Genomic DNA, 57,671 nt, shown 5'->3' with positions numbered 1-57,671 from the left:
TGGCGCAGCGCCGTCGTCCTCCCTAACCCAGGGAGACTTCGCCGTCCCCGGATCGACACCCTCATCGCCGGGCATGGAAGTCGTCTGCAGGCGGTGAGTCTGACCGGCCGTCGACAGGTACAGCGGTTCCTCGAAGAGCTCCGCCCGCGGATGTAGGCGATGCTGCTCATCGTGCGATCAGCCGTGGCGAGCAGCCCGAACGGCTCGGTGGCGCGACATTGCGGCCAGGGCGGCATCGGTAATGTCGAGAGCCTGGCGGTGATCCCTATTCTCGCTAGGCGAGTTTCAATAGGGGGCGCAGCCGCATGGCCGACGAGATCAGGTACAAGTACACGACCGTGCGGGCAGTCCGCGGCACCGACAGCCTGGTCATCTCGAGGATGCAGAAGGATGGCTGGGAGTTCGTCGACCAGGAGCCGGGCATGATCCGGTCCACTCTCAGTTTCCGTCGACTGAAGAAGCCGGTGCCATGGCGTCTTCTCGGCGTCGGCGCGGCCGTCCTGGCGGTTGTGGCTGTTGCCGGTGTCGCCGCCGCCGCCCTCGGCGACGAAGGCGGTAAGACTGACAGCGAGACGAAAGCCGCGCCGGCCACCACGACGGCCACTCCGAACAGGAAGCCCTCCGATGCGCCGTCGCCAGCGATAAGCGAGTCGCCTGCCATCGAGGTGATCACATCGCGGAACAACCGGGCGTTCACGGCACTACTCAAGGCGGACACGTGCGACGAGGCCAACGTGGACTTCGCGGCTGAGTACGCAGGCCGGACCGTCGCGTTCGACGGCTCGATCGCGGACATGGCACCCCATGGCGACTACGACACTCGATACGACCTCCTTCTGGCACCGGGCAACAAGGGACCCGAGTCCACGGTCGGACCAGCTTTCAAGTACGAGGACGTCAGCGTCTTCGACCTGAACCTGACGGGCGACAAGATCCCCGCCGCCGTCGGCGAAGGCGACAGGTTCCGCTTCGTCGCCGAGGTGCGCGAGTTCAACACGGTTCAGTGCCTCTTCTACCTCGATCCGGTCTCGACGGAAGTCCGATAGCCGAGCGGCCAGACATCACGCCCGTCGACGTTCCAGATCGGCACCGTGGTTCGACGCATCACGTAGCTTGTGGTTCTGCCGTCGGTACATCGGCCACTGATGCGTCCACGCCGCGAGGTCATGGATCCAATCCGCGGTTGCTCCGGCCGACTTGGCGGCCCACTTCTCCGCGTTGCTTGTCGCGAAGTAGTCCAGGGCCTCGGGGTCGGTCAGCCGCCATGCGGGAAACCGAGTCAGCCATTGGTCGGCCTGTTCCGCCGAGTGTCCTGCGCTGATCAGCCACTGCATGAGCATGGCCAGCTCGACCCATGATGCGGCCTTGGTCGCCATCGCCCAGTCGACGATCCGCAGGCCGTGTGAGGTAACGATCAAGTTGGTGGGGCTGAGGTCTGTGTGTACGAGCGTGCCGCCGGCCATCGCCGGATGCTCGAACCCGAGCCTCGCCTGCGGGTTGAACAACGGCACGTCCGGTGCCGGCGTCCGGCCGAGCGTGGTCAGCGCTTCGCCGAGAAGATCAAGGTCCGGGCTGCCGGGGGACAGGTCGGCATGCCGGCCGTCGCAGTGTTCGAAGCCGACCACCAGCCAGCCGGCTGCCTCGAAGTGCCAGTCGACTGCGGGTGAGAGAGACCCGTTGACGGCCTCACTCACCCGCAGTTCGTAGCGCAGAGACCGGACCCCGAAATCGGTGTGGGCCGCCTTGACGAACACCGTCCCCCGCGTTCCGGCGACGGTCGCGGCTATCTCCGCATGATCGCCGGTCACAGCGGGGATGGCGTGTGATTCGCCGACGCGGTCGGCTACCTCGTCGGTGACGGCTTCGGGTAACGCGGTCCAGTCACTGCGCATCGGTCAGATCGTCCTTCAGATTCCCGGGTTGGGAGGGCAGCAGGAGTTCGCCTCGCCGTCCCAGAACTCGGGGTCGATGTAGTAGCCGGTCGCCTTCAGGGCCTGGCGGGTGTACTCCAGCGAGGAGCCGTCCGCCATGCCTTCGGTCAGGATCGGCACGTGGTGGACGAAGTGTCCCGCGATCTGCTGGCAGGCGGCGGTGTAAGGCTCGGTGTGTTGCAGGGATGCGTGCCAGGCTGCGTCGACCGGCTCGGTCGGGACGACCCGGTACGACCGGCCGTCCGGCAGCGTACGGCCGAAGTCGGGGTCGTGCTGGGAGTTGGCGTGCGCCTTGAGCATGAGCAGCATCTGCCCGACGGCGCGGCGGGCGTAGGTCTTGGTGACCTCCTGGCGGGCGGCGAAGAAGTCGACGAGCTTGTCGAAGGTCTCCGGGTCGACGAGCGCCTGGGGATCCTTGGCGGCCTTTGGCGGCAGGGCGATTGCGAGTGTCACGATTCCTCCTGGTTGTATGGCACCGGCACCTGATGCGCCGGGGAAGTCCCGTATCAACGAGCCGACTGGTGATTGCCGTTGAGGTTCTCTCCGGGTGCGTGGGAGATGTAGTCGACGTTCGGCTCGGTGCGTGCGGCCTGGAGTAGGTCGGCGGCCAGGGCGTCGGCGCCGGCCAGCCACTGCGTCAACAGGTCCCGTGCCTCGGCGACCTGCTGAGCGAACGCGGCCGGATCTACGACGTCGGCAGGTGGGATCACGCGTCGTAGCGGAGTCGAGGTGAGCGCGGCCTGGGCCAGTTTTCCGGCGATCCAGTAGCCGGTGCGCTCGCGGACCACGAAGGTCACATGGATGCTCTCCTGCGTCTGGCCACGTGCGTGGGGGTTGTGCATCCAGCCGCGCGGCAGCACGAGGATCTGACCGGGGCCGAGGACGAACTCGTAGTCCGGTCGCGTCGTCTTCATGCGGTGGAGGACGTCGCTTCCGGGCGGGGTGTTGGACGCGAATTGCTCGCGATGGGGCTCTTCGACGCCGGGCTCCCAGATCTGCCAGGCCTTGCGGCCGGCCAGCTGGTAGATCAGGCCCAAGTTCTGGTCCCAGTGGTGATACAGCCCTTGCCCGCCCGCCGGTGTGACAAAGCCGGTGGCGTAAGTGCCGTATCCGGTCTCGACCTGGATCGCCGCGCAGATCGCGTGTACTGCCGGACACCAGCGGTGCAGGTTGCGCAGCTGAATGGTGTAGCCCCGACCACGCCATTTCGCGACCTTGCCCGGGTCGAGGTAGCCGTCCGTCGTGTATGCCCGGGAGTGGAGCGCCGCCCCATCCTTGATCACGATGACCTGCCCTTCGGGCGCGGTGCCGGTGTGGAGGTAATCGTTGATGAGTTCCGCGTTGACGACGCGGGGAAGGCGGCTGTCGTCAGGCGGTCTATGAAGCGCCGGCTTGGACGGCCAGCCGGTCATCATGTCTCGGACGGTGGCGTCGTCGAAGAGGATCGAGAGAGACATTTCAACTCCGGTGTACGGAAGGTGGGCATTGGGCGACCGCGCTCCTGTGAGAGGCCGCATGCACGGCTTGTGTCGGCTCGGCCCAGGGTCATCGCTGCTTCGCCGTGAACAGTCCCCGGCCGACACGACCGGAGGGGGAGATCCGACGGGCCGAGATCAGCTCAGGACGACTCGCCCCCGGCTGGCGGACCGGCAGCCGCAGGCTTTGCGAGAAGATCGCCACCGCGCTCTCGCGCCGCCAACACGGTCCCGGCGAAGAACACGCCAGACAACGCCCCGTCGCACTCGACGTCACATGCTCGTCAAGCATTGCCTGAGCTCGGCTGAGCAGTTGCTCGGCCGACATCGCGTAGTACGTGTTCCCCGCCATGCTGCCCTCCCGTAACGCCGAAGCCGGCCGGTCACCCACCGCCACGGAGGAACTGCTCACGTAGCGGCGGGGGAGTCATCGCCGGTGTTACTCGTCAGGCAGCCGAACCGCACGGGCCGCCGTCTTTCGCTGCGATCGAGCGTGACGGTCCGGTGACGCGGAAATGAAGACGACAGCCGTCAGCCGCAGTCAGCCGACGTTGGCCAGCAGCGGAGTACGCCCATGCGGGTCTGCGGATACTGTGCGCTCATGAGCGCGGAGCCGAAGCGAGCCAGCGAATGGACCATTCACGGAGAACGCGTCATCGATGACACGCGCCGAGCGGTTCTAAGCATCGCCGACGTGGAACTACCCGACGGCGTGCGCTTCGAGCAGTACGTCCTTCGGATACCGGGTGCGGCCATGGTCATCGTCCTCGACGACGAGCAGCGCGTTCTGATGATGTGGCGGCACCGCTTCATCCTCGGCCGCTGGGTGTGGGAGCTGCCCGGCGGCTACCTCGATCCCGCGGAGGAACCGATGGCCTGCGCCGCCCGTGAAGTCGAGGAGGAGACCGGCTGGCGGCCGCGCAGCATGGAGAAGCTGGTGTCCTACCAGCCCATGGTCGGCACGATCGACCAGGACAACGTCGTTTACTTGGCCCGCGGAGCGGCCTTCACCGGCGCGGCCCCGGACATCAACGAAGCCGAGCGCATCGGCTGGATCCCCCTCGATGAAGTCCAGCAGCACATCCACAGTGGGACGATTGTCGGTGCGGGGTCCGTGGCCGGTTTGTTCGCCGTACTCCTGCTGAAAGCGACCGGCAAGCTTTAAGCAGCCTGCAGCATCGGGGCCGCACGCTCGGTGAACTCACGCACCGCGGGAAGGCCGGCATGTCTCGAGAGTCGGTCCGCGAGGTCGGACAGGTAGTCGCGAGCCCGTGAGGAGTGCAGCCCTTCGACCGCGTCGACGGCTTCGACGCCTACGCGGGCCGCTTCCTCCACCTCACCGGTCTGTGTGTGAGCTACCGCTAGCAGGACAAGGTTGAACTGACGGCCTCGGGCGTACTGCCGCCCGTCCATGTCGAGAGACCGGGTAGCGAACCGCCGCGCGAGGTCACCCCGGCCCAGAGCCGTGAAGCAGTGCCCGAACTTCGCCGCCAGATACGACTCGTCGAAGTAGCCGATCCACTGCGGCTCGCTGCTCCGGTCCGCCTTGTCGAAAAGGCTCTCCGCCCTGTTCAGCGCAGTAGCGCAGGCAGCCTCGTTCCCGCCGACCGCGTATCCCTGCGCTTCCAGCACCGCCGACTCCGCCTGGATTGCGGCGATGCCTGCCTCCGTCGCTGCCCTCCCCGCGGCACGGGCCAGGTCAACTGCCTCGTCCGAGGCACGCAGATAGGCGGCTTGATGACTCATGGCCGCCAGGATCTCCGCGCCCAACGCCCGGTCACCAGCGCCTGCCGCGAGCCGAAGCGCCTGGATGAGATATCGCTGCGCCAGCCCGTGCATGCCGGCGTCATAAGACGCCCAACCGGCCAATTGCGTCGTCTCAGCCACTGCGGACAGCAGCTGGCGCCCTGTAGCGGCGTCGTAGCGCCCATTGACCAGGTCGGTGACGTCACCGTCGAGGAAGCGCACCAGGCTGTCGCGGATGTGACCACCGCCGAACTGGTTGTCCAGCGTCCGGTACGTCGACGTCATCCGCCGTACCGTCTCCACATCCGGGATCCCGATGAGTCGTTCCCCCACGCCTGAAGGCTGCTCGTCGAACGAGGCCATCAGCCACCGCATCGCCGGAGGAAGGAATGCCGTCGCGCTGAATCCGACACGCCGGAGAAGGTCTCGTCGCTGCATATCGCCTCGCCAAAGATCCACGGCGACATCGATTCCGTGCCGCCAATCCGGCGCGAACTCTAGCCCCGTCGGCGCGCCGGGACCCGCGGATTCGACGCCGACAGACTGTAAGCCGTTGTCGGCTGACGTTTCCCGCACCATGGCGGACAGCTGCCCGCCTGCTTGAAGAGCGCCATCGAGCAGCGCCGCTACCGACATGCTCGGCCGCTTGGCTCCTGCCTCCAGGTCCCATACATAGCCGTGTGAGCAGTGGATCATCTGGCCGAGTCGTCGCAGCGATATAGCGTGCTGTTCGCGCAGCTCCTTGAGCTTTCGCGAGAAATCGGGATCAACGACGACCGTCCGTCGCGGCATGAATCGCTCCCCCAGGCTTCGGCCGACAAGATCGGCTTTTGCATTCCTTTGGTTCGCGTAGCGTGCGCGAACCATACCGGATCCGCTTGGATTCAACCGGCTTCGATCGGTGGACAGAGGCCGGACCCTTTGCCGGCCCGGCCCTGTCTTGTCGGCTGTCGTTAAGCCGCTTCGCGGGGGATGAGGTTGGCGGCGGCGTCGGCGTTAGGTGGCCGTAGTTTGAGGATGCCGGAGGTGAGACCGATGGTGGAGTGGCCGAGGGCCTCCTGGATCTCTTTCATGTCGGTGCCCCCGTGGCGGAGGTACGTGGCGGCGCAATGCCGGAGGTCGTGCAGGCGTACTAGCCTCCCTAGCCCGGAGAGACTTCGCCGTCCCCGGCGACGAAGAGCACGTCGATTCCAGCCCGGTGCAGGCTGGTCTTGGTGCGCTGGAAGAGGCTGCGGTAGGTGGGCACGTCGGGAAGGGCGATCGCGGCGTCGAGGTCTGGCTGTTCGTCGCGGATGAGCATGCACTTGAGTACGGCCTGGGCGTACCAGTGCCTTGCCTGCGTGGCGGGCTGGGTGGGCTTGAGTTCGCCGGCTCGGCGGGGGTCCGCGTAGGTCAGGCTGGGGTATCCCTTGACCTCGACGGCGAGGGTGCGCTCATGGCGGGTTGCCAGCACGTCCGTCCCTCGTTCACGGGTGGCAGTGTGGGCTACTCGGAGGATTCGCCAGCCCTCTTTGACCAGGTACGCGACGAGGCGGCCCTGCACGGCCTCCTCGGTCATGTCGGAGCCGAGGTTCTGCTGATTGGCCTCTCCCCGCGTCCTTGGCGTGCCTTCGGTGGCCGGTTCGACCTTGCGGGTGGCCAAGTACGCCCCGCCGACCGTCCCTCGGGCGAAGGTGACCCGCCCTATCGTCTGGTCGACGGCCGCGACGTGCCATCCCGCCGATCGCCACGCCTGGGCCTGCACCTTGGAGTCGTTCGCCCACCAAGCGCGGTGTTCGTGGGCGGAGGGTGGCAATGGCCCGACCACCTTCTCGACTTCGCCGAACGTGAGGACGACCTCGTCAAGCTGCCGGGATGCCAGAAGGTCTCGGAGAGGGTCGTACTTACCCATGTGCTTCCTTCACGACTTCATCGGCGGAGCACGTGCTGGTGGCGATCACGTTGGCTGCGAGGCGGACGGTGGCGTGGTTCGACCGCGTGACTCGCCTGACGGAACGGTACGAGGAGCCCCGGCCGCCTCCTCGTACGCGGATGTGAGTGCCGCGAGTAGCCCGTCGGACACCTCGTGAATCCGTCGGCCCGCAGCCATTTCGACGCCCAGTTCCCTGTTGACCGCCGGGATGCTGGCCGGCGCTCGCCGTTGGAAGACGCTCGGCCAGAGCTGGATGCAGGCGGTCTTCGGATCCAGATAGATGGTGACCAGTCCCGCGTTGTCGCTGCGGATCCTCGGTAGCAGCGTGGTGATCTGGTTCTTGCCGCGGTAGGTCTCAAGCTTGATCATTGGCGAAATGGTGAGGCTCTCCGCCCAGGTGAGCAGACGCTCCAGCAAGGGCCGGAACTCGCTCGGAGCCTCCGCTATGGCTGCGCGGAACTCCTGCGACCCGGGTTGAACGGCGTTCGCCTGACGTGCTGTCGCCTCGGCGGACGACAGCTCCGCTTGCCGCCGGCCAGGGTCGATCCGTTGCGGTATGAGGACCTTCGACGAGCCGACCTCGTACGACGAGATCGTCAGCAGATCGATGATGACCTTGTCGGTCACCAGTTCGAGATAGCCGACGAGCTGGACCAACTCGTCCGGCACCTGATCGAGGACGATGACCAGCCGGAAGGCGCCCGCGGAGAGGCTGGCGGCTAACCCGTCAGCGAACGCCGCCTCGTCGAGCGCGGTTTCCTGATCGTCGTTGTGGACGGCTTCCCAGATCGTGCTGTTGCCCTGCCGTGACAAGTGCACGGCCAGGGTGGCCGACTGGAGGTATTGCGGGTCGAGGCCTTGCAGGTAGGCGGCGTAGGAGAGGATCTGGGAAACGACGGCACGGCGGGCTTCGGGATTGTCGGCGAGTTTGATCTGGATGACGACCAGGCGGCCCGACGACTCCACCGCCACGATGTCGGCCCGCCCCGCCCCGAGCTGCACCTCAGTGCCGAGGACCGTCAGCCGGGGCGAACCCGCCAACGGCAACATCTGCGGGCTCTGTGCGACAAGATCCTGCAGCACTTTCTCAGCGGCGTATGGGCTCGCCGCCAACGGCTGCCAGGCACCGGCATGGTCGAGTCCCCAGACGACCGTCATCGACGGACGGTAACACTTCTTCGGTCCTTTCTCGGCGGGCCGCGGCGCTCCGCCTTTCTTCCATGCGCCTGCTGGATCAATGCTATTCCGTCGTAGCTCTCGGCGGTCGACTTGACCGTTGCGAAGAGTGGAGCGACCGTTCGTGCACCCGGCCGCCTTGCGGCCGGCACCGTGGCAAACGGTCCTATGTGGGACACCGCTGTGGCAGCGTCGCCGGACCTCCCGTTTGGGTGGCCCGGCGCGTGGCGCTCAGGCTGCCGTTGTCCCGTACCGGCGCCCGTCTACCGCTTCAGCGAAACCGGCGCTTGCTGCATCCATGTCGAGCCGGTGGCCCGCGAGCCGAGTGAGCAGCGGCTCTATCCGAAAGCGCAGCAGTCGCTGGTAGCGGACGGCGTAGACCGCGACGTGGGTGACCGCGTGGCCGTCGACATGGGCGAGCAGGGCGTATCCGATCAGCTGGTTGATCAGCTGGAGGATGTAGACCTCTCGATCAAGTCGGCCGCTCTTGACCTCCAGTACGGTTCCGCCGACCAGGAAGTCGGCATGTCGTTGTCCGCCGAGCAGCGGTACCTGGGCGATCGCGTTGCCGTATGACCTGAGCGCTGTCTGGAAGCCGCCGCTGAAGCTTGCCCAGAGGTCGTCGAATGCGCGCCGTTCGAACTTCGTCTCGCCGCAGTGGCGCGGAAGGGCGTCCGGATGCCGGCGGAGGAGGCGTGCGATGACTTCCGGATCGACTCGGCCGCCCCATCGCGCGTTCAGGAGCTGATTGACCTGAGCCAGGCGGTAGGAGACGAGATAGACGTTGGTCGGTGTCGGTGCGGCGCAGGTCTTGTCGTACCCCGCGAGCCGCAGAAGCCGGGCGGCGCGGTCGTCGCCGAGGAGGCGGAACAAGTTGAGGTATGGAGGCTGGCAGCAGAGGGATAGGCCGATCGCACGTTCCATGAGGTCCCCGAGGAACGACTTGTCGGCGACGTCGACGGGAATGGGAGTGTGGCTGCGCAGGTCCGCGCCGATTTCGGCGCAGAAGCCCTTCCGGAGCGGAAGAGTCCGGTTGAGCCAGGCTTCAGCGGGGGTCTCCGGTGCCTCGTGCGGGTGTGGTGACATGGTGTTGTTCCTCTCGCGTCGGGCGGCGGCGGTGAAGCCGCACGCGGTGGCGAGACGAGCGATCCGTCGATGCAGACGAATGCGTCGAAATGGAGAGGAGAGTGCCGCGAGCGGGGTCTTCAGCCCTCGGCACGACGGCCGCGACGGGCTCCGCGAGAGGAAGCGGCGAGCCGAAGCTCGGTGAGTCAGCTGTAGGGATGCGAACGGACCGCTGTCCCTCGGTCACCGTAAGCGCTCCCGGCTTCCCCCGCAATGCCCGGACCGCCCCTGCGCGCTCGGTGGACACCTTTGCCGCGGTCTGGCCAGGATGTGATCAGAGATCAGGAATGCGGACCGGGCTCCTGGAAATAGGGGATGGCCGCGTCCGCTCGGTCGTGGCAAAGGCACCGCCAGCAGAACCGAGCTCAGGACTCATCCCGCCCTGCGGGGAATGAGGTTCGCGGCAGCATCCGCGTTCGGTCGGCGTAGTTCGAGGATCACCGAGGTGTACGTGTCCGAGGTGAGCCCGATCGTGGAGTGCCCCAGCACCTCCTGGATCTCTTTCATGTCGGCGCCGCCGTGCCGGAGGTACGTGGCGGCACAATGGCGCAGGTCGTGCAGCCGCACTGGCGGCAGGCCGCTCGCGGTGACGAGGTAGTCGAAGCGGTCGCTGACGATCTGGGGATGCCACGGCTGCCCATCTGGCCGGACAAAAAAGAACCCGGTGTTCGGCCACGCGTCCCCGCTGGCCTTCTGCCATTCCTGCCGCATCTTCTGGTACTCGGCGAGCAGCGCGACGGTCGTCGGTCCGAGCGGGATGACCCGGTCCCCGGCGTCGCTCTTCACCTTCCGTACGACCGGGGTGTAGCCGACGGTGGTGATCTGCTGGACCACGGTCAGGTAGGCCTCGCCGAGGTCGACGTCGTGGTCGCGTAACCCGCACGCTTCCCCGCGCCGCAGCGCCCGATGCAGGATGAGCGCGAAGAGCGGGTACAGCACGGGGTCGTGCCGCTGGGCGTAGTCGAGGAACTGCCCGGCCTGTTCGGGCCGCCACACCATCACCGGGCTCGGCCGTTCCCCACTCGCCTGCCACCACTCGATCGCCTTCGGCGTCCACACCCGCGCCTTCGGCCGGCTACCGGCCTCGAGCTCCACACCGAGCGCCGGGTTGGCCGGGATGAGCTTCCCTCGGCGTACGGCGTCGTTGAGCGCCACCCGCAGCGTCGCGTACAGCCGCCGCATGCTGGCCGCCTTCAACGGCCGAACACCGCGGAACTTCATCCGCACGATCGGATCGTCGCTCGCCCGTCCGGCGCGGATCTCTTCGTTGCGGGTGTCGAGCGCGGTGAACATGGCTTGGATGTGGCTGGTCCGCAGGTTCTGCAGCGGAATGTCGCCGAGGTGCGGGATGAGGTAAGCGCGGAGATGGTCGCCGTATCCGCGCACGGTCTTCGGTGACAGCCCGCGCCGCCCGGCGAGCCAGGTGGTGAGGTACTCGCCGGTCGTCGTCGGAGTCATGGCGGCCACACCGGCGCGCACCCGGGCGGCGACGGTGTCCCGGTCCGGCAGGAGAGTGCCGCTCTTGCAGGCGTACAGCAGGTCGCCGATCTGCATCGCGAGGTGTTCGTCGCCGCTCGCGAGGGCGAGCAGCGACCGGGCGTGATCAAGCTCGGCGCGGGCGGCGTCTCGGCTGTCGAGCCCACTCCGGCGCAATTGCCGACGGCTGCGTCCGGGCGCGGTGGGCAACTCGAGCTGGTAGCCCCAGGTGCCGTGGATGGGGCTCCACGAGCCGCCCGGCCGGCGCAGCTTCGGGCAACTGGCGTTGAGTCGTTTACCCGTGGTCGGGTCCTTGCAGGTGCAGCGTTTGGTGATCGATCCTTCGCTGATCACGGTTCTCCCCGGTCGGTGTGGTCGCGGGCGGCCGTGCTTCTGACTGCGCCCAGCTGATCGACGCTCCACTCCGCCGCCGGGGTCAAGTCGCCGGCCGCGGGGATGCCAAGGGCGGTGAGGATCCCGGCGACGGGTACGCGGTAGCGGCTGCCCATGCGCAGCAACGGGACCGGGAAGTCGTCGTTCTTGGCGAGTTCGTACGCGAGCGACCGGCCGAGCCCGAAGATGCGCCCGGCGGTCGGCAGGTCGGTGACGGCGCCGAGAGCGCGGATACGCGCCTCGGTCCAGACGCCGCCGTTGTCCTTGGTGATGTTGTCGGTGTTCACGGCGAGGGCGCTCCTGTCACGAGAGACGGTCGGATCCGCGCACCTGCCCCGTAGGGGTGGTGCGCAGGCACCCTCAAACCGGCGTTTGTCAGCTCTGGCGAACACCTGCCGATCTCACAGATTTCTGACAGCGCAGCTCAACGCCTTGTTCGTCACGAAGATCGCTTCGGCCGGCGAGTCTGACAGCCGCCCCGGCGCCAGGCCACGGACGACGTCTCGGGCCTCTTGTCAGATCCGCCAGCCTGACAGGGCCTTGACGAAGAACACCGGCGCCGGCGGTCCGCGCGAACTGTCCAGACCGACGACGCTGAAGCCTGTGTTCGTCGTGTCCAAGTGACACGCCGATCGGCGCCCGACATACCGGCCCGCGGCGCGACGTGACCGGTGCCCGGCGCCAAACCTCCGAGGTTTCCACCTCACACCCGTCCTGTTAGATCCCGCCGGACGAGCCGCCGTCGCGGGCTGCAGTGTCCGCCGCACCGGCATATGCCTTCTGAGCTGCACCGTCAGAAATCTGTGAGACGTTGCCAGACCTCTGTGAGAACGGCAGGTGTTCGCCAGAGCTGACAAGCGCCGTTTCGAGGGTGGGAGAAGCGACCGATCCAGCGACCAGACCGGGGGTCGGGGAGCTGCCGGCGACGTCGGCGCTCGCATCGGCGGAGTCGAGTCAACGTCGCGCACCGATCGGCCGACCTCGGTGTCGACTCCGAATGCGGTAGTCCCCCGGCCGCTCCGCCGCGTAGCAATCCTCCCCGCCATCCAGCCGATTCTGCTCACCCGACCTTGATGATCTATAGGAGATGCGTGTGGCTCCCGTATCCGGCTCTCTCGTAACGGTCTCGGAGTCAACGTTGACGTCGTTCTTACCGTCAGCGTTGACGTCAGTCTTCAACCGGACCCCCGAACCGACCCCAACCCTCACCTCACAGTGCAGGCCAGACGGCCTGTCGCCATCCGCCGCTACTACTCCGACAGACCCTCTACGTCTACGGGTCTCTCCCCCAGGGGTACGCCATGGATGACCCCGTCCTCCGCGTCCAGTCGCAGCTCACCGACCGCGACCGCACCCTGCTCAGCTGGCTCTACGACCACGGCGTCCTGACGACCTTCCACATCGCCGACGCGCTGTTCCCGTCCCTGGACTTCTGCCAGAGACGGCTACGCACCCTCTACCGGCTGCGCCTGATCGGCCGCTTCCGCCCCCAACGCGCCGACGGCGGCTCGTACCCGTACCACTACCTCATCGACCAGCTCGGCGCCGAAGTCGTCGCCGCATCCCGCGACGAGCGGCCCCCACGCCGCGACCACGCCCGCCTCGAACGCCGCCGCTGGACCGCTACCCGCACGCTCGACCACCGCCTCGGCGTCAACAAGTTCTTCACCGACCTCGCCGGCTACGCCCGCACTCATCCGAGCGCGCGGCTGATGCAGTGGCTGCCCGAGTCGACGTGCCAACGCCCCGGCACCTTCGCCCGCCCGGACGACCCCGCCCTGCTGCTCGCCTACCAGCCACGCATACGCCCCGACGGCTACGGCATCTGGCGCGACGGCACTGACGTCGTACCGTTCTTCCTCGAATACGACACCGGCACCGAACAGCTCAGCGTGCTGATCACCAAGCTCGCCGGCTACCGCGAACTGTTCGTCGAACTCCGCCGCGCGTGGCCGGTGCTGTACTGGCTGCACTCCGCCGCCCGCGAGCGCAACCTCCGAGCCCGACTGGCTGACCTGCCGCTGCCCGTACCTCTCGCGACAGGTGCCCGCGACCACGCCGCCGCCGGAGAGTTCTCCCCAGCGGGGCCGGTGTGGATGGTCGCCGGCCACGGCGAACATCGCACAACGTTGGGCGACCTCGCCTAACTGACCTCAAACGCCGACGCTTCTCAAATTTGAAGAACCCCAGAAGCAAGCACCACGACGCCAGCGAACCGGACGGCACCGACTGACTGAACGGGTCAGAGATCGCGCATGACACCGGTTCACGCGCAGAATGCCGCTTATGGTGCAGTTCGTTGTTCCGACGAGGATCGTCCAAGATCTGACAATGACTGGCGGTAGTTGATCGACTACTTTCGATTATCTTCGATCTATGGGTGCAGGCTCGGTCAGCAGGCTCGCTCGGGCGCGAATCATGCCGCCGGAGCCGCCTACCCTCTTCCCCAGCCCGCCCGAGTCGGTCCGGGCGATCCTCGTCCCGGGCCGGAAGCACCTGGCGCGATCACGCATCTGGCGGATCGGTGGTGTGCGATCGGAAAGCGACCACGTGGTGGCTCGCCTGGGCTGGGAGACGAAGGAAGACACCGACCTGTACGACCCGGGCGTCGAGGACTTCAAACACGAGGCAGTGCTCCGCGGGCGGACCGTCACCTTCGTCGTCCGGCTGACCGATCTAGCCGTGGTCTACGAGCGGCGTCGGGCCGGCATGCCGGAGCAAGACTTCACGACCGGACTGAGAATCATGCTTCGCGCGTTCGACGGCCATCGTAGGTGGAACGTCGTCCCGGTCGACACCAAGGCCACCTTCGACGAATGGGTGCACGGTGTTGATCTGGTAAATCGGTTCCGGTTCCGGGTGGAAGGCCTGAGTCTCCGGAATGGCAACATCTCCGGCCCCTTGGGAATCTTGCTGCGCCCGCGCCCAGGAGCGCTGACGATCGACTTCCGCTCTGGGGACGGGGTGGACGTGAGCGATGACGTGTTCAAGGAACTCGTGCTGCTTGCCGAAAGTGGAGCAGGCGAGGTTTCGGCGGTGGGGAGAAGGAGCGGGCAGGACTCCGCCGACGTTCAGAAGGCATGGGAGAGCGCCAGCTCCGCCGAGCGGGTGGTCCAGGAATTGCCCCTCGACGAAGAAGAATCGGAATCGGCGAGCGAGTCGCGGCTCTTAGAAGTGCTCTCGACGGTGCCTCCCAGCCCGTCCTGGTGACACATAGATGGGGTCCTACGATCGGGTGAGGCCACTTCGACGAACGCGCCGTCTTGTCCGGACGGCGGCGTGGCTGCGCAGTGGAGCCGTCCGCTTCCCCGATACGGTTACCCGCGGCCAAGGTCGGGACTGACGCTAGCCTTGTGCCCTTGGCGTGACGTCGCGGTTACGCGTCGTCGGGGCGGATGGGGGCTGTGGTGCGACAGGATTCACCGCGTTGGGAAGAGATCAACCCCAGTAGCTACGAATGGGAGAAGGACGGCCTGCGCGAGCTGGCTTCCTACCTGCCCGATCACGATCCGTTCCACGTCTGGGCCAACGTCGAGTTCATCGGCACTGACGGTTCGCTCAACGAAGTCGACGCCCTTGTCCTGACCCGCAGCGCACTCTACGTCCTCGAACTCAAGCACTGGCAGGGCGAGATCGAGGGCGGCGGCACCCAGTGGGTGCGTCGGATGCCGGGCCGCCGCCTGGAACCGTGGGACAACCCGCTGATCCTGGCGAACCGCAAGGCCAAGCGGCTGGCGAGCCTGATCCGGTACTACGCCAAGCAGCAGGGCAAGGAACATCTTGCGCCGTACGTCGGCGCTGCCGTCTTCCTGCACGCCCGCGCCCTGCGCTCCCGGCTGGACCCGATCGGCGCCCAGCACATCTACGGTCTCGACAACCATCCTGAGTCCGGGCTGCCGAGCCTCCGCCAGTTGCTGATGGAGCGCCCCAGACCCGGGCACGCGATTGACCCTCAGCACGGTCAACAGGTCATCGACCTGGTCCGAGGCACCAAGATCCGTCCGTCGGTCGCCGATCGGAAGATCGGCCAACTGCTGCTCTTCGGCAAGCCGTTTGCCGAGGGCATCGGCTGGCAGGACTTCCTCGGCAAGCACGTCATCGATCAGAACGTCACCCGCCGGGTCCGCATCTACTTGACCAGCCGGGCGGCCACCGAGGACGTGCCGATCATCAAGCGGGCGGCCGAGCGCGAGTTTCGGCTATTGCAGGGCATCCAGCACCCCGGCGTCTCCCAGGCCCTCGACCTGACCGACCACAGCTTCGGGCCGGCGGTGATCTTCAACCACGATCCCGATTCCGTACGCCTGGACCAGTGGCTGCTGCAGCACGAGGCCACCATGACCATGGCGCAACGGCTACAGCTCGTCGGCGACCTGGCCGAGATCATCGCGTACGCGCACAGCCGCCGCCTGGCGCACCGCGCCCTCAACCCCCAGGCCGTTTACGTGCGCGACCCGGAGGGGCCCCGGCCGCAACTGCTGGTGACCGAGTGGCAGGCCGGCGGCCGGCTGGCCGACGCCACCCGCAGCACCCGGATCGGCTCCACCGACGGCGCCGGCCTGGAGCTGCTCTTCGACGATGAGGTACGCCGCTACCAGGCTCCGGAGGCTGCGCACCGGATCGACGTACCGGGCATCCCGCTCGATGTGTTCTCGCTCGGCGCCATCGCGTACCGGATCTTCACCGGTCGCCCGCCGGCGGAGACGCCGGAGGAGTTGGTTGCCGCCGTGAGCGACGGCGGCCTGAATCTGTCGGCGGCGGTCGACGGCATTCCCGGTTCCCTGGCGCTCCTGGTCTACGACGCGACCTTCGGCGACCCGAGTCACCGCCTGCCCAGCGTGACAGAGTTCCGCGAGCAGATCGAGCAGGTCTGGGAGGCGCTGACCGCGCCCGAGCCCGAAGTGCTCATCGATCCGCTCCAGGCGCACAAGGGTGACGTGCTGGAGGGCGGCCGGGTGGTGCTGAGCCGCCTGGGTACGGGCGCGACCGCGACCGCACTGCTGGTCACCGAACAGAACAAGGACAGCAAGCGGGAGGTGGTCCTCAAGGTCGCCCGGGACGAGCAGTACGCCGAGCGTCTCGCCACCGAGGCCACCGTCCTGCAGCGGATGCACAAGCACTGGCAGGTTGCCGCGCTGCTCGACGACCCGGTCACCGTCGGCGGCCGGACCACGCTGGTGCTGGAGAACGCCGGCGAGCGGACCCTGGCCCAGGACCTGGAGGGCGGCCGTCGCCTCGCCCTTGACCTGCTCGAACGCTACGGCCGTGACCTGTTCGACATCGTCACCTTCCTGGAGGGCGAGGGGGTCTGGCACCGCGACATTAAACCGGCGAACCTTGCCGCCCGGCCACGCCCCAGCGACCGCCAGCCCCACCTGTGCATTTTCGACTTCTCCCTGGCGGCCACTCCTGCCGATCAGATCACCGCCGGCACTCCGCATTACCTCGACCCGTTCCTCGGCCCCCCGCGCCGGATGCGCTACGACGCTGCCGCGGACCGGTTCTCCGCCGCCGTCACGCTCTTCGAGATGGCCACCGGCATGTTGCCCCGTTGGGGTGACGGCGCGAACCCCGCGACGGTCAAGGAAGAGGTGACGCTCGACCCGGCGATGTTCGAGCTCGCCGTCGCCGACCGGCTCGTCACCTTCTTCGCCAAGGCGCTCGCCCGGGACGTGCGCGACCGGTTCGACACCGCCGAGCAGATGGCCGACGCCTGGCGGATGATTTTCTACCAGATCCCGGAACCGTCCCGGGCCGGACCGGGCGAAGTGCCTCCCGTGCCCGAGCCCCTGTCCCGCCAGTCGGCCCTCGAGGCGGTCGGCTTCACCGCGCGCGCCCTGTCGGCACTACACCGGCTCGGCGTTGCCACCGTCGGCGAGCTGCTGGACTACGAGCCCTCGGCCCTAACCCGAGCCAAGGGTGTACCCGACGCCACCCGCAAGGAGATTCTCGCCCGGGTCCGCGAACTCCGCGGCGAACTCGGCGGCGCCCCGACGCCCGAAACCGAGGAAGGATCCCTGCCGTACGGCATCGAGGCGGTCAGCGAGACCCTGCTGCCGACCAAGCGGTCCAAGGATCACGCACCGCTGGCCATGCTGCTCGGGCAGACACCCACCCCGGACAACCAGTACCTGCGCTGGCTGCCACAGACCGAAGCCGGTACCGCGATTGGCCAGAACCAGTCCCAGGTCTCCACGCTCATCCGCAAGCACGCCAAGACCTGGCTCGGAAGCGCCGCACTGGCCCGGGTCCGCGACGAGATCGCCGCCCTGCTCGACGCCCGCGGACTGGTCATGTCGGCCGAGGAGATCGCCGAGGCACTGATCGTGTCCCGCGGTTCCTACACCAGCGAGCCGAAGCGCACCGCGCAGGCGATCGGGCTGGTCCGGGCTGCAGTCGAAGCAGAATTGGAACGCGGCGGCGACGCCCGCGTCGCCATCCACCGCTTCCGTGTCTCCGACACGGTGCTCGTCGGCCGCGAACCCGAAGACCCGACGTCGGACACCACAGCGGCGGACCTTCTCGCGTACGCCGTTCAGCTCGGCAAGGTCGCGGCCGAACTCGCCACGCAGGAGCCGCTGCCCACCCGGCAGCGCGCGGTCGAGCGGTTGCGCGCCATCACGCAGGAGGGCATGCCCGCCCTCAGCGACCAGCGCCTGCTGCAGCTCGCTGCCGCAGCCACGCACGGCGTCGCCGACGTCAACGCACAAGGCCAGCTCTACCCGGTCGGCATGGCCGCGGAACGGGCGCTGCGCCTGGCCGTGGGCAGCCTGATCGGCCAGCGACTCACCGTGGAAGCCCTGCACGACCGGGTCCGTGCCCGTTTCCCGCATGCGGCGCCGCTTCCCGGCCGGCCGGCCCTGGACAATCTGTTGCGTGACTGCGACGTGCCGCTCAATTGGGACGCAGCCACCCAGCAGTACGGGTCGGCGACGCCCGGCAGCCGCTACACCAGCACCCGGATGATGAGCAGCGCGACGCCGCTCGCCGGCCCCTCCGCAGTTGCCGACGCCGACGCGAAGCTCGCCAACACCCTCGAGAAGCGCGGCTACCTCGCGGTGCTGGCATCGCTGCGCCAGCTTGCGCACGCACGCCGCACCCTGCTCGATCGGCTGGACCTCACCGAGGTCAACGTGACCGCGCTGCTGATCGAGCGCCTCCGAGAGGCGAAGTTCGCCTGGGAGACCATCGTCTCGGCGGACACCGGCACGCCCACCGACCCGAACTTCCGCGCCTTGCTGGTCATGGTGCAGCGCGATGTCGTGCCGGCGCTGGAGAAAGCGCTAACCACCGACCGGCCGGTGCTGATCACTGAAGCCGTTCCGCTAGCTCGTTACGGCCAGATGCAGCTCCTGCAACGACTCGCCGATCCGACCCGTCCGCGCCCAGCAGCCCGGTTGTTGCTGGTCGCGGCCCGGCGGGTGGAACCGGCCATGCTCGACGACGAACAGATTCCGTTGACCTCCCCGGCAAGTCAGTCGTTGTGGCTGCCGACCCCGTGGATCGACCGTGTTGGTGAAAGGACCGCTGGATGATCGAGCTCAAGGCGCTGCAAGGCCAGGTAAAGCACCTGGTCGACGACCTGCGAGAGCAGGTCGCGGCGGACGAGGAGTTGCGGTCCTCACTCAAGGTCGAGCACAATGCGGCCCAGAAGGCACAGCGCACGGCGGGAACGTTCGAGTCGTGGCTGGAAGGCGTGCTCGACCAGGCTTCGGTCGCATGGGTGCTGGGCTGTGTCTTCGTGCGCTTCTGCGAGGACAACGGCTTGATCAAACGCATCTGGATCGGTGGCCCGACGGAGGCAGCGCCGGCCGAGCGGGCGGTGCAGGAACGACAGGGCTATTTGATCGCGAACTCGCTACACAACGACCGGCACTGGCTGCGCGAGGCGTTCAAGTACATGGCCGGGCTCGGCCCAACCGCGAAGATCTTCGACAAGCACAACCCGGTGTGGCGGTTCGCCGTCTCCGGCCCAGCGGCGGAAAGGCTCTCGGACTTCTTCCGACGTGGCGACGGGTACGCCTCGTTGGAGTCACCGGGCCTGGACACGCGGTTCCTCGGCGACTTCTACCAAAACTTGTCGGTGCATGCCCGGGAAACGTATGCGCTGCTACAGACCCCAGACTTCGTGGAAAAGTTCATCCTCGACCGAACCTTCGAGCCGGCCTACAAGGAGTTCGGCCTGGCCGGCACAACGGTGATCGACCCGACCTGCGGCTCGGGCCACTTCCTGCTGGGCGCCTTCGACCGCCTAATCACCCGCTGGAAGAAGCGCGAGCCGGACATCGACGTGCGCGTGCTGGTACAGCGCGCGCTGGACCAGGTTACAGGCGTGGATATCAACCCGTTCGCGATCGCCATCGCCCGCTTCCGCCTGATGATCGCCGCTCTCAGCGCCTGCGAACTCAATGTCCTGGAAACCGCTCCAGCCTTCGATCTTCGCCTTGCTACCGGCGACTCCCTGCTCGAATGGGGTGAGAAGTCACGTCATCAGGGCGACCTGATGGACGTCCTCGAAGGAGGGTCGGGTTTCGCGTACGTCACCGAGGATGCCGACCTGCTCGCCGACTATCTCCGAGTGCATCAATACGCGGTCGTCGTAGGAAATCCGCCATATATTCAAATGAAGGATCCTGCGCTCAGTCAAAATTATCGTTCGATATATCCCAGTGTTTGTTACAAGCAATATCGGCTGGTTGCACCATTTGCCAAGAGATTTTTTGATTTGGCCATGCGGTCGGGCATTGGGTCTGGATGGGTTGGGCAGATCACCGATAACGCTTTCATGAAACGCGAGTGGGGCCGTAAGCTGATTGCCGACTTTTTTGCCCGAGAGATATCTCTTCTCGAAGTTGTCGATTCGTCAGGAGCATATATTCCGGGGCACGGGACGCCGACGACCATCCTAGTTGGAAGGAATGTAGCCGCTGATCCCCGGGATGCGCCACCCATCCGGACGGTCATGGGAATTAAGGGCGAGCCGGGCAGGCCGAAAGATGCCCGAGACGGCTTGGTTTGGCGTTCTATCGTTGAACTTATCGATCGGCCAGGCGTAGATTCGGAGTGGGTAAGTTCCGCTGATGTTCCGAGAAGCCGTTTTGCCAATTTTCCATGGAGCCTCCAGGGTGGCGGGGCGAGCGACCTTAAGTCGGACATCGAAGGTATCGCCACAACTTTGCTTAAGGACCTTCAAGAAGATTCTGGAAACATGCTCAATACCCGCGAGGACGATGCCTACGACCTCGGCAACTCTCGAAAATTTACCCATGCTAGCGTGTCTACGCGCCCCGTTATTGAGGGCATGTCTCTGCGCGATTACGGATTAAGTTCTGAGACAAATTTCCTATTTCCCTATGACGACACAGGACTCACTAGGGAAATCGGTAGTGCCGAAATGCGTCTTCTTTGGCCTAGTCGTGCACACTTGCGTATCCGAAAGTCGCTATCGGGAACGCAGGAAGAGCGAGGCCTTCCTTGGTACGAATATTCGAACTTTACGCCCCGTCGGTATCGTTCTACACAGCTTCTCACTTTCGCTCTCGTGGCTACACTTCCCCATTTTGCTCTGCGTCGCACATCTACGACATTGATGACGCAGGCTGTGACAGTCATATCCCTAGGAGATGATCGTTCCGAAAATGACTACTTAGCGCTGCTCGGGGTCCTCAACAGCTCCACCGCCTGCTTCTGGCTCAAGCAAGTCAGTCACAACAAAGGTCGTCCCGGCGCCGAGCAAGCGGGCGCGGACGAGCCGTGGGAGCATCGCTTTGAGTTCACTGGGACGAAGCTGCAGGAATTTCCGCTTCCATCGACGTATCCGCTCGAGTTGGGGCGGAAGCTGGACACGCTGGCTCAGCGGCTCGCCGACGTTATGCCGAAATCAATCGCCGATGCGGCCGTCCCAACTCGGGTGCGGTTGGAAAGAGCGCGCGCTAAATGGGAGTCTGTGCGAGCGCAGATGGTTGCCACCCAAGAAGAACTCGACTGGGCGATATACGGATCGTATAGGCTTACCGAAGACCTAACCTTCAACGATCCCCCGGAATTGCAGTCTGCCGAGAGAGCCTTTGCGATCGTCATGGCGCGGCAGGCGGATGCAGGCGTGACTGAGACGAGTTGGTTCCGCCATCACAATCACAACTTCCATCCAATAACAGAGCTACCGTCGCATTGGTCGCCTGAGTATCGGGCGTTGGTGGAGAAGCGGATCGCGGTGATCGGGTCGGATCGAAACATCGGGCTAATCGAGCGGCCCGAATTCAAGCGGCGATGGGCCACAAACGGGTGGCAGGCGATGCAGGACGGGGCGCTGCGTAGTTGGCTGCTCGACCGACTAGAAGCGCCGGAGCTGTGGGCCGGGGCGCCGGCACCGCTGTCCGTGGCGCAGCTGGCCGATCGGGTTCGGCATGACGAGGACTTCCGGTCAGTGCTTGATTTATGGGTGGGTTCGGATCAGCATGATGCGGTCAAGACGCTGGGCAAGCTGGTCGCGGACGAGCATGTGCCGTATCTGCCGCCGCTGCGATACAAGCCCGCTGGCCTGCGTAAGCGGGTGCAGTGGGAGCGGACGTGGGACCTGCAGCGCCAGGAGGACGCGGGAAAGACCGTCAAGATCGATGTGCCGCCGAAGTACGCGTCCGGAGACTTCTTGAAGGCGAGCTACTGGCGTAACCGGGGAAAGCTCGACGTGCCGAGGGAGCGTTTCGTCTCGTACCCGAATGTGGGTCGTGATGGTGATCCGAGCCTGCTGCTCGGGTGGGCCGGGTGGGATCACCTGGCGCAGGCGCAAGCGATCGCCACCGTCTACCTGGACCGGAAGAACGTGGCCGGGTGGAATAAAGACGACGGCCTGCTGTCGCTGCTGGCGGGTCTGGCGGAGTTGGAGCCGTGGCTGAAACAATGGTTCGACGAGCCACGGCCTGGCTTTCCCGGTACGCCGGCCAAGTTCTTTGCCGGCTTCGTCGACACCGAGTTGGCGACGCTCGGCACGGACCGTGCGGATCTCGACAAGCTGCGTTTCGAGCCGATTGTCCGGTGAGCTGCCGAGGGACCGAAATCGTTGGACCATCGGCATAGGATCGGCGGGTGCTCGGGTGGGGGCTCCCGGGCGAGAAGCAAGGAGCAGACGTTGACCCTGTTGCGCGACCTCATCGACATCCCGGTCTCGATCGGTGACACCGACTTCGTTGTTCGGGCGTCGGAGGGTGCCGACCTGGAGCACTACGTCATCACCGACGACCTGCGGCGCAACTTCGACGACGCGCTCGGCATGGTCGCGCACGCCGTGCGCAGCGGGAAGTCGCAGGCAAAGTTCCTGCACGGCTCGTTCGGCTCCGGCAAGTCGCACTTCATGGCCGTTTTGCGGGAGATCCTGCGGCACAACCCGGAAGCGCGCTCCCTCCGGGGCCTGGCCGAGCCGATCGACAAGGCCGACCCGGGGCTCAGGGGCCGCAAATTCTTGACCCTTACGTTCCACATGCTCGACGCCCGTTCGGTAGAGCAGGCCGTCCTCGAGGGCTACCTGCGCCAGATCACCGAGCTGCATCCCGAGGCTCCTGTCCCAGCCGTGCACCGGTCCGACGCGTTGCTCGTCGATGCGGCGCGCTTGCGGGACCAGTTAGGCGACCAGCGGTTCTTCGAGATCCTCGGCGGTGCCGACAACGGGGACGCCACGTCCACCGGCGATCTTGCGGTGGATATGGCTCGTGGCGGCGACTGGGGATCCGAGCGTTACGCCATGGCGGCGGCCGAGCCGCCGGGTACTCCGCTGCGCGACGAGCTGGTCACCGCACTGACCAGTGCCTTCTTCTCCGGTGCGGTGCAGAGCGGGGAATACCTCGACTTCGACACCGGACTCAAGGTGATCACCCGGCACGCCAAGGACCTCGGGTACGACGCCATGGTTCTCTTCCTGGACGAGCTGATCCTGTGGCTCTCCACGAAGATCGCCGACCACACGTTCGTACAGACCGAGGGCGCGAAACTCAACAAGCTGGTCGAGTCCTCCGACTCTGCCCGGCCGTTGCCGATCGTGTCGCTGGTGGCCCGGCAGCGCAACCTAGAAGAGTTCCTCGGACCGCAGGTCGGCGGCACCGAACGCGCCGCCCTGGCCGATGTGATGCGCAGCGTGCAGGGCCGGCTCGGGCAGGACATCGTGCTCGCTGACACCAACCTGCCGCAGATCACCGAGGAACGGCTGCTGAAGCCGAACGACGATGCCGCGCGCAAGGTGATCGACGAGGCCTTCGATGCGGTCCGCAACCGGCGCGATGTGTGGGACACACTCCTGCTCGGCGCGCAGTACGGCGACGCGGGAATCGGCTCGGACGCGACGGCGTTCCGGCGCCTCTACCCGTTCTCGCCGGCGCTGGTCGCCACCCTCGTGGCGTTGTCGCAGGCGCTACAGCGTGAACGGACCGCGCTGAAGGTGATGACCGAGTTGCTCGTCGAGCGGCGCGACACCCTGCAGGTCAACGACCTGATCGGTGTGGCGGCGCTGTTCGAGCCGCTGGTCCTACACGGCGAGCTACCCGACCGGCCGCAGCTCAAGCAGAAGTTCCAGGACGCGCGGGAGACCTATCAGCGCAAGCTGCGCCCGCTGCTGCTGAACATGCACGACGTCGACGAGGCGCAGGCCGGCACCCATGAGCTGTTCCAGATCGACGACAAGCTGGTCAAGACGCTGATCCTGGGCTATCTGGTCAGCGAGGTGCCGGCGCTGCACAACCTCACCGCGGCCAAGCTGCACGCGCTCAACTTCGGCTCAATCGCCTCGCCGCTGCCCGGCTACGAAAACCAGATCGTGCTCGGCCGGCTGCGCCAGCTCACCGCCGACGCGGGCGAACTGCACATGTCCGACGGGCCCGACCCGATCATCTCCGTGAAGATCACCTCGGCGGACTACGACAAGCTCCTCGACCTGGTGCCCGTCAACGAGACCGCCGCCGGCGCGTTGCAGCAGATGGTGCGCGACATGGTCTGCGGCGAGTTGGGCCTGGACGGCCAGTCCGGCGGCTTCGGGGAGTATCCCTACTACCGAGAGTGGCGGGGGCGCAAGCATCTAGTCAACGTGCGGTTCGGCAACGTCCGCGACAAGGACAACATGCCCGACAGTGCGCTGCTCGCCGACGGTGACGCATGGCGCGTCGTTATCGACTACCCATTCGATCCCGGCCGCCGCCGCAACGAGGACTTCGCCCGCATCGAAACCCTGCCGCGCGGCTCGCGGACCGTGTTCTGGATGCCGTGGTTCCTCAGCCAGGACGCGATGGGCCGGGTCGGCACCCTCGCGAAGATCAACTATCTGCTGGGTGGTGCCGGCAGCGACCGGCTGAGCACCCTGGCCGCCGATGAATCCGCGGCCTACCGGCAGCAGGCGAAGGTGTATTTCCAGCAGCGCCAGCAGCAGCTGAAGTCGGCGCTGCTGGCCGCGTTCAAGCAGGCCTACGGCGCGGCCAAGCCGGAGCCGGTGAACGTCGAACTCGACGCCATCGGGGTGCTGGACACCCTCGCCGAGGGCCTGCGGGTCGGCGACCCACGTGGCGGGACCCTGGCGGACGCCTTCGCGAACCTCACCGGCGAACTTCTCACCTGGTCGTATCCCGGCAAGCCGGCGCTACCCGAGGACGAAAAGGTCCCGACCCGGTCGGAACTGAACAAGATTCTCGTGTACGCCCGGCGGGCGGTTGCCGATCCGACCAAGGGCGTGGCCGTCGACCAGGGTGACCAGAAGGCTGTCCGGCGAATCTGCAACCCGTTGCACCTCGGCGTGCTGGCGGAGCACCGGTACGTCCTGACGATGAAGGACTGCTGGTGGAGTGGGCACCTGACCCAGCAGGCGGCGCGGGAGGGCTACACCGATCACTTCCCGGTCCATGTCCTCCGCAAGCTCCTCGACGAGCCGGCGGCACGTGGCTTCGACAAGGACCTGCAGAATCTGATCATCGCGGTGTTCGCCGAGGAGCAGCAGCTCGCCTGGCACCAGCACGGTGTGGCCGTGCGGGTCGACTCCGTCCAAGCCGTCACCGATCAGTTGGAGCTGCGCCAGATCACCCTGCCCGACCCGGATGTCTGGGACCGGGCGTGCGCACGTACCCGGGGCGTCTTCGGTGTCCAGACGCCCGGCTGGCGCAGCGCGGCGGGGGCGACCTCGCTGGCGCAGACCGTTCGGGAGGCCGCCAAGCGCTACGCGCCGGTGGCCGCGGCGCTGGCAGCCGAGCTGGAGCGGCATGCGAGCACGCTCGGGCTTGATCCGGCCGCCCAGCAGGGCCGGCTGCACCATGCCCGAAAGACCGGCCGGATGCTCGCCGATCTGTCGGCCGAGACCGACGACCTGGTGCTGATCAGCCTCGTGGCCGACCTGCGGTTCGACATCGACGACACCGCGGTCGGCAGCGTCTTCAAATCCGCCGAGCAGGTGAGCCGAGCGCTCGCCGCAACTCACTGGGATCTGCTGGACACGTTTCGCAAGCGCGCCGACGCCGGAGACGAGGCGGCGGCGGGCATCTTCACCCGGCTGGCCTACAGCGCACAGCACGATGCGCATGCCGCGGACCTGCCGGCCGCGTTGAAGGCCGCGATCAGCGAGGCCACCGCCCTCATCATGCAGGCGCAGCCCACCGGCGGCACCCCGAGCGGTGGCGACACGACCGGCGGGGTCGCTCCCGGTGGAACCGTGACCGCGGTGGGAGGCGGCACCGCCCTGCCTGGCACCGGCGTGACGGCCGGCGGTGCGGCCGGGACAACCGGTGGTGGGGTTACCGGTCCGGCGCGGGCGGCCGGGCAGCCCCGCACTATCCGGACCGGGCAGGACCTCACCGAGTTCGCCGACCTGGTCCGGGCCGAGTTGGATGCCGGTCGCGCGATTGTCGTGTCCTGGGAGACCCGGTGAGCACGGTCCAGCCTGCCGCGATCAAGCGGAAGGTCGAGACCTGGCTCACCGAGGAACGCGACCAGGCGCCGGCCATCGCGCTGCGCGCCGCCCCGGCCTGGACTGGCGAATCGGTGCTCACGATCGGCGGCACTGCCGTGCGGATCGTGCCGTGCCCGACCCCGCTGGCTGCACGGGCCGCCCTGCACGATCGCATCGACGGTGAACGGCTCGTGCTGCTCACCGAACTTTCCGACGACGACCTCGGCGAGGGTCTGCTCGCCTACGTCAGCGAGCAGCACGTCCGCAAGGTGGACATGTGGGATGTCGCCACTCAGATGTTCAAGGTGCTCGCGGTAGACCCCACGCTCGTGGCGAAGGGCCGGTGGGTGGCCGAAGCGTTGATTGACCACAAACCCGCCGGTGACTGGCCGCCGGCCCCGGGCACAGTCCTTACCCGCGATCACGCGCTCCGCAGCCTCGCCGCCGAACTGCTCGGTCTGGGCCGCGACGAGATCGACAGCGCCGGACTCATGCAGTGGAGCACCGACGCCGGGCGGGTGCTCCGGCTGGAGAAGCTACCCGGCACGCTGCTCGACGGCCTTACCGACTACCTCGTCGAGGTGACCGGCCCGGTCGCCGTTCCGATCATGGCAGCCTCCCGGGCCGGGCACGGCGTTGACGCCGTACCGCTGGGTTTGCTGGCCGGTGTGCTCTGGCCGGACCGGACCGGACCGCAGGCCACCAAGATCGCAGTCGCCCGTGCCCGGTTGGAACCGCGGTTCGGCGGGATACGCCTGGACGACGCGGAAGCGCTCGCCTTCAGCGCTGCCGCGGAGGCATGGGTGGACCGGGTGGTCGGACTCGACGGCGGCACCGGTGAAGCCAACCGGATGCTCAGCCGCGCCGAGAGCATTGCCAAGGAGATCGACGCCACCGCCTTGCTGGGCGGCAGCAACCTCCTGCCTACCGGTTTCCTGCAGCGCATGCGCGACGCTGCGGCGGCCGTACGGCTGGCCGTGCCGACCGCCGGCGCCGCCGACCGGAAGCGGATCGCTTCGGCGCAGTCCGCGCTGGCCCGCTTGGGCGAGCATCGCGGTGGTGACCCGGATCGCCTGAAGATCATGCAGATGGCCGTCCGACTGCTGCGTTGGCTGGCTGGCGCTGAACAACCAAAACCGGCCAATCTCTACGAGGCGCTGCACCGCCAGGTACGCGACGACGGCTGGGTCGACCGGGCCCGCCTGGACGTCTTCGCCGGTGACACCGATCCGCAAGTAGCCGAGGCGCTGCACCTGCTGCACCGGGCGGTTGACGCCCGCCGGGCCCGCCACGACCAGCAGTTCGCCGAACTGCTCGCTGCCGACACGCGTGCCGAGGCCGTCCCAGGTGAGCTGATCCGCGTCGAAGACGTGCTCGACCGGGTGATCCAGCCGATTCTCGACCAGGGCCGCCGGGCACTGCTGCTGATCATGGACGGGATGAGCGTCGCCGCCGCCACCGAACTCGCCGAGTCCCTCACCCGGGTCGGCACCTGGACCGAGTTGACCCCGGCCGGCGGGCCCCGCGTCGGCGTCCTCGCGGCCCTGCCCACCATCACCGAGGTCAGCCGGTGCAGCCTGCTCAGCGGCCGGATCGCGGTCGGCCAGCAACCCGCCGAGCAGAAGGCCTTCACCGGACGGTTCCCCGCCGGAGAGTTACTGCACAAGAGCAAGCTGCGCGGCCATGCCGGCGCAGCCATCGCGCCCGACGTCGCCGCCGCGCTGGCCAACCCGGACGTGCCGCTCGTGGCAGCCGTCGTCAACACCATCGACGACGCACTCGACCGCAGCGAGCCCGGCACCACCGTCTGGAGCAGCGAAACCATCCCCAGCGTCAAGGATCTGCTCGCCCTCGCCGACGGGCGGATCGTGGTGATCGTCTCCGATCACGGGCACGTGGTCGACCGCGGCCCAGAAGCCGAGTACCGGTCCAGCCCTGGCGACGAGAACCGCTGGCGCCCCGCCAACCCGCCCGCCGGGAACGGCGAAGTGCTGGTCCAAGGCTCACGGGTGGCCAAGGGCGACGGCGCCGTTGTCCTTCCCTGGCGCGAGCAGATTCGCTATGGCCCGCGCAAAGCCGGCTACCACGGTGGCGCCGCGCCGGCCGAGGCCGTCATCCCGCTACTCGTCCTCACCGACGGCGACGACGCAGCCGGCGCTGACTGGCAGCCCGCCCCGGTGGCTAGCCCGACCTGGTGGCGCGAGTCCCTCACCATCACCCAGCGCGTTCCCGAAACCGCGGCTCCGCAGACCGGAAAACGGGCGGCGCCCCGCAAACTTCAGGCCCAGGCTGAGAGCCTGTTCGACGAGGTTAAACCCGCGTCCGCGCCACCGGTCCAGCCCGTTGGTCGCGACCTCGTCGCCGAGGTCTTGGCCAGCGCCGTGTATCGCCAGCGGCGCGACCCACGCGCTCCGCTGTCAGACGAGCGGGCCGGGGCCTTGCTGCGCGCGTTGATCGACGGCGGAGACCGGGCCACAATGGACACCCTCGCCGCCCGCGCCGGCATCCCCGCCGGCCGCATCCACGGCGCGGTTACCGCGCTGCGCAAGCTCCTTCAGGTCGAGGGCTACCCGGTTCTGTCCATCGACCCCGACAACGTGACCGTCAAACTCGACCGCGCTCTCCTCATCGATCAGTTCCACCTGGGCGGATCGTGAACACGGAGATCTCGGCGAGGCGGCGCAAGGACATCATCGACGCCCTGCGCCGCGGAGTCGTACCGGTGAACGGCCTCGACGCGCTCGCCGTCGGGCTCGCCCGCTTCGAAGCCGCACTCGACGACGACCTCGACCGGGTCGCCGGCGGTGGCAGCGTGTTCAAGGCCGTCCGCGGGGAGTACGGCGCGGGAAAGACGTTCTTCACCCGCTGGCTTGCTGAACGCGCCAAACGGCGCGGGTTTGCCGCCGCCGAGGTGCAGATCTCCGAGTTGGAGACCCCATTGCACCGCATGGAGACCGTCTACCGCAGGCTCGTCGAGAATATGAGCACCGAGCAGTTCCCGCCCAGCGCGCTGCGGCCGATCTTGGACGGCTGGATCTACGCGTTGGAAGAGGATGTCCTCGCTGCCGGCACGATCGCCGAGGACGACACCGCCGGCCTGGACGCGGCCGTCGGCAAGCTCCTGGAGACCCGGCTCGCGGAGATCTCCCGCAGCACACCGGGCTTCGCGGCGGCGCTGCGCGGCTACCGGACCGCCACTGCCGCAGGCGATCCTGCGACGGCAGACGGCCTGGTCGCCTGGCTCGGCGGCCAGCCGCACGTCGCCGCGGCGGCCCGCCGAGCGGCCGGGGTCAAAGGCGACCTTGACCACTTCGCCGCGATGAGTTTCGTGCAGGGCCTGCTCACCGTCTTGCGCGATGGCGGCCACCCGGGGCTGCTACTTGTCCTGGACGAGGTGGAAACCCTGCAGCGGGTCCGCTCCGATGCGCGGGACAAGGCTCTCAACGCTCTGCGCCAGCTCATCGACGAGATCTACGCCGGGCGTTTTCCCGGGCTGCTATTGATCATCACTGGGACGCCGGCGTTCTACGACGGCACTCAGGGTGTGCAGCGGCTCGCGCCGCTCGCCCAACGTCTGGCTACTGACTTCGGCCCTGACCCGCGCTGGGACAACCCCCGCGCCACCCAACTACGTCTATCTGGCTTCTCCCTCGACGCGCTCGTCGAACTGGGCGCCCGCGTCCGCGACATCTACGGTAGCCCCACCGTTACGGACCGGATCGACGACGGCTACCTGCGAGAACTCGCCACCGCGGTCACCGGGAAGCTCGGTGGCCAGGTGGGCGTCGCACCCCGGGTCTACCTCAAGAAACTTGTCGCGGACGTGCTGGACCGGGTCGACCAGTTCGCCGACTGGAATCCGCGCGAGCACTACGCATTGACGGTGCGCTCCGACGAACTGACCGACGTGGAACGCAACGCAGCCTCCGCCGACGACGTCAACCTGCAGCTGTAGGGCCGCACGGTGAGCACCGAGCTGGACCCCGCCGTACTGCACCACATCGTCAACACGCTCGGATGGCCTGACCTACGCCCGCTCCAGCGCGCTGCCATCACACCGCTCATCGCCGGCGACGACGCCTTGCTGCTTGCTCCGACCGCAGGTGGCAAGACGGAAGCGGCCACCTTCCCGATCCTGAGCCGTATGGCCGCCGAACGCTGGACCGGCACCTCCGTGCTGTACCTGTGCCCACTCAAGGCGCTGCTGAACAATCTCGAGCCCCGGCTGGAGCGTTATGCCGACTGGCTCGGCCGCCGCGTCGCGCTCTGGCACGGTGATGTGAGTCCCGGCAAACGTCGCGCGATCCTCGCCGGCCGCCCCGATATCCTGCTCACCACCCCCGAGTCCCTCGAATCGATGCTGGTCAGCACAAACGTGGACCATCGGGCGTTCTTCTCCGGGCTGCGGGCGGTGATCGTTGACGAGGTCCACGCGTTCGCCGGGGACGACCGAGGCTGGCACCTGCTCGCCGTACTCGAAAGACTCACCCACCTCGTCGGGCGCCCGCTGCAGCGGATCGGGCTGTCCGCCACCGTCGGAAACCCCGAGCAACTCCTCACGTGGCTGCAGGGCGCCGGAGCCGATAGCCGACCCGGCAGCGTCGTCGCACCCGACATTGTCACCGCGACATCGTCTGCCACACCGCGCGTGCCGCCCGGGGAGATCGAACTCGACTACGTCGGCTCACTTTCCAACGCCGCCCAAATCATCGCGGCCCTGCACGCCGGGGAAAAGCGGCTCGTGTTCTGCGAGGCCCGGCAGACCGTCGAGGAACTCGGCCAACTGTTGCGCGGACATGGCATCACCACATTTCTGTCGCACGCCTCGCTCTCTACCGACGAACGCCGCCGCTCGGAAACCGCGTTCGCCGAAGCCCGCGACTGCGTCATCGTCTCCACCAGCACCCTCGAACTCGGCATCGACGTCGGCGACCTCGACAGGGTCATCCAAATCGACTCGCCGGCGACGGTCGCCAGCTTCCTGCAGCGACTCGGCCGCACCGGAAGACGAGCCGACACCGCACGCAACTGTCTCTTCCTTGCCGTGTGGAGTGAATCGCTCGTCGAAGCGGCAGCGCTGCTGTTGCTCTGGGGCCGAGGCTGGGTCGAACCGGTGACGCCCACGCCCGAGCCCCGACACATCGTCGCCCAACAACTGATGGCGTTGTGCCTGCAAGAACATCGGATCGGGGATCGACTCTGGCCGCAGTGGTGGAACGGACTAGCACCCTTCGATCGCAGCGCCGAGCCGATCACCCGTCATCTCGCTGAGCAAGGCTACCTGGACAACGACGGCGGCATGTACTTCATCGGCCCCGAAGCCGAGAAACGCTTCGGACGGCGGCACTTCATGGACATGACCGCGGTGTTCCTCGGCGCACCAGAGTTCACCGTCCTGGTCGGCCGCGACGAACTCGGCAAGATCGACCCGAGCCTTCTGACCGAAGAAGTGCCCGGCGCTCGCCGCCTACTGCTGTCCGGACGCAGCTGGCAGGTCACCTACATCGACTGGAAACGTCGGCGTTGCTTCGTCGAGCCGGCCGATGCCGGCGGCAAGGCGCGCTGGAACACCGGCGGCTTCGCCGGCACTGGTTACGACCTGACCCGGGCAGTCCGCGATGTCTTACTCGGCGCGGACCCGCCGGTGAAACTCACCCGCCGGGCCGTGGACCAACTCGCCAGGCAGCGCGACAAGTATTCCTCGCTGGTCCACCCAGGTGGCAACGTCATCGTGCGCGCCGACAACAGCGACCTGCGCTGGTGGACCTGGGCCGGCTTCCGTGCGAACGCGACGATTGCCGCGACACTGAGTGAGGTCGTTGACCCTGCGCAACGCTTCGACGACCAGTACATCCGGCTCCGCGAAGACCTCACGCCGGCGGCCTGGCGCCAGCTCACCGCCGACGCCGCCATCCGGCTCTGTCTGCCCGAGGTGAGCAAGAAGGCGCTGGACGGGCTTAAGTTCAGCGCCGCCCTTCCGAAACGCCTCGCCATGGCCACGCTCGCCGCCCGCCTCGCAGACTTGACTGGAGCACGGCGAATCCTCGCCGAACCCACCCGCTTCGTCACCGTGGTCTGACCCGCCTTGGCTTACTCGGCGCGAGGTGATTTTCTTATGCCTCGCGACGAACAAACTCAACTGCCTCAGTCTCCGTCCGTACGCCCCTGGCCTTGAACCCGGCTGCTGCGATGGCCTTGCCAAGCGAGTTCTGTGACGAATACCAGTACGGCAGGTGTTTACGGGCGGACGGAGCAAGCGTGTCTCCGAGGATGTCTTCGATTTCACCGAACCTCATGGATGTCGAGTCGACATCCAGCGCGGCCAGGTACTCGGTCAGTGGCTGGTACTTGCCTATTGGCTCGATATCCGACCTTGTTTCGGACGTTCCGGCACTCTCGGAGAGTATCTCTACAACTTCAGGCGGAATCCTTATTGCAGTGAGCTGACCAGCATCAACATAGACGGATTTCATCATCGGCGCGACAGAGGGCGGCAGCGTGCCTTCCGACTGAAGGTCAGCGGTAATCCTGGCAGCCGGCCTCGTGATGCCCCGCAGCATCCGATCGTCACGGTAGTCGCACAGGACGTAAATTTCCTCGCGGCTGATGATGCCGCCCCCGGCCGCCGCTGCGTTGATGACGTCGGCAAGATCCCGCCGCCCTTCGCCCCGCAGCCGCTGGAGCAACATTTCCACGGCCTCGGCTGTCCATTTTCCGATCGGGTCGATCACCGTACGGTTGGTGTCCGCGTCTTTGGCGGACTCCGGATCTACCACGACGTCGAGGGCCTGTGATCGGTTGAGCAGGTCACTGGCGCGCATCAGGAACAAACGATGTCCAGTGCTGTCGAAGAATTCCTTTGTCATCTCCTGGCGCGGACCGATCAGGTCCGGCCCTCGGCGCCACCACCAGTCTTCCTTCTCATCGTTCGTGACGATGATGAGGTCCATCTGACGGGTTTTCGCTTCATGGCATGCTTGGGTGTACACGAGAAAATCGCCGGCCGCACCCTCGGGGTGTTGATCGCCCTTCTCGGCGTCGAGATACCCGGGAGGCACAAGATTGTCCACGCGCTGGTTACCCTCGACGATCAGCGCGTTCCAGGTGTTCTCCGCCGGACGATTGAGAACCCGGCCTGCCAGTAGCTCGGTCAGCCTTCTCAGGACAGGGTCTTCGTCCGCTGGCGTTGAGGGGTGAACGCGGTCAGGCGTAGCTCCATCGATTGCTTCCAGCAGGCGTTGGAAGACGTTGTCGACGTCGGCGTGCAGTCGCTGGAGGTCAGCATCGTCAATCGCCAACTGCTTGGACCAGGTGTCGAGAGCACGCGCAGCGCCAGCTCGATTCTTCCCGAGGGCAACACGGGCCTCGCTTGTCGCCTGGTCGGGATTGCCGATCGCCTTGATTCGATTGCGGTGGAATTCACGCATAGCCTGATAGGGAACGACGAGGCGGCCGCCAAGCTTTTCAAAGATCGCGAAGAGGTCCCCCGTCGTCCGCGCGTTGTAGCCGTAGAGGTTGAGCAGCACATTCGCATCCACCGCGACAAGCGCGTTCGTCAACGCCTCACGCGACTCTGCTTCACTTACCACACGGTAGCCTTCGAAACCGTCGAACAGCCCAGTCATTTCTCGACCTCCTTCGATATGGGTCCATTGTGGCCTTCGAGCGGCTGTTGTTCTATGGGCCGGGCGTACGAGTGAATGGAGGGAGCCAGTCCACTACCCTTCGCGGCCGACTTGGCCGGAGCGCAACTTCGCTCCCCAAAACCAAGGCGCTGCCCTCTGACCTGCTCGCGAAGTTAAACGCGAGATTCGCCTCGGTCGCGTGCTGCGGCCGGGTCGCGGAGTTGCCGAGCCGGCGCGCAAGTTTGGCTTGGCTGATCTCAAGTCGCTGCGCCCGAACCCTTGCGGCGCATTCCTGGGCAGGGGCTGCCGGCGAACAGTAGGCCCGGTTCGCGCAGCGCTGAAGTTCAGCTAGGCCCTGCCCGCACGACCCGCGATGGCAACGCTGACCTCGAGGCTCTCCGACCTCGACGGCGCCGCTGCGGTCCTCCGAGAGTCTGTCCGGTTTGTGAACGTGTAGTCATGCCCCAGTAGACGGTGAGCGGGTTTACCATCGGTGAACACGTTCGCACGGACGGAGACGCATGGTGGGGTCGATTGACGATTGGTACGTCAACGCCTCCGGGCGGCGCGGCGGCAGGCTTGGGAATGATGCGGAGAATGACGATCCGATCGACGCCGGTGTCGATACCTGGCTGGATGACCTCCATGGGCCTCGGACGCCGGAAAGCCGGCGCGCCCCCCGCGCCATTTCCACCCAGCTGGACGTCTGTCGATCGGTCGACCGGCCGCCCGGTGGCGGCCGGCCCGCCGTGGCGAGCAGGACGGATGGCATCGCCCGGGCCGAGCTCTCGCAAGCGGCACGAGCCTTGCAAGCGCGGCATCCGGGGATCGCCACCAAGGCGCTGACGAAGCGGCTGCGGCAACAGCTCGCCCGGCCATCGCTGACGGTCGACCAAGTAGCGGAGGTACTAGGTAGAAAGCCGAGCGCGGGCCTAGCTCAAGAAGCCCGAGCGATTATGGCGGCCTATCCCGGTATCGGTCCGAAGAAGCTGGCCGCACGCCTGCGCCAGCGAGGTTGGGCTGATGTGACACCGGAATCGGTCCAAGTCGCTCTGCAGCGAAACCGGGCGTCCCAGTCGGGCGTCCCCGCCCAAACTACGAAGCCTGCCATGGCGGCGTCTGCCATGGCCCGCAGGATCCGCTCCATCGACGCATCCGCCCCGGGCTGGACCATCCCAGCGCTGACCAAGGCAATCCGTGGACATGGCTGGCCCCAGGCCACCGAGGCGGACGTGCGGAAGGCGCTACTCGGCTCGGACGATCTTCAGCCGAAACAGGACGCGGCGCCTTCCAACCGGCCGGCAACGACCGCTGGGATCACATCCAGGGCCAAGGCTGGCGACGTCGATCGACAGCAGCCGCCTGCACGCGGACGTGGCGCGGCAATCTCCAAAGCGACAAGGTTGAATCGTCCCGAGGCTGACCGCAACGTACGAATTCGGGCTATCGTCTCTGGTGTGCGAGGTCGTAGCCGACCTGATCCAGCATCACTGCACGCTGCGATCCTCGTGCTTGAACAGATCGCCCCACGCGCCGACGTCAAGACACTACATTCCCTTTTGCACCTGTGCAGCTGGACCGGACTCAAGCTCACCCACGTCGAGGCGCTTGTGGAGGAGTTCTCCGTCCGCCTCTCGCTCACTAGCGCATTGGTCCTGACCGCCGTAGAGCATCGCCGTGCGACGCGGGTCGCCGCCGTGTCGGCAATACGTGCAGTCTTGCCAAGAGAGACCGCCGAGACGATCGCGTCGCGGTTGCGGGGATGGCTGGCCCTCGGTGACGACGCCGCAGGTCAAAGACATCCTCGGATGGATCGGAGTTCCAGCGCAGTCACGACGGCGTGCCAGTAAGGCTGCCAACAGCCAGAACCCACCGCAGACCACGCCCAGGGCTGATCAATCGCCCGCAGTACCGCTGAACATGGTCGGCCCAAGGTCGCATGATCTCAAGCCTGGGGATCTGCGGATGCTCTTGACGCTCTAAGAGGCTATCGGCTCGCGCGCTGAGGCGGGTCTCGTTGCAAGCCGCGTCCCCCATGTGGGAGAGCGTTTGAGAGAATCACGCGTCCCGGAATGGTGCGTCAGCCGATGGCATGACCTGGCATGCCATCGGTATCCTGAGGTGCGAAAATGACGTCGGACGGCATCCAGCGATACCAACCCGAACTCAAGAAGTGGGTACTCTTAGTCCGCTGATTGCCAAAGGACGCCGCCGAGTCGGCCCGAGCATATAGCGAGCGGAACCGACGCCTATACCGCATCGCTCGCAGCGCCTTTCACAGCGTGTCGGCCTGCGTTGCTGTCGCCCGTCCGCATTAGGAAACCGATGCTCGGGCGCTGGCGTCCGCGGTGCTCCGGTGGTGCTCGGACGTTTGACGACAGCGCAGCACCAGTGCGGACGTTCCGGCACGGCGGTGTCTGGCAGATCCGAAACTGATCGCTGTGGGAGCGCGGATCGCGCGGACCAGGGAGGACGCAACGCCTCTGAGCCGGACGGCTGAACTCCGTGGCAGCACGACACGCGACTGATCAGGAAGTGGGCTGTGGAGCCGACTACAAGTCGGAAGGTCGACGAAGGATGCACGGCTGAGGCGAGCGAACTACGTGGTGCTCCGATGGTGCTCGGATGTTCGGCGCTGATCGGGCACGAACGAAGCTGGCCGAGCACCTAACGATCCATGTGGTGCGGCCACCGGGTTCGGAGCCTGGCTGGCACGGCCGGGACCAGCCCAGACGTAAGCGACTTGCGGCGGACGTTCCGCTCTCGTGCTGGACGAATGGCCATGTCTGTGTACTGCATGTGTGACTCTTCGGATCCATCTGGCTACGGATCAGAAGGTTAGGGGTTCGAGTCCCTTCGGGCGCACCAGCAAAGCAAAACCCTTCACCAGCCACGACGGCGCGGTGAAGGGTTTTTTCATGCTCACGCCGCTGCCTATCAAGCGCCGTAGGAGCCACGGGGATTCCGCGGCGCCATCTCTGGCTCCCGGCTGCGTCGAACAGTGCCCGCTACATCAGCGCCCAGTCGAGCCGGTCCCAGTGCACACTCAACGCCTCACCCGGCGCACACCGACGGGAGCATGATCGTCACCAGCGCTCCGCGTCGCCGTGCGCCTGACCTGTTAGAGCTGATCGCACTCGCGCACAGCATCCTGACCGCTTTCATGCCGACGACAGACGCGCGGTGACCCGCACGGCACTAGCGGTCATCCAGTCCGCCTGTGTTCTGCCGAACCCAGTTGATCATCTACCGCTCGGCCACCAGGTCGAGGAGCGCCTAGTGTTCGCGGCCCCGGAGCGCGAAGCGGTTGAGCTAGCTCTGGTGTAGCCCACCGAACCAGACATGCACGCTCACCGGTGGAGGCTCACCTCACGACTACCGACAGGACTCAAGCCAGCGCGTCAATGCGGAAGTAGAGACCCAGCCGGGTCTGATTCAGGGCGACTGTGACGACCCTCCCGGCTGCGTTCTGGTACGTCACTGGTTGAGTGAGAATTTGGTTGGCATCGTTGTTTCGCGTTCTCTCCAGTGGCCAGAGGTTGTCGTACTCGTCTTGGCCGGCCCACTGGAGGTCGCGTACATGGTCGGCCTCGTACGACCCCCATGCAAAGCCGTGGTGGGTCAGCAAGCGGCGGAACTGGTCTTGTGCGACCCCACCCCGAATCGCGCCGACCTGGGTCCGCGGCCACACACAGCCGAGCCGCGGATAATTTCGGCCTTTTAGATCCACGCCGATCTTGATCACATCGATGCCGTCCCTCGTTTCGGCATGGCGGCGCACATCGGCCAGCCGGGGCACCCTCTTCGGCACCGCCAAATAGTCAGGCTCGGTCAGGAAGAATTGCTGGCTGCCCACCGCAATCCTTGGCGGATAGTGCCCCGGCGACTTGTACCAGGTCATCGGGATCGGATCGCTTGGGTAGCGTCCCGTGGGCGCTGCGCCGGGGCCACCTCCAGATCCCGCACCGCCACCGGCGACGCCACCACCGCCGGTACCGCTTGGCTGGTTGAGCGGCTCCAACTTCTCCTCGGAAGCTGCCGCCGTGAAGACTTGGCGAGCCAGGTCCTCGAGCTGAAGTTGTTCGTCGCCGAACGTCATCTGCGGAGCGATCGAGTTCGGCGGTCCCGCCATGTTGAGGGCGAGCATGGCTCCGTGCTGCCACCGGTAGTCCAAGGTCTTGTTGACCAGGTCCCAGTCCTTGCGCCACTTGAACCCCAGCAAGCTCGCTTCGATGAATGCGTCGAGGCCGAAGTGCAACTGCAACGCGGCCTGCGCCGCCCTATCGAATCGCAGCCGGAGATTCCCCCTGTCGATGATGAACCCAGTGCGTCCGCCGAAGCGCAGGCCGCCGGTGGCCCACCCCTTGGCGGCGAGCCCCATTCCGAGCCGTGCCACTTCCAGGCCGACCACCTTGCCAACCGCGTCGACTCGGCCTTCCAGATGCGCCTTGAGTCCCATGCTTCCGCCGATGTCGAGATCGGCGAGTCCGTGTACGCGGCGCGCGAAGCCCGCCACGGAGGCCAGCATCGCCGGTTCAGTCCCCACAAGCCTGAGGGCGGCCGCCTCCAAAGGTGACATGCCCACCTGGATGTTTCGCAGTGCGCCCGAATAGCTGGCGCTGAGAGCGAGCGCGGCCTCGGCCGACACCCGCAAGTCCACGCGCACCCCCAGCTGCGGAATCGGAATGGTGAACAAAGTGAGTTCTTTGAGTGCCTGTCCGAACGCCTTATCCGCCTTGCGCGGTGTGATGAGGTTCCAGTCAGGGAGCCGTAGGACCTCGTCGCCGGCAGGCCGCTTGCCCTCCATGATCGCCTGATTGCGTTCCCGATCTTTTCGCATCGCATCACCGAAACGGCTGCGGGGCTCCATCTGACGCTGGGCCGCCGGTGTCGACCGCCGTGGCGGCCGTGGCGACAAGACCGGACCGGCTCGTTGATCGGCACTGAGAGCGTTAGCCACCGCCCGATTCCCGACGCTGCGCTGTAGCGCCAGCACCAGCGATGGTCCCGCCGTCGGAAGTGCCCTGGCTGCTCCTGCAGGGAATTCCGGGGCACGCAGGTCGGGGCGTGCCGCAGAATTGCGCGCACCATCCTGGCGCGCATCAATGGTGTACCCGCCGCTTGCGACCGTCCCGGGACGAGGCATTCACAGATCCTCCCCGCGGGATGGCGGTGCCGTCATGCCTGTCCGGGTGTCCTCGAGGTCCAAACACATTTCCCTATCAGGCACAGTTGTGTCGCGACGGGATGACCCCCCAGGTCGTGTAGTGGTTGGCCTTGGTGAGGTGGGTTACCAGACGCCCGACAAAAAACGTACGGGGTCCGGCTCGGGTATCGCCTTCGCCCGGCCGGCCAGCTGGCCTATGACAAAGGCCGGGCACCCCCAACGGGGAGGCCCAGCCTTTGCGGTCCATCTCTCAGGCGATGCCGTACGCGCGGTAGATCGTCACGTCCGTGTAGCCGCCGCTCTTGTACGTGGCCCGCGCCCGCAGTGACACCGCGCCCGAGGCCGGGTTCGGGACCACCGCGGTCCAGACGCCCTTGATCTTCTTGACCTTGACCGTGCGCCAGGTCTTGCCGCCGTCCGCCGACATCTTCACGCCCAGCGACTTGAACTTGGGGTTCTTGCCGCGCTTGGCGTCCGGGTCCTGGCTGTAGCGGTTCAGCTTCAGCGCGACGTTCGTGGTTTTGCCGCCCGCCTTGTTCCAGCCGTTCAGCCCGGTCGGCACCATGGTCACCGAGTTGACCTCGGCCAGCGAGTTGCTCTTCGGCTTGGTGTAGAAGCGGTAGCTGACCACGCTCTTGGTGGAGAGCATGCCGGCCGGGTACCTGATCTCCGGGTAGTACCGGGTGGCCGTGTTGGTGAGCGTGTACCAGCCGGCCTTCTTCACCTTGTAGTCCAGGACCGTCATGTCGGGTTCCCAGCCCCGGTCCTTCTTGGTCTTGACCGTCTTGCCCTTGAAGGACAGGGTCGCCGTCGCCTTGTCGCCGCCCTCGCCGCCGGTGTCGTTGCGGGTGAAGGCGGGGTCGGTGAACATCTCGTTCATCATGAACGAGATCCGGCCGTACAGGGTGGTCGGCAGCTGGGTGCTCGGACCCCAGGCGGCGTTGTAGAAGCGGACCGTGGACGACTTGCCGCTGGCGACCTTGCGCTCGGCGAAGTACGAGCCGATGTTCCAGCTCTCGCCGTTCTTGGTGGTCGCCGACGTGCCGGACCGGATGTGCCAGGCGCCGGGCGTCAGCTTCAGCTTCGCGCGGCTCGGCCGGTCGGTGGACCACAGGCCGCTGTACATGTCGTCGGCGCACCCGCGCTTGATCGGCTGCACCGCCACATCGGTGTTGTTGGAGCCGGCCGGGCCGAGGTTCGACACCACGGAGACGGTGCCGAGCGAGGAAACCTTCAACGTCCGGGTCGGCTTCTTCGGTACGCCGGTCGTCTGGTGCACGACCGCGTACGCGTCCGCCTGGGCCAAGCTGTCGCTCCACGTGCCGAGGGCGGCGAAGGCGATCTTCTTGGAGGTGGTCGGGATGACGTACACGGTGTCGCCGTACGCCTCGACGTTGTAGCTTGCGCTGGTCTTGGTGCAGATTCGGGCGCTGAGGTTGCGGGAGAGGCCGGCCGGCGCCGGGCTCACCGCGAGGTTGACCCGGCGGCCCTGGCGGGCGTCGACGGTCAGCTTGGCGGATCCGGAGACCTTCACCGTACGGCCGCCCAGCGTGGTCGTGCTGCCGCTGGTGATCGAGGTGAGCACGGCATAACTGCCCTTGGGCAGCTTCTTCTTCTTGTTGCTGCGGACCGTGTACTGCGAGCTACTGGCCAGGTTGACCACGGTGGCAGACACCGAGACCTTGGCGCCGGAGCGGTTCAGCACGGTGAGGGTGAGCGTGTTGGTCGCTGCGACGGCGGCGCCGCCGGTGCTGAGCACCAGGGCGGGAACCACGGCGGAGACGGCCAGATATCGCCCGAGACGGGCACGGCTGAAGATCGGAAGCATTGTGGCTTTCCCCTTGGTCGGAGGGGTGACATCGGCCGTACGTCCGGCCGACATCGAGAAGAGGTGCCGGTGATCATGCCACAGCGGCGCCCGCCGCGTTGTCCCTTCGAACGCCGTCACCGACCACAGTGGATTGGAGGACGCCGTCAGCTCTGCGCCGGTCCGGGCAGCAGGTCGACGGTGTCGGCCGACATCGGCTGATCGCACGCTGAGCAGTGCAGTTCCACGTGCGCGATCTCGCCGCACGCGTGATGCCGGTACAGCACCGGCGGCCCCGCCTCGCCGGCCGTCCAGCGGTCGCCCCACTTGGCCATGACCATGAGCAGATCGACGAGCTCGGTGCCTTTCTGGGTGAGCACGTATTCGCTGCGGGCGGGCCGTTCCGAATACTGCTGCCGGGCCAGCACACCGGCCTCGACGAGCAGCTTGAGCCGCTCGGTCAGCACCTTGCGGGAGATGCCGAGGTCGGCCTGGATCTCGTCGAAGCGGCGGATGCCGACCCACACGTCCCGCAGGATCAGGGGCGACCAGGGCTCGCCGAACACGTCCAGGGTGCGGGCGATCGAACACGCCATCTCGCCGAACTGGGTGCGCTGCATCGACCCAGGCTAGCTCTCCTGGGTTCCCTCAAGGAACTGAGTCTGTTAAGTTCCCCGAAGGAACTCACTCGGGAGGCGAACGATGACCGGTGCTCTGCCGCAAGGTGACCTCGGACTGCTGGAGACACCGCTGGCGCAGGAACTGCTGACCTCACGAATCCCCGCGCGCATGGGATTCGTGTGGCCGGACGGCACGCCGCGGGTGGTGCCGACCTGGTTCCACTGGAACGGCCGGGAGATCGTCATGGCGACGTACACGGGTGGACCGAATGCCGGAATCCGCCACCCGGCCGCCCGGATCGCCGCCCTCCGGGCAAATCCGGCAGTCGCCTTGACCATCGACACCGATGACGCGCCGCCGCGGTGCCTGACCATCCGCGGTCTTGCGGAGATCACCGAGGTGGACGGGATAGCTGAGGAGTATGCGGCGGCGGCCCGCCGCTATCTCGGCGACGGCGCGGAGCCGGTGCTGGCCCAGATGGACCAGCCGGGGACCCGGCAGGCCAGGATCGTGGTACGGCCGACGTGGGTCGGGCTGGTGGACTTCACGACGCGGCTGCCGAGCGTGCTGGGCGGGGTCCTCAGCTGACGGATCAGACCTTGCGGTAGCGGGCCTGCACGATCGAGAACAGACCGTACGCGGCGATGCCGAGTGCGGTCAGGGCCAGCAGCCACGGGCCGTAGCTCTGCTCGGACAGCACGTTCAGGGTCGCGTCGAGGCCGCGGGCCTTGTCCGAGTCGTACTGCACGGCCGCGATCAAGAACAGGACACCGGCAATCCCGTACGCGGTGCCCTTGGCGGCGTAGCCCGCGATGCCGAGCCGCTCGCTGAGCCGGCGCATCTTCGCGGTCATCTGGCTCATCTTGAGGTGCTTCTCGAACTTCTTCCGCAGCCCGTAGACAACCAGCCCGACACCGATCGCGGCGATGACCACGCCGGCCAGACCCACCGTGATCCGGCCGCCGGTCGAGGCCATCAGGTCCTCGCTGGCCTTCTGCTGAGTGTCGGCGCTCGATGCCTTCTTGCCCCGGAGCACCTTGATGCCGGTGAAGGCGAAGTACGCGTAGAACAGGGCGCGGCCGGCCGAGACGATCCGCTCGTACAGGCGGTGCCGGCCCCGCTCGGCACGGTGACCGATGGCCGCCTCGAGCACCTGCCAGAGCGTCATGGCGATGAGGCCGATGACGATGACGACGATGAGGAAGGTTCCGAACGGCTTCTCGGCCAGGTGGTGCAGGGCGCCGGACTGGTCGCCGTCGGTGCCGGAGCCGTCGAAGGCGATCTGGAGGATGAGCCAGGCGAAGAGCAGGTGGATGATGCCGTACCCCACCAGCCCGCCACGGGTCAGGTGCTCCAGCCAGGTGCTGTTGGCGGTACGCGACGCGGCGCCGCGGGCCTGCGTGGGAAGGGAGGACATGGACCTGCCATTGACCTGAACGCCGATTTCTGAAACGTGCGCCCCGGCTGAGACCGGCGGAAGGCCGCGCCGGCGGTCCGATAGCGTGACCTGTGTTGGCGTCCGGCGCGGCTAAGGGGAACTTGTGGAGCTGTTGCACTCGGGGAAGGTCCGGGATGTCTACGCCGATGGCGATGACATTCTGCTCGTCGCTTCTGATCGGATTTCGATCTACGACGTTGTCCTGCCCACCGCCGTCCCCGACAAGGGGAAGATTCTCACGCAGCTTTCGCTCTGGTGGTTCGACCAGCTTTCCGACGTGGTGCCCAACCACATCATCTCCGCCACCGATGTGCCCGCCGAGTGGGCCGGTCGCGCTGTGCGGTGCGAGCGGCTCGAGATGGTCATGGTTGAGTGCATCGCTCGCGGTTATCTTGCGGGGTCCGGGCTCAAGGAGTACGAGAAGAGTGGCGCCGTCTCCGGTGTTGAGCTTGTGCCCGGGCTCATCGAGGGGTCGAAGCTGCCCGAGCCGATTTTCACCCCGACCACCAAGGTCGCTCCGGGCGAGGGGCACGACGAGTTCATCACGTACGCGGATGTCGAGGATTCGGTCGGCGCCGACGTCGCCGCGGAGTTGCGGCGGATCACTCTTGAGGTCTACCGGCGGGGGTCCGAGGTTGCCGCCGGCAAGGGGATCATCATTGCCGACACCAAGCTCGAGCTCGGGTTCTCCGGGGGTGTGCTGAAGCTCGGTGACGAGCTGCTGACACCCGACTCGTCGCGCTTCTGGGCGGCTGACGAGTGGCAGCCCGGTGGCACCCAGCGGTATCTCGACAAGCAGTTCCTGCGGGACTGGTCCTCGTCGTTGACCGGGTGGGACCGGACCGCCCCCGGCCCGGAGATCCCCGACGAGGTCGTCGAGGCCACCCGCAACCGGTACGTCGAGGTGTACGAGCGGCTCACCGGCGACCGCTGGCGCTGAGCCTCAGGCGGTCAGTCCCTGGATTCGCCGGTCGGGGCGGAGTCGGCGGTGCGCGCGTCGTCGTCCGTGGCCGCGTCGTCGTCGGCTGTGTCCGTAGCTGTGCGCAGGGCCGGGTCGTCGCGGACGATCGCCGCGGCTTCCTCCTTGGTCGCCGGGCGGTCGTCCTCAGTTGCCGGATCGGTCATGGCGTTGCCTCCAGGTCGGTCAGAGCGAAGCGCCCGGACGGCGGCGCCGCGGGAGGGACTCGTGCGATCCGGCCGTGGCGAACATCGACGCGGACCACTTCAGGTACGAGCCGTACGCCACCGCGATCATGGCAATCAGCAGCCCGGTCCACCCGCCGAGAACGACGCACACCGGTGCGATCGCCCACAGGAGTACGGCTGAGCCCACCCGCCTCTTTGCGGGTGGGCCGCCGAGCTTCTTCATCCGGCCGGTGAACTCCGGGTCGTCGGCGCACAGCCGCGCCACGATTGCCTCGAATGCGGGATCGCGCACCGTGGACCACCTCCGCCGCGGGGAGCCGACGATCTCAGCTACCCAGCGCGGACGGGCCGAAACGCGTCAGGCCCAGACCACTGTGTTGTCGTGGGAGAGCCGCGGCAGGCGCGGGAACCACGGGTTCTCGCCGGGGTGGCCGATGTTCACCACGAGCAGCGACTTGAAGCGCCCGTCGGGGAAGAAGTCCTTGTCGATCGCCTCGCTGTCGAAGCCTGCCATCGGGCCGGCGACGAGGCCTTCCGCCCGTACCGCAAGCAGGAAGTAGCCGATCTGCAGCCCGGCGCTGAATCGCCCCATCCCGTCGCGCATCTCCGGGGCGTCCGCCAGGACGTCCTTCAGGGCTGGATTGATCGGAAAGACCTCGGGCACATGCTCGTGGAAGTCGGTGTCGACGGCCAGGACGGCGGTGACCGGCGCGGACGCGGTCTTGGCCCGGTTGCCCTCATTCATGTAGGTGACCAGCCGTTCCTTCGCCTCCGGCGTCCGCACGTAGAGCACGCGCAGCGGCTGGAGGTTGGCGGCGGTCGGGGGCCACTTGGCCAGCTCCCACACGGCGGTCAGCTCCTCGTCGGTGACCGGAGTGTCGGCGAAGGTGTTGGCCGTGCGGGCCTCGGTGAAAAGCAGAGCGCGTCCGGCCTCGTCGAGACGGGACAGGCGGCGCGTAGCAGCTACGGAAGTAGTATTCACTTCTGAAAAGCTAGCGGCTAAGCATCATGAAGTACCACAAAGGTGAGGCTCAAGACAGCGGGAATAATCAGCCGGGTAGGTGCTCACGCGCCCAGCGGGAGATCTGCTCCAGCGCTGGCATCAACGCGCGGCCCCGCTCGGTCAGCGCATAAGCCACGGTCACCGGTGGCCCGGCCGCGACCGTACGGGTGATAAGCCCGGCCTCGGTCAGCGAGACCAGCCGGTTGGCGAGCATCGAGTCGCTGATGCCCTCGATGCTGCGGGACAGCTCCCGAAAGCCGGCCGGACCGGCGGCGAGGCTGCCGAGGACGGCGGCGTTCCAGCGCTTTCCGAGGAACTGGAAGGCGCGGGTCAGGGCCACGTCGCCGCGGGCGCACTGCCCTGCGTCGACCGGCATCTGCTCCGGGACCGCTGTCACCAGCCAAACGTAACATCGCCAGTACAGCGGCCGGATCGGCTCAGCCGGCCGGCGGCGGGCCTGGGGTGGCCGGCTTGCGCGACCCGCCGGCCGGCCAAGGGTCCCGGCTGTTTTCAGACCCGGACCATCGCCGCCGCAGGTCGGCCAGATGTTCGTCCCAGCGCCGTTGCAGAGCCACGTCAGCCGGCGGCCGCACCTGCTGCCCCGAGCCGTAGATGTGCCGCCAGTCATGCCCGGGCACCTCGTGCAGCAGCTCTTCGAACGGCAACCGGTCAGCGACCGGCAGCACCCTGTCCCACAACACCTCGGCGTAGAAGGTGCTCTTCCCCGGCTGGCCCTGCCAATGCCCGGCAGGGAAGATCACCCCGTCCGCCAGGGTCCCGCTGGCGACGATGCCGCGGTCGGCCCGCTGCCGCAGCAGAAAGACCCGATCGCCCGGCGCCGTGCCACCCCGGCGAGACCCGAACGTCCACCGCCCTGCGACGACCTTTCCTGCGGCCGTGGCGGCGATGTCCGCGGCCAGGTTGGCGGCCGGGTAGCCGGTCTCGCTGGCGTCCCAGATCAGCAGATACGTGGTCAAGCACTCACCGTCCACTTGAGGATGACCTTCACGTGCGCCTCGCCGCTGGACTCGGCGATGACGAAGCCCGTCTTGGCGGTCAGCTTCAGGCCCAGCTCCAGCTCGACCGCTTCCGGGGCGTCTGTCACCTCGCGGGCCTGCTGGATGACCTTGCGGCCCATCCGGACGACCTGGCCGACTGCTTCGTCGAGGCGTTCGGTCGCCGTACCGATGAGGTCGCCGGCGCCGGCGCGCACCAGGCCTTGATTGCTGATCTCCACCCGGATGGTCTCGTCGCCGTCGATCGGCAGGTCCATGTACGCAGCCACGGACACATCCTGCCTGAGGGCCTGTCCTGCCGCTCATGACGGCCTGCGCCGGACCGGCCCTAAATGGTCGCGGCGGACTGCCGCAGCAGTGAGAGCATGTGGACGACCGTGGGCGTCGGCCGGCGGGCCGTGGCGGCGAAGATCCGGCGGGCCGAGGCGTCGTCGGGATGCAGCCGGAGCAGGACCAGGTCAGCCGGGGTGGCGCGGACCGCGAGCGCCGGAACGAGGGCCACCCCGAGGCCCGCCGCGACGCAGCCCAGCTTGCCCGTCCACTCGGCCGCCACGATGTCGATCCGGGGGCGGAAGCCGCTGGGCAGGGTTGCCCGCAGCAAAGTCTCCTCGGCGGTCGCGGACCCGGCGATGAACGGATCACCGGCGAGGTCCGCCAGCCGCACGGTGTGCCGGTCGGCCAGCGGGTGCCCGGGTGGCACCGCGACCAGGAGCTGCTCGTCGAGCAGGTGGTGCAGGTCGAAGCGGGTCGCGTCCAGCGGGCGGTCCGGCGGGGCGCTGACCACGGCCACGTCGGCCTCACCCGCGGCGAGCCGGTCCAGCAGGCGGGGAGTCAGGCCCTCTACGAGGGACAGTTCCGCTTGCGGGTACGCCGTACGAAATGCGGCCAGGGCCCGGGGCACCAGCGCGGCCACCGCCGTGGGGAAGGCGCCGACCCGCAGCCGGCCGCCGCCGATGTCGCGCAGCGAGTCCAGGTCGCGCTGCGCCGTGTGCAGCCGGTCGAGCATCGCCTCGGCGTGCGGGAGCAGGGTGCGACCCTGCTCGGTCAGTTCGACGCCGCGCGGTAGCCGGTCGAAGAGGTCGGCTCCGAGGTCCTTCTCCAGGACGGCGATCTGCCGGGATACGGCCGATTGGGTGTAGCCGAGGGAGCGGGCGGCGCGGGTGAAGGACTTGCCGCGAGCGACCGCCACGAAGACTTCAAGGCTCTGGGTCTGCACCGTCGGCATGCTAGTTGCGCATGGCTCGGATGCGGAACATTCGTTGGTGGCATGGCTTGAGCCTGGCTAGCGTCGGGGCATGGCATCGATTTCTGTTCTTGGCACTGGGCGGATGGGCGCTGCTATCGCGCGCCGGCTGCTTGAGGTGGGTCACCAGGTGACCGTTTGGAACCGTACGGCGGAGAAGACCGTGCCGCTGGTGGCGGCAGGAGCTCGCGCCGCGCCGACGCCGGCTGTCCCCGAGGCGGAGGTTGTCATCACGATGCTGACCGACGCTGCGGCCGTTCAGGAGGTGGTGAAGGCTGCGGCTCTGCGGCCGGGGAGTGTTCTGGTCGAGATGTCGACCATCGGGCCGAAGGCGGTACGCGCGCTGCAAGTGCCCGATGGCGTCACGTTGGTGGACGCGCCTGTGCTGGGCAGCGTGGTGGCGGCTGAATCAGGGCAGTTGAACGTGCTGGCGGGTGGGGACGTCGAGCGAGCGTTGTCTGTGCTGGAGTCGTTGGGGACTGTGCATCGCTGCGGTCCTCTCGGCAGTGGGGCGGCGTTGAAGCTGGTTGCCAATACCGCGCTGGTCACTGGGCTTGCCGCGCTGGCCGACACGGTTGCTGTCGCTCAGGCTGTCGGGGTGGATGTGGAGACGGCATTGTCGGTGGTTTCGCGGGGCGCTCTTGGCGGTGCGGTGGTCCGTGCGACTGCGGCCGGTGCGGCTTTTCCGGTGGCGCTCGCGGCCAAGGATCTTGATCTGGTGTCGGGCTTTACTTCTCCGCCCATGGTGCGGGCGGCTGCCGCGGTGCTGCGAGAGGCTCCCGATCAGTCCGCCGATCTCGCCGCGATCGTTCCGAAGGCCGCGATCGTGTCGGAGGCCGCGATCGCTCCGGAGGGCGCGATCGTTCCGCAGGCCGCGATTGTCCCGGAGGCCGCGATCGTTTCGGAGGCAAAGCCGTGAAGCTGACGCTCGACAACCCGGAATCCGTTGCCGCCCCGTTCGGCGATCGCTTCGCCCACGTGGCGCGGCTCGAACTCGGCGGGGGCGGCGCTCTGCTGGTGCTCTCCGGTCAGGTGGCCGTGGACGACTCGGGCGCGGTGGTGGCGCCCGGGGACATGACGGCACAGGCCGAGCGGATCTTCGAGATCATCAGGGGTTTGCTGGCCGCGCACGGCGCGGGCTTCGGCGACGTGCTGCACGTACGCACGTTCCTGACCGACCTCTCCCAGCTGGGCGACTACGGGGTCGTCCGGCGGAAGGTCTTTCCCGGCAAACCGCCGGCGAGCACGACGGTCGAGGTGAACCGCCTCTTCCTACCCGGCGCGGTCCTCGAGGTCGAGGTCACCGCAGCGAGCTGATCAGGGGTGTGCTGATCGGGGTCGAGCTTGGTCAGGGGCCGGGGCGCAGGCTCAGCTCGGCCTCACGAGGCTTGGGCCACGCCGCCTTGCTGCCACAACCCTCACAGCTCAACTGGTCACCACAATGGGCGCACCAGTCGTTGGTCCGGCGCAGATACCACCCCAGGGCGACGCCGGCGAGCAGGCTGGCCAGCCCTATCACCGCGGCGAGCGCAATGGCTCCGGTCACGAGGCCAGGCCGCCCATCGCTGCCGCGCCGTCGGTGCCGATCCGGGGGCGCCGGGTCATCAGCGGCCCGCTGGTCCGCCGGTCGAGCGCCGGATCCTCGTCAGCGCGGGAGGTCACATAGGACGCGGTGAACGTGTCAACGCCCGTGCCCCGGTGGGATCCCGGCCGGTAGGTCACAGTGACTGCGCGCGGTGAGGCGGCCTCGATCACGCCGGCCCGCCAGCCGTCGCGGTAGACCCAGACCGGGTCGGCCTTGTGGTAACTGTCGGCCGGCGCGACGTCGGCCGGGTCTCGCTGGGGTGGGGCTATGGACGGGGTCGACATTCGAGAGCCTCCTGTTTCCGGGACTCGTTCGTCGGGCGGACACGTCGTCAGGTACACCAGGCGCTCGTCTCAGGCGCTGAACCTGAAAAAGGACATACTTTTCAGTACGCACTGTCAGCACCCAAGCAACCGCCTGTCAGATATCATGCTCGGGATCCAGTGCGTCCGCAAGGCCGTCTGCACGTGCATCTGACTCGTGCGCGGCGATGGGGTGGCCGATCGATCGGTTTCCGGCCGGACGATCTCCCCCTTAGGATGCTCTGGGGCGAAGAAGGTGCAACTTGCATCTCGGAGACGATCATTAGGAGTCAGGTGGGCGCGGGTACGCAGGAGGAGCCGCTGAACAGCGGTCCTACCGTGCTGCGCATCCTGCTCGGTGCCCAGCTGAGGCGGCTGCGCGAGGGCAAGGGCATCAGCCGGGAGGACGCGGGCTACGAGATCCGTGCCTCGGGATCCAAGATCAGCCGGATGGAGCTCGGCCGCGTCAGCTTCAAGGAGCGCGACGTCGCCGACCTGCTCAGCATGTACGGCGTCAAGAACGACGCCGAGCGGGAGGCGCTGCTGGGTCTGGCCCGGCAGGCCAACAACCCCGGCTGGTGGCACCACTTCGGTGACATCCTGCCGCCCTGGTTCCAGTCCTATCTGGGCCTGGAGGCCGCGGCTTCACTGATCCGCACCTACGAGATCCAGTTCGTTCCCGGCCTGCTCCAGACGCCGGAATATGCCCGGGCCGTCATCCTGCTCGGTCACGCCGGCGCCAATGCCGACGAGATCGACCGCCGCGTCGAGCTGCGCCGGCAGCGCCAGCAGATCCTCGACCGCACCGAGCCGCCCCAGCTGTGGGCCGTGATCGACGAGGCCGTGCTGCGCCGGCCGATCGGTGGCCCCGAGGTCATGCGGGCTCAGATCGAGGCGCTGATCGAGGCGGCCAAGAAGCCCAACATCCGGCTCCAGATCATCCCGTTCCACGCCGGCGGGCACGCCGCGGCCGGTGGCCCGTTCGCCATCCTGCGCTTCCCGGAGCCGGAGCTGCCCGACGTGGTCTACGTCGAGCAGCTCACGAGCGCCATCTACCTGGAGAAGCGTGACGACGTCGACCACTACGCGATCGCGATGGAACGCGTCTGCATCGATGCCGAGCCGCCGAGCCACACCCAGGAAATCCTCGGCAAGCTGCTGCACGAGGTAGGCCGGCTCGGCTGACCCGCTGGGTCGACGTCCTCACTGTGTGTCAATCACCCCGAGGGGTGAGCTACCGGAGCAGGTTGTCGAAGTCCCCGTCGCGGACGCCGCCCAGGAACGCCTCGATCTCCGCCGGGGTGTAGATCAGGGCCGCACCCTCCGGGTCGCGTGAGTTCCGCATGGCGACGCTGCCGTCCGGGAGTGCGGCGCACTCGACGCAGTTGCCGCTGGGGTTGCTCCGGCCGCTCTTCTGCCAGGTCACACCCTCCAGCTGCCCGGCGGGCATGCCGTTAACAATGCGCGTCATTACTTGCTCCCTAACGGTTTGACCGGTCCGGGGACCGGCTCTGTGTGTCACGCCGGCTACCTGCTGTGCAAATGCACGTGCATTTGGCCTTGCGTTCTCACATGATTGTGAGCATGATAACGCACGAGCCCCACGGAAAGTGGGTCACGGAGGGTGACATCTTTGAGTGACGGTTCGGTCGCGGAAAGGCCTCTGCGACTCCGGCACCGCGCGACGCGAGGCTCCCTGGCGGGGGCGTCCGAGCGGGAGGAAACGAGCATGACGGTCCCGAACGCCGGTCCGCAGCAACCGGAGCACGCCGACGCCGACGGCGCGGACATCCGGCGGGGCAACCCGTCGCTGGTCTACCGGGACGAGCCGCTCACCGGAGGCCCGGAGGCGGCGTCGGCCCGGGCCACCACCGCCTCGCACCGTTTCGGCGGCGTCCGCCACCCCCAGACCCGCCCCGACCGGTTCCCCCAGGCCGAGCACCACCCGAACGACGGCGGTGATCCCGACGCGAGTCACTGAGCACGTCCACTGCGCGCGCCGACGGCGCTCCGGGACGGCCCCCGGCCGCAAGGTCTGGGCCCTGGCCGCCCCGATCATCCGCAGTGGACGCATCCAGCTGAGCGTCCCGCGCTGGCCCGTGCACGTCTTCGCGGAGAACGACTACTGCTACGGGATCGGCCCGCTCACCCTGCGGGTCGACCGGGTCGAATGGGGCAAGCCGATCCCGTACGAGGGCGACACCTGGCTCGAAGTCGAAGGCACGGTGATCGACCAGGCCGGCCGCGAAGGATCGCGCCGCCAGGTCCTGGTCCGCGCCGGCCGGCTGCCGCATCCGCCGCCACGAAGGCGGACTCGCCTGCGGTCCTGACAAATTCATACTTCCGAGCGACGCCCACGGGTGTCGCTCCAAGCGCGCCGCAGGGCGCGCCGCCCGACTCCGGCCGGGCGGTCCGGTTCCCCCGTGCCGGATCGCTCGGCCGGGCCCTGTTCGGGATCCGGACCCTAAAGTTCAAGGTCAAGAGCTGGATGTCGTGCCTGAGTGGGTGGTGCTGGACGTCGCTCCCGCCGAGACCGGTCGCTGCGCTCCCTGCCATCTGATTGCATGGCTGAGCTTGCTCGCTGCGCTCGCAAACCCCGCTGTCGCTCCAAACCCGAGCTCCCGCCCGCGCGAAGCACGCCTGAGCTCCCGTCCGCGCGAAGCACGCCTGAGCTCCCGTCCGCGCGAAGCACGCCTGAGCTCCCGTCCGCGCGAAGCACGCCCGAGCTCCCGTCCGCGCGAAGCACGCCCGCGCGAAGCACGCCCGCGCGAAGCACGCCCGCGCGAAGCACGCCCGCGCGAAGCACGCCCGCGCGAAGCACGCCCGCGCGAAGCACGCCCGCTTCCGCTTGGGCGAAGGCGCCGGATTCCCCCGATCGGGTGAAGCCATGCTGTGTTCTCGGCCCGGCGGGGCGCGCCGGATTCCCCCGCCCAGGTGAAACCGCGTGGGAATTACCCGGCCGGGTGGGACGGGGCCGTGCTCCCGGCCGGGTGGGACCGCGTCGTCCTTCCGGCCGGGTGGGACCGCGTCGTCCTTCCGGCCGGGTGGGACCGCGTCGTCCTTCCGGCCGGGTGGGACCGCGTCGTCCTTCCGGCCGGGTGGGACCGCGCCGTGCTCCCAGCCGGGCGGGACCGCGCTCCCGCCCAGATGAAACCGCGCCGGAGTCCCCACTCGGGTGGATCCGCACCTGTTCCCCGCCCGGGCGAACCGCTGCTCCGTCCTCCCGGCCGAGGGATCGCACCCTGCTCCCACCCAGCTGAACTGCGCCGATTCCCGCTCGGGCCGCACCGCGCCGGGATCCCCACCCGGGCGAGAGCGCGCCCAAGTCCCCGCCCGAGACCCGTCCGGGCGAAAGCGCATCCGACTTCGCGCCCCGGCGGGACAGCGTCCCAGCGGAAGACCGCCCAGCAGACCGCGCCGGGTCAAGCTTTGCGGGCCACGCCTGCCCAGTAGTAAGCCGCCTCCGGGTCTTCGGCAGGCTGATCCGGCCGCCAAGCGGAGACCGGAACCAGCCCCGGCTCCAGCAACTCCCAGTCGCCGAAGAAGCGCCGGACCTCGTCGTGAGTGCGGGCCACCAGCGTCATGCCGGCGCCGGTCGCCGCGGCCACTGCCTGGTGCACCTGGGCCGGGTTGAAGTCAGCCGTCGGATGGGTGATCGCCAGTACGCTGCCCGGCGGCATCGCGTCCCGCAGCTCGGCCACCAGCGCCCACGGGTCGTCCGCGTCCGCCAGCAGCATCAGGATCGCGATCAGCGTCAGGCCGACCGGCGAGGTCAGGTCCAGCGTCGCCGCCAGCACCTCGTCCGTCAGGATCGACCGCGGCCGGCGCAGGTCGGCCGAGATGTATTCGCTGCGGCCCTCTTCCGTGCTGATCATCAGGGCGCGAGCGTGGACCAGGACGATCGGGTCGTTGTCCACGTAGACCACCCGGGTGCGCGGGTCGATGCGCTGGGCGATCTCGTGCAGGTTGGGCCGGGTCGGGATGCCGGTGCCGATGTCCAGGAACTGCCGGATGCCCTCCCGGGAGACCAGGTCACGGGCCGCCCGGTGGACGAACTTGCGGTTCTCGCCGGCCATCTTGCGCATGCCGGGGATAGCTTTGATCATGGCGTCGCCGACGGCCCGGTCGACGGCGAAGTTGTCCTTGCCGCCCAGCCAGTAGTCGTAGATGCGGGCCGAGTGCGGCACGTTGATGTCGACCCCCGGTGGGGCGAGCTCGGCCGGCGGGACAACTCTGTGCTGCGTCACGACCGCCTCCTGTTCCGGACCACCCCTGGCCGTCCCCGACGTACGGGGCTGAGCCTAGTGGGCGGATCTGGTCAGGATTCAGCCATGTCGCTCGATCGAACCACGGTTCAGGCCGCGGAAGCGCTGTCCCGGTACGACCGGTGGCGGGCGTCGCGCGGAGCCGTGGAGATCACTCGGTCACGTCCGGCGTGCTTGGCCACGTACAGGTGACGGTCCGCGGTGGACAGCAGGCCGGCCTGGGTGGGCGTCGGTGCGTCGCGCAGTCCGGCCACGCCGATGCTGACGGTGACGGGCAGGCCGCGGGTCAGCTCGGTCCAGTCGTAGTAGCTGACCGCCTCGCGGATGCCGTCCAGCCGGCCGGTCGCCTCGGACACGTCGGTGCCGGGCAGCACCAGCAGGAACTCCTCGCCCCCCATCCGGGCCACGAAGCCGTCCGGCGAGACCGCCGCCAGCTCCGTCTCGAGCAGCTTGGCCACCAGCACCAGCACTTGGTCGCCCACGTCGTGCGACAGCTGGTCGTTGATCCGCTTGAAGTGGTCCAGGTCGACGATCGCCACGGTCAGCGGGCCGCCGGCGTCGATCAGGTCGGGCAGCTCCTCGTCCAGGTAGCGCCGGTTGCGCAGCCCGGTCAGCGGGTCGCGCCGGGCCTGCTCGCGGAACCGCTCGGCCTCCTGCCGGGCCTCGGTCGTCTCGAACATCGCCTGCCGGGTGCGGGCCTGGGCCTCCCGCTGCGACGAGTGCAGCGCGTTGTGGGCGGAGAAGAAGATCTTGTGTACGGCGAAAGCCTCCGCGAACTCACCCCGCGCCGCATGCAGCTCGGCCTGCTCCTGGTGCACCCGGACCAGCACGTCGCCGAGTCCACGCTCGACACAGAGGCTGCGGGACGCGTCCAGGTTGACCTGGGCGCGGTCGGTGGCCCGCAGGAAGCGCTGGGCCCGCGCGAGAGTCAGCATGTATTCCGCGAGCGCGTCCGCGTCCTCGTAGTTGCCGTCGTGGTGGCGCCGGACCGCCTCGCGCAGGGTCCGCTCGGCCGCCAGGTAGTTGCCGTTCTCGATCTCGATGACGCCGATGGTGTCCAGCACCGCGGGGTCGAGGGCGAAGCCGTGCCGCTCGGCCACCTGCTGGAGCCGGCGCGCGACCTCCTGGGCGCGGCCGTTCTCGCCGGCGGCGTGCTCGGTGTACGCGTAGTTGTTGAGCATGCCCATGAGCAGCCGGGGCAGGCCGAGATCGACCGCCAGCTCCTCGGTCTGCTGGTACCGCTGCCGGGCCGCGTCCATCGAGCCGGCCAGGCCCAACGCGTCGGCCAGCTTGGCCCGGTGCCAGACCTGCATGTGCGGGGTGGCCCGCTCGTCGAGCAGCTCGACGGCGAGCACGGAGTGCTCCAGGCACTGGGCGGCGTCGCCCAGGTGCCGGTGGATGTTGGCCCAGACCAGGTGGGTGCGGGCCAGCACGATGTGGTCGGTGTGGTCGGTGGCCCACTGGTGGATCTTCCAGATCCGCCGGGCGGCCGCCGCGACCTCACCCTTGCGCATGAGCATGTTGGCCTGGCAGAGCCGGGCCCGGAAGACGAGCCGCTCGTCCCCGAGGGCGAGAGCCTGCTCTTCGATCTCGACGGCGGTCGTGAGGGTGGCGTCGGCGTCCCAGAGGTACTGGTCCTCGATCTCCGTCAGGGCGGCCGACAGCCGCGCCGCGTCGTCCTGGCGTACGTCCATCAGGCTCACCCCTTTCCCTCAACGCGAATCATCGACACCGCGGACCCCTGCTGAAGAAAAATGACAAACCTTTCAGGTGTACGGGACATCGCGCTCTGTTCCCAAAGGCTAGCCGTGAGTGAGCGCCGACTCCCAGCGTCCCAGACGTGATCCACCTCGCCACCACCGCGGGTGACCCGCCATGTACGTCGTACAGTTGCCGGATGGCCAAGCGGAACGATGCGACCCGGGGACGGCTGAGCCGGGAGGCGATCGTGGTCGGGGCGATCGCGCTGGCCGATGCCGAGGGGCTGGAGGCGGTCACCATCCGCCGGCTGGCGCAGGAGCACGGCGTCACGCCGATGGCCATGTACTGGCACTTCAGCGACAAGGACAGCCTGCTCGACGGCCTTGCCGAGCACCTGATCGAGGCCGTGCGGCTGCCCGAGCCCGGCGACGCCCCGTGGCACGATCAGCTGCGCGAGATTCTGCTGGCGTTCCTGGTGGCGATCCGTCCGCACCCGGCGATCGCCGGTCTCGCGTTGCGCCGCATCCTCATCGCCGAGTCCGGGCTGCGGATCGCCGAGCGGGTGCTCGGGCTGCTCCGTGAAGCCGGCTTCGGGGCCGGTAAGGCGGCGGAGGTCGGCACCTTCCTGATCTGTTCGGTCATCACGCTGGTCGGCGCGGACCCGGCGCCCGGCCCGTGGCAGCCCGGTGAGGAGCGGGAGCAGGCCCTGCGGGACAAGCGGGCCCGGCTCGAATCGCTGTCGCCCACGCGCTACCCGAACGTCATCGCCGCCGCGCCCGCGCTGGTGGTCTGCCGCGACGAGGACGACTACTTCGCCCTCAACCTCGACCTGCTGGTGCAGGGCGTGCGCGGCCTCCAGCGCGACTGATCAGCGCGTCGTTCGTCACACCGAAGCACCCAGTCCGCCGCTTGACGCACCTATACGCCGTACATCTACGGTGTACATGTACGCCGCACAGGGCGGCGCTCGGTGGAGGTGGAACCGGTGCAACGCAATCCGTGGTCGACCCTGGCCGTCATCGCGGTCGCCCAGTTCATGGTCGTGCTCGACGTGACGATCGTGAACGTGGCGCTGCCCGACATCCAGCAGGATCTGGGCTTCTCGGCCTCCGGGCTGCAGTGGGTCGTCAGCGCGTACACCCTGCTCTTCGGGGGTTTTCTGCTCCTCGGCGGCCGCGCGGCCGACCTGCTCGGCCGCCGCCGGGTCTTCATCGTCGGGCTGGCGCTGTTCGGCCTGACCTCGCTGATCGCCGGCCTCGCGCAGAACCCCGAGCAGCTCGTGGTGATGCGCGCGATCCAGGGCCTGAGCGGCGCGCTGCTGTCGCCGGCCGCGTTCGCCATCCTCACCGTGACGTTCAAGCACGGCCGGGAGCGCAACATCGCGATGGGCGTCTGGGGCGGCCTGGCCGGCCTCGGCGGCACGCTCGGCGTGATCGCCGGCGGCCTGCTGGTCGACTCGCTCAGCTGGCGCTGGGTCTTCCTGGTCAACGTGCCCATCGCGATCGCGCTGGCCGCGATCGTCCCGCTCTTCGTCGGCGAGTCCAAGGTCACCACCACCGGTACGCGCACCTTCGACGTCGCGGGCGCCCTGCTCAGCACCGCCGGCCTGCTGGCCATCGTGCTCGGCGTCATCCGGGCCGAGCCGCTGGGCTGGTCGTCCTTCGAGGTGATCGGGCTGCTCGCCGGTGGCCTGGCCCTGCTGGCCGCCTTCGTCCGGGTGGAGGCCCGGTCGGCGGCGCCGCTGGTGCCGCTCAGCCTGTTCCGCTCGCGGGGCCTGACCACGTCGATCGTGGCGCTGGCGCTCAACGGCGCGGCGTTCCTGGCGATGTTCTTCCTCACCGCGATCTTCCTGCAGCAGGTCCGCGGCCTGACCGCGCTGGAGACCGGCCTGCAGTTCCTGCCGATGGGCATCGCGGCGATCGCCAGCGCGGTGATCGCCTCGCAGCTGGTGACCCGCTTCGGCACCAAGCCGGTCCAGTTCGGCGGCGCGGCGCTCAGCGTGGTCGGCCTGCTGCTGCTCTCCGGCGCCGACGCCACCGGCTCGTACGCCCTGACGATCCTGCCCGGCCTGGTGCTGTTCGGGATGGGCATCATCGCGGTGGGCACCCCGGCCTCGATCGCGGCGGTCGCCGATGTCTCGCACGACCACGCCGGCGCGGCCTCCGGGGTGGTGAACGCGGGCTACCAGGTCGGCGGGGCCTTGGGCCTGGCGGCGATCACGACGCTGGCGACGTCCCACGTCGAGTCGCTGGTGGCCGGCGGGGCGGGCCAGCAGGATGCGCTGGTCGGCGGCTTCGAACGGGGTCTGATGATCGCGGCGCTCTTCGCGGCGGTGAACATCGTGATGGCGCTGGGAGCACCTCGGCTGCGCCCGACCGCGGACCAGATGGCCGAGGCCGCAGCCGCGGCCTGACCTGGCGCGAAGACGACAGGCGGCGGCCCCGGAGATCCGGGCCGGTAGACCGACAGCGGCGCCCGGAGGGCCGGGGCCGCCGAGACGACAGCGGGGGGGGGGGGGGGGGAGGGGGGGGGGGGGGGGGGGGGTTTTTGTGGGGGGGGGGGGGGGGGGGGGGGGGGGGGGGTATTTTGGGGTTTTCTTCTCCTAGG

General features: G+C 67.7%; 46 protein-coding genes. 20 read left to right on the top strand and 26 right to left on the bottom strand.

From position 1 onward, the window contains the following. Positions 1-305 precede the first annotated feature (305 nt). Positions 306-1,046 carry a DUF4839 domain-containing protein gene (locus ACZ6S4_RS20240; protein WP_465476423.1) on the top strand — a complete coding sequence of 247 codons (741 nt, stop codon included), beginning with the start codon at positions 306-308 and terminating at the stop codon, positions 1,044-1,046. Positions 1,047-1,061: 15 nt separating this feature from the next. Here ACZ6S4_RS20240 and ACZ6S4_RS20235 read toward each other — a convergent pair whose 3' ends face one another. Genes ACZ6S4_RS20235 through ACZ6S4_RS20225 form a run of 3 tightly spaced genes read right to left on the bottom strand, consistent with a single transcriptional unit; the run spans position 1,062 to position 3,388 of the window. Then, the gene (locus ACZ6S4_RS20235) at positions 1,062-1,892 is read right to left on the bottom strand and encodes a phosphotransferase (RefSeq protein WP_465476422.1); all 831 of its coding nucleotides are present in this window, start codon (positions 1,890-1,892) and stop codon (positions 1,062-1,064) included. Positions 1,893-1,907: 15 nt separating this feature from the next. Then, positions 1,908-2,384 carry a glycine-rich domain-containing protein gene (locus ACZ6S4_RS20230; protein WP_465476421.1) on the bottom strand — a complete coding sequence of 159 codons (477 nt, stop codon included), beginning with the start codon at positions 2,382-2,384 and terminating at the stop codon, positions 1,908-1,910. 53 nt (positions 2,385-2,437) lie between these two features. Next, a complete protein-coding gene (locus ACZ6S4_RS20225) occupies positions 2,438-3,388 on the bottom strand; it encodes a JmjC domain-containing protein (RefSeq protein WP_465476420.1) in 951 nt (316 codons plus the stop codon). Between the two features lie 619 nt (positions 3,389-4,007). On the opposite strand from ACZ6S4_RS20225, the gene ACZ6S4_RS20220 reads away from it, so the two are divergent. Next, the gene (locus ACZ6S4_RS20220) at positions 4,008-4,571 is read left to right on the top strand and encodes an NUDIX hydrolase (RefSeq protein ID WP_465476419.1); all 564 of its coding nucleotides are present in this window, start codon (positions 4,008-4,010) and stop codon (positions 4,569-4,571) included. Here the strand turns inward: ACZ6S4_RS20220 and ACZ6S4_RS20215 are convergent. The 6 genes from ACZ6S4_RS20215 to ACZ6S4_RS20190 form a co-directional block, all read right to left on the bottom strand. After that, positions 4,568-5,944, bottom strand: a complete 1,377-nt coding sequence (locus ACZ6S4_RS20215; RefSeq protein ID WP_465476418.1) for a helix-turn-helix domain-containing protein — start codon at positions 5,942-5,944, stop codon at positions 4,568-4,570. The two genes, ACZ6S4_RS20220 and ACZ6S4_RS20215, sit on opposite strands and share 4 nt — an antisense overlap. A gap of 349 nt (positions 5,945-6,293) precedes the next feature. Continuing rightward, complete coding sequence (locus ACZ6S4_RS20210) at positions 6,294-7,043, bottom strand: DUF7662 domain-containing protein (RefSeq protein WP_465476417.1); 750 nt, start codon at positions 7,041-7,043, stop codon at positions 6,294-6,296. 45 nt (positions 7,044-7,088) lie between these two features. Further along, positions 7,089-8,222: a hypothetical protein gene (locus ACZ6S4_RS20205; protein ID WP_465476416.1), complete on the bottom strand. Its 1,134-nt coding sequence runs from the start codon at positions 8,220-8,222 to the stop codon at positions 7,089-7,091. A gap of 249 nt (positions 8,223-8,471) precedes the next feature. Then, positions 8,472-9,326, bottom strand: coding sequence for a hypothetical protein (locus ACZ6S4_RS20200; protein ID WP_465476415.1), 855 nt, complete (start codon positions 9,324-9,326; stop codon positions 8,472-8,474). Positions 9,327-9,737: 411 nt separating this feature from the next. Then, positions 9,738-11,192 (bottom strand): tyrosine-type recombinase/integrase, encoded by a 1,455-nt coding sequence (locus tag ACZ6S4_RS20195; RefSeq protein ID WP_465476638.1) that lies wholly within the window; start codon positions 11,190-11,192, stop codon positions 9,738-9,740. After that, positions 11,192-11,521, bottom strand: a complete 330-nt coding sequence (locus tag ACZ6S4_RS20190) for a DNA-binding protein (protein WP_465476414.1) — start codon at positions 11,519-11,521, stop codon at positions 11,192-11,194. Before ACZ6S4_RS20190 ends, ACZ6S4_RS20195 begins: the two co-directional genes overlap by 1 nt. Positions 11,522-12,535: 1,014 nt before the next feature. On the opposite strand from ACZ6S4_RS20190, the gene ACZ6S4_RS20185 reads away from it, so the two are divergent. The 8 genes from ACZ6S4_RS20185 to ACZ6S4_RS20150 all read left to right on the top strand — a co-directional run bounded on the left by ACZ6S4_RS20185 (position 12,536) and on the right by ACZ6S4_RS20150 (position 32,224). After that, positions 12,536-13,381: a replication-relaxation family protein gene (locus ACZ6S4_RS20185; protein ID WP_465476413.1), complete on the top strand. Its 846-nt coding sequence runs from the start codon at positions 12,536-12,538 to the stop codon at positions 13,379-13,381. A 229-nt stretch (positions 13,382-13,610) separates the two neighbouring features. Continuing rightward, positions 13,611-14,444 carry a hypothetical protein gene (locus tag ACZ6S4_RS20180; protein WP_465476412.1) on the top strand — a complete coding sequence of 278 codons (834 nt, stop codon included), beginning with the start codon at positions 13,611-13,613 and terminating at the stop codon, positions 14,442-14,444. 197 nt (positions 14,445-14,641) lie between these two features. Continuing rightward, positions 14,642-18,769 (top strand): BREX system serine/threonine kinase PglW, encoded by a 4,128-nt coding sequence (gene pglW, locus ACZ6S4_RS20175; protein ID WP_465476411.1) that lies wholly within the window; start codon positions 14,642-14,644, stop codon positions 18,767-18,769. Further along, complete coding sequence (gene pglX, locus ACZ6S4_RS20170; protein ID WP_465476410.1) at positions 18,766-22,272, top strand: BREX-2 system adenine-specific DNA-methyltransferase PglX; 3,507 nt, start codon at positions 18,766-18,768, stop codon at positions 22,270-22,272. The genes pglW and pglX overlap by 4 nt, the downstream gene beginning before the upstream one ends. A gap of 90 nt (positions 22,273-22,362) precedes the next feature. Next, positions 22,363-26,124 (top strand): BREX-2 system ATPase PglY family protein, encoded by a 3,762-nt coding sequence (locus ACZ6S4_RS20165; RefSeq protein WP_465476409.1) that lies wholly within the window; start codon positions 22,363-22,365, stop codon positions 26,122-26,124. Further along, on the top strand, positions 26,121-28,802 hold the full coding sequence (gene pglZ / locus ACZ6S4_RS20160; RefSeq protein ID WP_465476408.1) for a BREX-2 system phosphatase PglZ: 2,682 nt from the start codon (positions 26,121-26,123) through the stop codon (positions 28,800-28,802). Before ACZ6S4_RS20165 ends, pglZ begins: the two co-directional genes overlap by 4 nt. Continuing rightward, positions 28,799-30,100, top strand: coding sequence for a BREX system ATP-binding protein BrxD (brxD, locus tag ACZ6S4_RS20155; RefSeq protein WP_465476407.1), 1,302 nt, complete (start codon positions 28,799-28,801; stop codon positions 30,098-30,100). Before pglZ ends, brxD begins: the two co-directional genes overlap by 4 nt. A 9-nt stretch (positions 30,101-30,109) precedes the next feature. Continuing rightward, complete coding sequence (locus ACZ6S4_RS20150) at positions 30,110-32,224, top strand: DEAD/DEAH box helicase (protein WP_465476406.1); 2,115 nt, start codon at positions 30,110-30,112, stop codon at positions 32,222-32,224. Positions 32,225-32,258: 34 nt separating this feature from the next. Here ACZ6S4_RS20150 and ACZ6S4_RS20145 read toward each other — a convergent pair whose 3' ends face one another. Next, positions 32,259-33,770 carry a PIN-like domain-containing protein gene (locus ACZ6S4_RS20145; protein ID WP_465476405.1) on the bottom strand — a complete coding sequence of 504 codons (1,512 nt, stop codon included), beginning with the start codon at positions 33,768-33,770 and terminating at the stop codon, positions 32,259-32,261. A gap of 521 nt (positions 33,771-34,291) precedes the next feature. On the opposite strand from ACZ6S4_RS20145, the gene ACZ6S4_RS20140 reads away from it, so the two are divergent. Beyond that, complete coding sequence (locus ACZ6S4_RS20140; RefSeq protein WP_465476404.1) at positions 34,292-35,620, top strand: hypothetical protein; 1,329 nt, start codon at positions 34,292-34,294, stop codon at positions 35,618-35,620. A gap of 1,538 nt (positions 35,621-37,158) precedes the next feature. Here the strand turns inward: ACZ6S4_RS20140 and ACZ6S4_RS20135 are convergent. The 3 genes from ACZ6S4_RS20135 to ACZ6S4_RS20125 all read right to left on the bottom strand — a co-directional run bounded on the left by ACZ6S4_RS20135 (position 37,159) and on the right by ACZ6S4_RS20125 (position 41,364). Continuing rightward, positions 37,159-38,640, bottom strand: coding sequence for a hypothetical protein (locus tag ACZ6S4_RS20135; RefSeq protein ID WP_465476403.1), 1,482 nt, complete (start codon positions 38,638-38,640; stop codon positions 37,159-37,161). A 547-nt stretch (positions 38,641-39,187) separates the two neighbouring features. Further along, positions 39,188-40,765, bottom strand: a complete 1,578-nt coding sequence (locus ACZ6S4_RS20130) for a hypothetical protein (protein WP_465476402.1) — start codon at positions 40,763-40,765, stop codon at positions 39,188-39,190. A gap of 146 nt (positions 40,766-40,911) precedes the next feature. Further along, positions 40,912-41,364 carry a winged helix-turn-helix transcriptional regulator gene (locus ACZ6S4_RS20125; RefSeq protein WP_465476401.1) on the bottom strand — a complete coding sequence of 151 codons (453 nt, stop codon included), beginning with the start codon at positions 41,362-41,364 and terminating at the stop codon, positions 40,912-40,914. Between the two features lie 82 nt (positions 41,365-41,446). On the opposite strand from ACZ6S4_RS20125, the gene ACZ6S4_RS20120 reads away from it, so the two are divergent. After that, a complete protein-coding gene (locus tag ACZ6S4_RS20120) occupies positions 41,447-41,953 on the top strand; it encodes a pyridoxamine 5'-phosphate oxidase family protein (protein WP_465476400.1) in 507 nt (168 codons plus the stop codon). Between the two features lie 4 nt (positions 41,954-41,957). Here ACZ6S4_RS20120 and ACZ6S4_RS20115 read toward each other — a convergent pair whose 3' ends face one another. Next, on the bottom strand, positions 41,958-42,782 hold the full coding sequence (locus ACZ6S4_RS20115; protein ID WP_465476399.1) for a DUF1206 domain-containing protein: 825 nt from the start codon (positions 42,780-42,782) through the stop codon (positions 41,958-41,960). A gap of 124 nt (positions 42,783-42,906) precedes the next feature. Here ACZ6S4_RS20115 and ACZ6S4_RS20110 point away from each other — a divergent pair, with 124 nt between their 5' ends. Beyond that, the gene (locus ACZ6S4_RS20110; RefSeq protein ID WP_465476398.1) at positions 42,907-43,743 is read left to right on the top strand and encodes a phosphoribosylaminoimidazolesuccinocarboxamide synthase; all 837 of its coding nucleotides are present in this window, start codon (positions 42,907-42,909) and stop codon (positions 43,741-43,743) included. Positions 43,744-43,754: 11 nt separating this feature from the next. On the opposite strand, the gene ACZ6S4_RS20105 is transcribed toward ACZ6S4_RS20110, so the two are convergent. From ACZ6S4_RS20105 to ACZ6S4_RS20075, 7 genes are all read right to left on the bottom strand, one after another. Then, positions 43,755-43,928 (bottom strand): hypothetical protein, encoded by a 174-nt coding sequence (locus ACZ6S4_RS20105; protein WP_465476397.1) that lies wholly within the window; start codon positions 43,926-43,928, stop codon positions 43,755-43,757. Positions 43,929-43,947: 19 nt separating this feature from the next. Continuing rightward, entirely contained in the window at positions 43,948-44,241 is a 294-nt protein-coding gene (locus tag ACZ6S4_RS20100; protein ID WP_465476396.1) for a DUF3040 domain-containing protein, read from the bottom strand. A gap of 66 nt (positions 44,242-44,307) precedes the next feature. Continuing rightward, positions 44,308-44,931, bottom strand: coding sequence for a malonic semialdehyde reductase (locus ACZ6S4_RS20095; protein ID WP_465476395.1), 624 nt, complete (start codon positions 44,929-44,931; stop codon positions 44,308-44,310). A gap of 67 nt (positions 44,932-44,998) precedes the next feature. Continuing rightward, positions 44,999-45,349 (bottom strand): winged helix-turn-helix transcriptional regulator, encoded by a 351-nt coding sequence (locus tag ACZ6S4_RS20090; RefSeq protein WP_465476394.1) that lies wholly within the window; start codon positions 45,347-45,349, stop codon positions 44,999-45,001. Between the two features lie 40 nt (positions 45,350-45,389). Then, positions 45,390-45,929 (bottom strand): hypothetical protein, encoded by a 540-nt coding sequence (locus tag ACZ6S4_RS20085; protein ID WP_465476393.1) that lies wholly within the window; start codon positions 45,927-45,929, stop codon positions 45,390-45,392. Beyond that, on the bottom strand, positions 45,926-46,237 hold the full coding sequence (locus tag ACZ6S4_RS20080; RefSeq protein ID WP_465476392.1) for a CU044_2847 family protein: 312 nt from the start codon (positions 46,235-46,237) through the stop codon (positions 45,926-45,928). Before ACZ6S4_RS20080 ends, ACZ6S4_RS20085 begins: the two co-directional genes overlap by 4 nt. Before the next feature lie 59 nt (positions 46,238-46,296). After that, positions 46,297-47,193, bottom strand: a complete 897-nt coding sequence (locus tag ACZ6S4_RS20075) for a LysR family transcriptional regulator (protein WP_465476391.1) — start codon at positions 47,191-47,193, stop codon at positions 46,297-46,299. A gap of 70 nt (positions 47,194-47,263) precedes the next feature. On the opposite strand from ACZ6S4_RS20075, the gene ACZ6S4_RS20070 reads away from it, so the two are divergent. Then, on the top strand, positions 47,264-48,130 hold the full coding sequence (locus ACZ6S4_RS20070) for an NAD(P)-dependent oxidoreductase (protein ID WP_465476390.1): 867 nt from the start codon (positions 47,264-47,266) through the stop codon (positions 48,128-48,130). Continuing rightward, complete coding sequence (locus tag ACZ6S4_RS20065) at positions 48,127-48,528, top strand: RidA family protein (protein WP_465476389.1); 402 nt, start codon at positions 48,127-48,129, stop codon at positions 48,526-48,528. Before ACZ6S4_RS20070 ends, ACZ6S4_RS20065 begins: the two co-directional genes overlap by 4 nt. 31 nt (positions 48,529-48,559) lie before the next feature. Here the strand turns inward: ACZ6S4_RS20065 and ACZ6S4_RS20060 are convergent, their stop codons facing one another. Together ACZ6S4_RS20060 and ACZ6S4_RS20055 are read right to left on the bottom strand one after the other, a co-directional pair. Beyond that, the gene (locus ACZ6S4_RS20060) at positions 48,560-48,757 is read right to left on the bottom strand and encodes a hypothetical protein (RefSeq protein ID WP_465476388.1); all 198 of its coding nucleotides are present in this window, start codon (positions 48,755-48,757) and stop codon (positions 48,560-48,562) included. After that, complete coding sequence (locus ACZ6S4_RS20055) at positions 48,754-49,080, bottom strand: hypothetical protein (protein ID WP_465476387.1); 327 nt, start codon at positions 49,078-49,080, stop codon at positions 48,754-48,756. Before ACZ6S4_RS20055 ends, ACZ6S4_RS20060 begins: the two co-directional genes overlap by 4 nt. A 312-nt stretch (positions 49,081-49,392) precedes the next feature. Here ACZ6S4_RS20055 and ACZ6S4_RS20050 point away from each other — a divergent pair, with 312 nt between their 5' ends. Then, positions 49,393-50,283 carry a helix-turn-helix domain-containing protein gene (locus ACZ6S4_RS20050; RefSeq protein ID WP_465476386.1) on the top strand — a complete coding sequence of 297 codons (891 nt, stop codon included), beginning with the start codon at positions 49,393-49,395 and terminating at the stop codon, positions 50,281-50,283. Between the two features lie 49 nt (positions 50,284-50,332). Here ACZ6S4_RS20050 and ACZ6S4_RS20045 read toward each other — a convergent pair whose 3' ends face one another. Continuing rightward, positions 50,333-50,569, bottom strand: coding sequence for a DUF397 domain-containing protein (locus ACZ6S4_RS20045; protein ID WP_203768943.1), 237 nt, complete (start codon positions 50,567-50,569; stop codon positions 50,333-50,335). Between the two features lie 258 nt (positions 50,570-50,827). Between ACZ6S4_RS20045 and ACZ6S4_RS20040 the strand changes: the two genes are divergently transcribed. Both ACZ6S4_RS20040 and ACZ6S4_RS20035 read left to right on the top strand, forming a co-directional pair. After that, a complete protein-coding gene (locus ACZ6S4_RS20040) occupies positions 50,828-51,079 on the top strand; it encodes a hypothetical protein (RefSeq protein WP_465476385.1) in 252 nt (83 codons plus the stop codon). Then, positions 51,057-51,428, top strand: a complete 372-nt coding sequence (locus ACZ6S4_RS20035; protein WP_465476384.1) for a hypothetical protein — start codon at positions 51,057-51,059, stop codon at positions 51,426-51,428. Before ACZ6S4_RS20040 ends, ACZ6S4_RS20035 begins: the two co-directional genes overlap by 23 nt. 1,092 nt (positions 51,429-52,520) lie before the next feature. Here the strand turns inward: ACZ6S4_RS20035 and ACZ6S4_RS20030 are convergent. Together ACZ6S4_RS20030 and ACZ6S4_RS20025 are read right to left on the bottom strand one after the other, a co-directional pair. Continuing rightward, a complete protein-coding gene (locus ACZ6S4_RS20030) occupies positions 52,521-53,345 on the bottom strand; it encodes an SAM-dependent methyltransferase (protein ID WP_465476383.1) in 825 nt (274 codons plus the stop codon). Between the two features lie 107 nt (positions 53,346-53,452). After that, entirely contained in the window at positions 53,453-55,057 is a 1,605-nt protein-coding gene (locus ACZ6S4_RS20025) for a GGDEF domain-containing protein (RefSeq protein WP_465476382.1), read from the bottom strand. A gap of 203 nt (positions 55,058-55,260) precedes the next feature. Between ACZ6S4_RS20025 and ACZ6S4_RS20020 the strand changes: the two genes are divergently transcribed. Both ACZ6S4_RS20020 and ACZ6S4_RS20015 read left to right on the top strand, forming a co-directional pair. Next, positions 55,261-55,932: a TetR/AcrR family transcriptional regulator gene (locus ACZ6S4_RS20020; protein WP_465476381.1), complete on the top strand. Its 672-nt coding sequence runs from the start codon at positions 55,261-55,263 to the stop codon at positions 55,930-55,932. A gap of 117 nt (positions 55,933-56,049) precedes the next feature. After that, on the top strand, positions 56,050-57,477 hold the full coding sequence (locus tag ACZ6S4_RS20015; protein WP_465476380.1) for an MFS transporter: 1,428 nt from the start codon (positions 56,050-56,052) through the stop codon (positions 57,475-57,477). The last annotated feature ends 194 nt before the right edge of the window (positions 57,478-57,671 follow it).

The sequence above is a fragment of the Actinoplanes sp. NPDC051405 genome (assembly GCF_055586185.1).
This window is presented reverse-complemented; position numbering and strand designations above follow the sequence as displayed.

Bases quoted from the DNA above. Each gene is read 5' to 3' on its own strand.
- ACZ6S4_RS20240 (WP_465476423.1), top strand. From the start codon at position 306: ATGGCCGACGAGATCAGGTACAAGTACACGACCGTGCGGGCAGTCCGC.
- ACZ6S4_RS20235 (WP_465476422.1), bottom strand. From the start codon at position 1,892: ATGCGCAGTGACTGGACCGCGTTACCCGAAGCCGTCACCGACGAGGTA.
- ACZ6S4_RS20225 (WP_465476420.1), bottom strand. From the start codon at position 3,388: ATGTCTCTCTCGATCCTCTTCGACGACGCCACCGTCCGAGACATGATG.
- ACZ6S4_RS20220 (WP_465476419.1), top strand. From the start codon at position 4,008: ATGAGCGCGGAGCCGAAGCGAGCCAGCGAATGGACCATTCACGGAGAA.
- ACZ6S4_RS20215 (WP_465476418.1), bottom strand. From the start codon at position 5,944: ATGCCGCGACGGACGGTCGTCGTTGATCCCGATTTCTCGCGAAAGCTC.
- ACZ6S4_RS20210 (WP_465476417.1), bottom strand. From the start codon at position 7,043: ATGGGTAAGTACGACCCTCTCCGAGACCTTCTGGCATCCCGGCAGCTT.
- ACZ6S4_RS20205 (WP_465476416.1), bottom strand. From the start codon at position 8,222: ATGACGGTCGTCTGGGGACTCGACCATGCCGGTGCCTGGCAGCCGTTG.
- ACZ6S4_RS20200 (WP_465476415.1), bottom strand. From the start codon at position 9,326: ATGTCACCACACCCGCACGAGGCACCGGAGACCCCCGCTGAAGCCTGG.
- ACZ6S4_RS20185 (WP_465476413.1), top strand. From the start codon at position 12,536: ATGGATGACCCCGTCCTCCGCGTCCAGTCGCAGCTCACCGACCGCGAC.
- ACZ6S4_RS20180 (WP_465476412.1), top strand. From the start codon at position 13,611: ATGGGTGCAGGCTCGGTCAGCAGGCTCGCTCGGGCGCGAATCATGCCG.
- pglX (WP_465476410.1), top strand. From the start codon at position 18,766: ATGATCGAGCTCAAGGCGCTGCAAGGCCAGGTAAAGCACCTGGTCGAC.
- ACZ6S4_RS20145 (WP_465476405.1), bottom strand. From the start codon at position 33,770: ATGACTGGGCTGTTCGACGGTTTCGAAGGCTACCGTGTGGTAAGTGAA.
- ACZ6S4_RS20140 (WP_465476404.1), top strand. From the start codon at position 34,292: ATGGTGGGGTCGATTGACGATTGGTACGTCAACGCCTCCGGGCGGCGC.
- ACZ6S4_RS20135 (WP_465476403.1), bottom strand. From the start codon at position 38,640: ATGGAGCCCCGCAGCCGTTTCGGTGATGCGATGCGAAAAGATCGGGAA.
- ACZ6S4_RS20130 (WP_465476402.1), bottom strand. From the start codon at position 40,765: ATGCTTCCGATCTTCAGCCGTGCCCGTCTCGGGCGATATCTGGCCGTC.
- ACZ6S4_RS20125 (WP_465476401.1), bottom strand. From the start codon at position 41,364: ATGCAGCGCACCCAGTTCGGCGAGATGGCGTGTTCGATCGCCCGCACC.
- ACZ6S4_RS20120 (WP_465476400.1), top strand. From the start codon at position 41,447: ATGACCGGTGCTCTGCCGCAAGGTGACCTCGGACTGCTGGAGACACCG.
- ACZ6S4_RS20115 (WP_465476399.1), bottom strand. From the start codon at position 42,782: ATGTCCTCCCTTCCCACGCAGGCCCGCGGCGCCGCGTCGCGTACCGCC.
- ACZ6S4_RS20105 (WP_465476397.1), bottom strand. From the start codon at position 43,928: ATGACCGATCCGGCAACTGAGGACGACCGCCCGGCGACCAAGGAGGAA.
- ACZ6S4_RS20075 (WP_465476391.1), bottom strand. From the start codon at position 47,193: ATGCCGACGGTGCAGACCCAGAGCCTTGAAGTCTTCGTGGCGGTCGCT.
- ACZ6S4_RS20070 (WP_465476390.1), top strand. From the start codon at position 47,264: ATGGCATCGATTTCTGTTCTTGGCACTGGGCGGATGGGCGCTGCTATC.
- ACZ6S4_RS20055 (WP_465476387.1), bottom strand. From the start codon at position 49,080: ATGTCGACCCCGTCCATAGCCCCACCCCAGCGAGACCCGGCCGACGTC.
- ACZ6S4_RS20045 (WP_203768943.1), bottom strand. From the start codon at position 50,569: ATGACGCGCATTGTTAACGGCATGCCCGCCGGGCAGCTGGAGGGTGTG.
- ACZ6S4_RS20040 (WP_465476385.1), top strand. From the start codon at position 50,828: ATGACGGTCCCGAACGCCGGTCCGCAGCAACCGGAGCACGCCGACGCC.
- ACZ6S4_RS20025 (WP_465476382.1), bottom strand. From the start codon at position 55,057: ATGGACGTACGCCAGGACGACGCGGCGCGGCTGTCGGCCGCCCTGACG.
- ACZ6S4_RS20020 (WP_465476381.1), top strand. From the start codon at position 55,261: ATGGCCAAGCGGAACGATGCGACCCGGGGACGGCTGAGCCGGGAGGCG.